Below are 55,135 nucleotides of genomic sequence, written 5' to 3'. Positions count from 1 at the left end.
CGGCGGCTCATTTAGCGACTCTCGGCGCGAAACCTATCAGTCTTCACCCAACTTCGCCGAACCAGCGGAGATGTCAGTGGCACGTGTCAGAGGGTCGGCGGCTGAGTGTCGTGTTGCTTTGCTGGTTCGCCGTCGAGGATCAGGAAGTTCCGTCAGGCGGTTTCGCGCAGGTTGGACACGGCCCGGACGACATCGGACAGCCGGACCATGCGCTCGGGGTTCTCGGCTGCCAGGCCCATTTCGATGTACTGGCGGATCAGCATCGACGCCGTGATGCAGTGCTCGGCAGCAGCCTCCCGGACGCGTCGCCGCATGTCGGCGTCCATCTTCAGGGAGGTGGTGACCATGCCGGTTTCGATCTCGTCTTCGGTCGGCGGCAGCTGCGGCACAGGGGCGTCGTCGTCGAAGGTCATGCCAGCAAGGAACGCCGCAGCGGCCTCGGGGGTGTGCGGGTAGCCCTGGTCTTTGGAGTCGCTCATTGGTTGGCCTCCCATACGTTGTATTCGGTGATCTGGTGTTCTCCCATCGGCACTGCCATCAGGATTTCCCAGCGTGTGGAGGGCGAGGGCAGTTGCCGCAGCATGACGACCAGTCCACGGCCTTCGTCGCTGCGGCCCCACACGGTCAGCACCGGTAGACCTTGGTCGGTCCGGGCCGGCCGTGGCCACCGGCGAGCCGAGTACAGAATCTCCATCACCTCCCAGGTCTGCACCTGGAAATGCTGGAGAAACTGCCGACTTGTCGGTGCCCACTCGTACTCCACGCACACACCATAATACCTGGGTATTACAGCAGGTTGATGTAGGTCGGACAGTAGCTATCGGCGGGCGTTGAGGGCCTGCTCGTCGACACGACCCGCCTTGTATCGGAACTCTGCACCCATTTCGAGCGCGATGGCCGCAGTCTCGTCGCGCGTAGTCGTGGTGATCGCAGCTTGGATGGGGTCGCCTGCGGTGGCAACTGCAATCGCCTGGGGGTGACGGTCGCGATCTCCATGTCCTGCTTACCGGACGCGACCACAGCGTGCACTGCCGCCGGATCATCGGGAACCTGGGCCAAGAAACTCGGCCCGCTGCAGCGCATCAACGGCATCCGAGACAGGTTCCACCGCCGTGTTCGTCATGGCCACCGCGATGCCCAACAACTCACCGCACCGCTCCTCCGGCAACGCGGCGAACGCATACGCCGGCGTCACCGCCGCAACACACACCCGAACATCGCGGTTATGCAGCAAGGCCAGCAACGCACCGGAACCGTGGTCGCCGTTGCTCAGCGCCGTCAGCAGGCGGTCGTCGAGGACGTAACCGAACACTTAGCTGGCGCGATGCTCGCGCAGCCGCGGCCAGACGAGACGGTCGGCATTCTTCTCGGCCCACGCCACAGCGCCGGCATCGCTGCGCGCCCCGGCCAGCCGGGCCGGGCCTGCAGCCTTTCCACATCCCCGTCGACGGCGCCGACATCCCATGGAACCTCAGCCGGTGTGAACACTCCCTGCCTGCAGCTGCTGCTCGCCGATGCTCGGCGTCTGTCACCTCGAGAAGCCTCAACGTGCCCAGACAAAGTGTCCTATTTGGCGTGGCGGGTGTGGGGAAGGGGGAGTCGATCCTGATCGCCGCCAATGAGGGTTCGGGCCGTGAATTGCGCACCGGTGTAGCCGAACTGGACACCCCCATGGCCGACATGCGAGCGGACGAATCCTGATGGCGAAGGGCAGTTGCCTCGGGCCTGTCCGACCTGGCGCGACTCGTCGTTCCGATCAGGCCATCTGTCACCAGATTTCCACCGTTGTTGTCACCAACCGTGCGCTCGTCATCGCCAGCGGAAACTTCCCGGCATCCAAATTCACACTCATGGCTCCCCTTTATGTCAAGACGCTGCTGCGGGTGCGGGGTTAACCTTGTTGGTGGCAGGTCCGGGATGTGGCTTTTCCGAAGGATCGGTGTGCGGGGTGAGGCCGGTCGCGCTGGATTGCAGAGTCGTTCCCGAGTGCCCTCCCGGGCTTGCCTTTTCGCGTTGTCGTTGGTCGGCGAGCATGCGGGCATAGACGACGTTGGAAAGTCGGCGTTTGAGTGAGCGCATCGATTCCATCGAGGTCTTCCCTGCGGCTTTGCGGGTGTCGAAGTAGAGGCGGCCTCGGGTCGGATTGCGTAGCTGGACCACGGCCATGATGTGCAAGACACGGTTGATGCGCCGGTTCCCGGCGCGGGAGAGTCGATGCCGCTGTTGTTCCCCGGAGGAGGCGTCCAGGGGCGCGGTGCCGTTCCAGGAGGCGAACCTGTCCCGGTTTCGGAAGCGGTGAATATTCCCTGTGTCTGCGAGAAGCCTTGCGGCGCTGGATGGTCCGATGCCGACCACGTCCATCAATGTCGATCCGCGGTCGATGATGAGTTGGCGCAACTCTTTGTCGGCGGCTTTGATCTTTCGGTCGATGTTGTCGAGTTCACCGATCAGCTCGACGGTCAGCCGGCGTCGGGCTTTGCCGAGCGGATCTCGTGGTTTGATCGTCGCGATCAACGCGCGCGCCTTCGTGGCGGACAAGAATCTTTCCGCCCCTCCAGGGAAAAGTTCGAGCAGGAACCGGTGCAGGCGGTTGATGGTTTCGGTGCGGGCGCGTCCGAGTTCGTCGCGGCGATCAGAGAGCATGCTCAGCAGGAGCAGGTCTGGATCGGGTTCGACCCGACGCAGGTTCGGTGAGTGCAGTGCTGCCATCGCGACCGAGTGGGCATCGACGGGGTCGGTTTTGCGGCCGTTGCCGGTGGCGAATACTCGTATCTGGGCGGAGAGTTTCGCTGGCACGTCGAGTACGGTTTCCCCGTCGTGGACCAGACGATGGGCGATATGGCGGCCGATACCGTTGCAGCCTTCCACCGCCCACACCCGGTTTCCGAATTTCCTGCCAGCGGTGAGCATTTCGGCGTAGCCGGCTTTGTCGGTGCCGTATCTTCCGACAGCTCGGATCTTGCCGGTGTGGTCGATGACTTCGATGGTGGCTGAGCGTTTGTGTGGATCCATGCCGATGATGACTGTCATCGGTGTCCTCCCTGGTCGACGGGGTTATCGGCGAGGGCGGGCAACGCTACTTCGAGCTCGGGCAGACCCCTTTCCAGCCACTCCTCGCACGGCGCCCGGCGAGAGGCAAGCCATGAGAGAGCCACACCAATGACGCAGGCGGGCAGCCGATTAGGGAGCTTCTCACCGGGCACCTGGACTTGATCCTGGCCGGGATCAAGTCCTGACACCAGTCTTAAGTAGCCGATTACAGGTGCACTTCCGTTGTAATTGATTGTCGTATAGGGGTATTCAGCGCTATGTGCGCTCTGTGATCAGTGGCGACGAGAGAGGCCACCGCATGGTGAGGTGGTGCGAGGATGGTGGCTCGATGACGAAAGGCGGGACGATGAACGTTGCAGATCACGCGGTGGTCCCGCGCCGACTCGCGATCTGATAGACGTTGCCGAACGGGTCGCGGACCATGGCTCGGCGGTCACCATACGGCGTGTCGAGCGGTGCCTCCACGGTGACGGCACCTGCTGTCAGCGCCCGCTCATATGTGGCAACACGTTCACGAACTGGATGAGGACCGACCGAACGATCCCCGGGACGAGGTCGGTGCCACGACACACGAACAGGCATTGTCGGTCATCAGGGCCACCGCAAGCCCGAGCCGCACCGCCTGCCCGCGTCCGCACGGTGCCACGAACGCGATATCCGCGGGGGTCAGTGTGAAGAACCGGAACAACTCCTCGCGGCTGATCTCCGGGAACCCCCGCAGACGCGCCAACCCCTACTTATCTCGTAACGGTAACTTGGACTGACTTGGACGCCATGCCAACTCCACGGCCATCGAGGCCTCGGACGAGGCAGTTGGCGTGATGCGGCCTAGCAGGCGGGGGAGACCGTTTGCTGCCCGGTCACGGGATCGTTGTCGATGCGAACGCACTTGCCTTGCCAATCCAGCGCCGCCCACTTGTCGTCGAGCGTGCGCGGAGGCATTTCCCCCATCAGACCTCCCTGATCGCACACGCGCCCGACGACCGTTGGGACGGGCCAGAAGGTGTCGGGAAGGTTGCAGATATCGACGTCGGCCGATGCCGTGCCTGTACCGACTCCCATTGCGGTGGCGAACGATCCGAGCATGGCGGCGATCATCAGGTACTTCGTCATCGTGCACCGGCGCCGAGTTGCCTGGCACTCCGGATCCGATCGTGCCTCCGACGCTCTCGAGTCGGCCTGTGATGGAACCGCGGTCGCCGGGCGCTTCCGCAACGCCCGCGGCCTCGGGGACGAGGCGTGCACCGCGTCCCGCGACGAGGACAACGGCGCAACCGGGTTCGCCTCAGCGATCGTTCGCCGAGGCTCGGACCTGCTCTGGGTGGACTGCTACAGACACCCGGGCACCATCGATCAGGCCGAACACGCTGTCCCCGAGGTCGTCTCGGTGGCCTTTGCCGCAGTCCCCTAGGACAGCCGACTACCGGACGCTGTGCCGCGCCAGCAGAGCGTTTGGTGTGGGTGATCGGCGTGGTCGGCCGGGCCGACTAGGGTGGTCGAGTGTTCAACAAGGGTGAGCGGGTGCGGGAGGGGCAAGCCGGGGTGTCGGTGTTCGTGGTGCAGGAGATGGCCCAAGATGGACGGGTAATGGTGTTGCCGGCTGGCGCAGCACCGGGCGCCTACCCGTTCCCGATGCCATCGGGGTCTCTGACCCGGGTTGTCGACTAGCTGCGGTCGCCACGGCAACCCCCTCGTTGTCAGCCGCACTCATCCGGGTTCTGCGCCAGCCGCGGGTGGTGCCTGGGTCCGGAGTTCAATGGCGCCTGCGAGATTCGCAGCCCGTCGCCGGGCGGCTCCGCGACACGGGCGTCAACCGCTTCGTCACTCAACAGTTTTCAGAGCGAGGATGTGGGCGTGATCGCCTGCGACCTCACGCAGAAGCGGGCTCAATCCGATGCCACCACCGGGGTTCGGGCGGGGGACGGTGGTGACGGGAATGACGGGCAGCTGCATCGAGTAGTCGGCGTAGACCATGAGATCGCCCGCGGGGAACGCGCCGTCGAACTCGACGTCGAAGTTGTGCTCGACACCATCGCAGGTCACCGGGATCTTCTCGCGTGTGCTGTTCGCGCCGGAGCTGGCGATGGCCAGGATGGCGGCGATCTCCCCGCCCGTGGGTGCCGTGGAGGGGTCCCGGTAGAACTCGCGCGAAAAACAACGACAATGGCTTGACCAGCACCGATGTCGTGTTGTCCGGATTGGGCTGCGGGTGTGCTGGGCTGGTGGTTGGCTTGGCTGCCGTTGAGGTTGGTTGGTGTGCTGGAGGTCGGGTTTCGTGGCGACGCGGGTATTCGCAGACGAGGAGTTGGCGCGTCTGCGGGAGTTTCCGCAGATCAGCCGGGAGGAGTTGTTCCGGTTCTTCACGCTCACCCCGTCTGATATCGCGTTTCTGACGCCGGGGCGAGGGCGCGGCCCGGGAGAACGGCTGGGTATGGCGGTGGCGTTGTGCACGTTGCCGTGGCTGGGGTTCGTGCCGGACAAGGTTTCCACGGCGCCGCCGGTGGTGGCGGCTCGGTTGGCCGAGCAGCTGAAAGTGGATGCGTCGCTGATCCGTTCGTACGGCAAGCGGGCACAAACCCGTACCGAGCATCTGCGGTTGATTGCGCAGTTTCTGGGGTGGCGGCCGCCGGGTTCGATGGAGCTGAAGGAGCTGGATGAGTTTCTGCTGGCGCGGTCGATGGAGCATGATTCCCCGACGTTGTTGTTCCAGCTCGCGTGCGAGTATCTGGTGTCAGCGCGGGTGATCCGGCCGGGCCCGGACACACTGGTTCGCCGTGTCGCGCATGCGCGCGAGGAGGCTCAGTCCGAGACCTATGATCGGCTGGCCCACGAGTTCACCCTCGAGCGGTGCGCGGGGTTGGATGCGCTGCTGGACATCGATCCCTCGCTGCGGACCTCGCGGTTGCGGTGGCTGTCGACCGGTCCGGTGGAGGCTTCGGCGTCCGCGGTGAAGGCCGAGGTGGACAAGTTGGGATTCCTGCGCGGTCTGGGCGCGGACCGCCTGGATATGTCGGTGCTCCCGGCGGAGCGCCGCCGGTTCCTGGCTACGATGGGCCGGCGTCTGACTCCGCAGGCCTTGCAGCGGCGGGATTCGCAGCGCCGGTACCCGATCCTGCTGACGGTGCTGGCGCAGTCGGCGACCGATGTGCTCGATGAAGTGGTGCATCTGTTCGACCAGGCGGTCTCGGCGAAATTCAGCACCGCGGAGAGGCGGATGAAAGAAGAGCTGGCCGAACGCGGCAAGACCGGTGAGGACCGGCAAGCCCTCCTCGATGAGCTACTGGCGATCATCAACGATCCCGCGATTCCGGACGAAGCGGTCGGGGCACTGCTGCGCGGAGAGAAGATCGGGTGGGAGCGATTGCGGAACGCTGTCGCGCAGGCCAAGCCCCGTTTGCCGCGTGATCACGGGCATCTGGCCGCGTTGAATTCGTCGTATTCGTATCTGCGGCAGTTCACCCCGCACGTGTTGTCGGCGGTGGGGTTCGCTGGCGGGACCGCGGCGACGGAGTTGCTGATCGCGGTGGACATGCTGCGCGAGTTGAACGCGACCGGCCGCCGCAAAGTGTTCGACGAGGCTCCTACGGGGTTCGTGCCGGCGAAGTGGCGCGGCTACCTCGAGGAGGCCCGCCGCTCCGGCAATATCACTGCGTACCGGCACTATTGGGAGCTGTGCGTGCTGCTGGGCCTGCGCGATGGGTTGCGCACCGGCGATGTGTACGTGCCCGGTTCGCGTCGCTACGCCGATCCGACCGCCTACCTGCTCACCCCCGAGCAGTGGGAGCCTCAGCGAGACGAATTCTGCCGCCTGGTCGGCAAATCCGCCGATCCCGGCCAGGCGCTGGCCGTGGTGGTCGACGAGCTACACGCCGCGCTCGGTGAGCTCGAGGCGGTCCTACGAGGGCGAGGGCCCGGTGCGCCTGGACGAGACTGGGGATCTGGTGATCTCGCCGCTGACCGCCGAAGACGTCCCCGACGAGGCGAAGGCGTTGAAGGCTGAGCTGACCGAGATGCTGCCGTTCGCGCCGATCGTGTCGTTGCTGATCGAACTGGACAAACGCACCGGTTACCTGGATTGCTTCACCCACGCGACCGGAAAACAGACCCGCACACCGGAACTCAAGCGCAACCTGATCGCGGTGCTGCTGGCGCACTCCACCAACCTTGGATTGACCCGGATGGCCGAGGCGTGCGGCATCTCCTACGACATCCTGTCCTGGACTTCAGAGTGGTATGTGCGGGAGGAAACCCTGCGGGCGGCGAATCTGGCGCTGATCGACTACCACCAGCGGTTGCCGCTGACCGCGGTGTTCGGGGCGGGCACGCTGTCCTCGAGCGACGGGCAACGGTTCCCCACCCGCGGCAAATCACTCACCGCCAGGGCGTTGAGCAGGTATTTTGCCGAGGAAGGGCTGTCCACCTACACGCACGTGACTGATCAGCACGCCACCTACGGCACGAAGGTCATCGTCGCCACGAAACGCGAAGCCCACTATGTGCTGGACGAGATACTCGGCAACGCAACGGATCTGCCGATCACCGAGCACGCCACCGACACGCACGGGGTGACGCTGGTGAACTTCGGGTTGTTCGATCTGCTCGGGTTGCAGCTCTCGCCCCATATCCGCGACTTGGGCCGAATCACCCTGTACCGGCCGGGACCGCGCGCCGAGGCCGAGGCCCGGTTCCCACACGCGGGCCCTTTGCTGACTCGCAAGCTGAATCTGGACCTCATCGCGGAGCACTACGACGACCTGCTGCGGCTGGCCGGATCGCTGAAGTTCGGCCACGCCACCGCCTCGCTGCTGGTCGGCAAGCTCTCCGCTTCGAGTCGCCAGAACGCCCTGGCCGCGGCATTGAAGGAGTACGGGGCGCTGCGCCGTACGATCTACGCCGCGAAATACCTGTCCGATCCCGACTACCGGCGGCGGATCGCCCGCCAGCTCAACAAGGGCGAATCCCTGCACGCGCTGCGCCGCGACCTGCTGTACGCGCACGAGGGCATGATCCGCGCCCGCCACCTTGAGACCCAGACCGAACAAGCCTGGTGCCTGACCCTGGCCACGAACGCGGTCATCGCCTGGACCACAGAGTATTACGGTCTCGCGGTGGAGCAGATGCGCCGGACCGGTCGGCGGATAGACGACGAGGTGCTAGCCCACATCTCACCCGCGCACAGCGAGAACATCAACTTCTTCGGCGCGATCGAAGTGGACATCGATGCTGAACTTGCCCAGCTCGGGCCCACCGGGTACCGGCCCCTGCGGGTGCGAGACACGCTGTTCTGACCCACGGTGGTGGACCCCAGAGTGGTGTGTACTCTCCAGATTTGCCGTCCGACCAGCCCATTCCCCGCGAGAAGGCACTCGACTTCGGCGCGGAAAGTCGCGCTGACGAAACTGCCGTGTACGGGGAGCTGGATCCGGTGCTACCCGCCCGATGACTGGCGCAGTGCACTTATTCCGGATGTGCGCTACTCCCTGCAGGCGTGGAGCCGGCATCGACCCGCAGGGGCGGAAGGGGGTGCCAGGTCGCTGGCACCTGCCGCATGAGTAAGGCGCAGTCGAGCACCGCGCTGCCTGGCGGGAACCGGTCCTGGTCGTCGAAGACCGTGGACCGAACCGAGTGGATATCGACCGGCTCGACTTGCCATGCGTCCGTCTGGAGTTCGAGCCCATCAAGGCATTGGCCGCTATGTGTGGGCGAGAATCCGGCCGAGCCACGCCGAAAGAAGTCCGATGCCTGCGCCAGATCGGCGAACAGTTCACTTCCCTGGAACCGCTCGGCGGTCCGGACGTCCACGCTCACGGAGACCGTCTTGTCCTGACTGGTGAAGGCCACATGCAGGTCCTGCGCCGTCTCCCGCACGTCGAACCGCGCCAAACTGTGCTCACCAGGAAACAGCCGGCCACCGGCAAGGACATTGATCGCCGAACCGCTGTCGCGGCGCGGGATGTACACACCGGTCGAGAGTCCCTGCGGACCATCCCACTCGACAGCGATGCGGTGCGCCGCGTTCTCGGTGCGCATCCCGACCCAGCCGGGTAGCCAACTGGGGCGGAACTGTCCGAGGCGGATCAGGCAGATGCCGGCAACCGCCCGGCCGTCAACCAATTGAGGGCGCATAGGCGGCGGCACCAAGCTCGCGGCGACCTCGGGGTCGATTCGGTAGTTCACGAGAAGACGTCGCTCGACGACGCTGGACATCCGCGGAGGTCTCATCCGGCATCCCTGTTCTTCGTGGTTCGCAGTCTGCGCTGCCTGACGATGACCTGTTCCGGGCAGATCGCGCTGAGGAACCTGCCGACACATAACGCCAGTCGTTCCTCGACAAGCGAGTAGAAGATCCGATTGGCGACTCGTCGCTCTCGGACGAGCCCGGCTGCCTTGAGCACACCCAGATGTCGGGAGATCGAAGGACCGCTGATCGGAAACTTCGCAGCGATATCACCTGCGGTCAACTCGCCGGAGCGCAGATCCTCCAAGATCTGTCGACGCGTGGAGTCGGCCAGCGCGCGGAACACTCCGGCTTCCTCTTCTAGCCCGAACTCGGTCATGGTTACAATTTAGCACCATAGCTAAATAGCGAATAAAGAAGGAAGGTACTCCAGCCGCCAGATCACGTCGTGGCCACAGACATCAGACCACGCGCCCTGGCCTGCGCACGTGCTGTCGCCAGGGCGAGCAGATGTTCCGTAAGTCGATCCATCAACGGAACACCACGGTCGCAGAACTCACGCCCTGGTCAAGGTGTTCCGTAGAGGTGTTCCGTGAACTGTTCCGGTGAACCCCCGTCATGTGGAACGATCGCCGGTGTGGTCGAACCCTTCCGCGTCGGATACGTGCGCTGCTCCACCGACGAACAAGACGTCGAGATCCAAGCCGACCAGTTGATCGCCCTCGGCGTGCCGAGTGATCGGATCTTTATCGACAAAGGGTTTTCTGGCACCACCCGCCGCAACCGCACCGGCCTGGACAACGCGCTTACCGCGGTCACCTCCGCCGCCGCGGCGGTCACCGAGCGGCAAGTGGTACTGACCACGACGAAATTCGACCGATTCGCACGCAACATGGCCGAAGCCGGCGAGATCCTGACCAGCCTGCGCGAACGGGACATCCTGTTTGGGCTCGGCAGCCAGATCTACGACTGGGCCGACCCGTTCGGCAAGCTTTTCCTCCAGACCCTCGCCATGGTGGCCGAATTCGAGGCCAATCTCGGCCACATGCGCACCCGCGAAGGCATGGCCAAGGCCCGCGCGAAGGGCCGCCTCAAGGGCAAGCAGCCCAAACTCCCTCTCACCGCCCGGAAAACGATCCACCGCCGATACCACGATCCCGACGACGACGCGAGCCTTGCGGACCTGGCCGAGGAGTACAGCGTCGGCCGCTCCACCATCCACCGCATCATCAGCGGCCCCGCGCCGCGCGTGTAGCCCTATCAATTCAGAACCGGAAACCTGACATCGCTGCTGGTCAAGCCATTGTCGTTGTTTTTCGCGCGAGTTCTACCGGGACCCCGTGGAGGGGCAGCGGTAGCTCGAATGCACTGTCGCCGTGGTTGACCCGTCGGTCATCCCCCCGACGATCCGCACATGCTGAGCTTCGGTCCCGTCGCCGATCGCCGGCGGACGCCATGCTGGTTCGCTCTCGTGTGTGCCGCATCCGGCCGCGATCAAGCCACTGATCGCCGCCACAACCAGGCGACCCCTCCCCGCTGAGATCATGCCGCGAATCTAGATCACGCGACCAGACAAATGCACCTTGCCCACCGAGAGGCTGCCGCGCCGAACTGCTGCGGCCGCGCAACGCGAGGCCTGTCGGAGATCTCAGGCCGTCCGGCCCCACCCGACAACGATGCGGCGCGGGCGGCGGCGATCGGCGTGGAGCTCGGCGACGCTGGTGGGCCCGATGTAGCAGCACGCGAGCCCGTCGCGCTGGTAGCGCAGGTAGGCGGCGGTGAGCTGGTGATCGGCATTGGTGTGCCAGTGGCCGCGGACCCGGGCGGGGACGATCGCGAAATTGGTGGTGCGGGCGAAGACTTCAGGCCCGGCCAGTTCTCTGCGGATGCCGACGTCGGTGCGGATCGCGTCGGCGGCGCCATCGCATCTCGGTCAGCATGGGGCCGAGGTCGGGGTAGCGCTCGCGTAGTTCGTCGGCGATCGCGAGCAGGCCGTGCAAGCGGTGGATCGGGGTGCACAGCAAGTGCAGCTCGGCCAACCGGCTCATCGGGTCCTCACCACCGCCGGCGGTCGTGAAATGCGGGGCCATATTGGTTCATGGCTTCCGTAGGTTCTTCGTTGCGGGTTTCATCTGGCTCCCGTGGGCGAGCGTGGACAGCGGTTGTTGGGCGGCCGAAAAAGCCGGTGCGGCGTGGTAGCCGAGCGGTATTTCAGCCCACTGCTGACGTTCGGTCACCCGTGGCCGACACTACCGACAACTGGCCTGGAGCGGCGCGGAGTTCCCCGCTCGTGACACGAATCGTCGAGGATTGGCGTAATCGGTTGCAGAAACTCGGAAATAGCTCGGGTAGTTCGTGCAGAATGCCGGTGGGCCGTTAGGTCCGCGGTATAGCGGTGAGGTGAGGGGTAGCAAGTGGGCGAACCGATTCCGGCAGCGCAGGCACTGATCAACACTGTCCTGGCACGCTACAGCTCGTTGGACGATTTCTTTCGTCGTCTGTGGAGCCTGGTCGACCCGCCCACCGAACAGCTGCCCGTGGTCGTGGAAACACCGGTCCGGATCGGCCGTCACCGGCTGCGGGAATCAGCCGCATGATCAGCCCGGACACCCATCGACACAATGCCTTTCGCGCCGCCACAGTCCGGCCGGGCTGCACTACACCGGGAGCGCTCCGATTCACGCAGACCGCGCATACCGGAGTGATTCAGCGCGGGCGGTTGCTCAGTGCTGCAAGTCGTGTGCGACCTGAATCAGGAACCTTGCCACCTCCTGCTGCTGATCGTGTCCGAGCAACTCCTGTCCGGGGCTTTCCTTGACGAAACTCATCTCTGCAGACCAGGTGCCGTCTTGAACGTGGATCTCGGTCCAGTACGGCAGCGGCGCACCCATCCGCGCCTTGCCCTCGAATCCCGCGAGAGGTTGGTAGTCGGAGGGTATTTCGACCGCGTCGTCCGTACGCGGGTTGTGCACTTGGAGCATGCCGATCAGCTTCCCTCCAGCATGATGGCCCTGGCATATGGTCGACCAACCGACGGTGCGGTTCTCCCCGGTCCCGATGGGGTCTTCCGACCCCGCGTCCGAGATCGACAGCTTCTCCCTGAGGAACGTGCTGTAGGAGTCACACAGGGTGAATCGGTCGTATTTCGACGGATCGGTGAAGTGGAATGATGGTGAGGAGCAGCCGACGATCCCGAACACCGCCGATATCGCCAGGATGACCGGACGGATCTTCAGAGCCTTCCTTTCTCGGTCACTCCAACACTTGACTGCTTGTGAGCGATCATCAGGTGTGGTTGTTGGGCGCGCAGCAGTGGCTGAGGCGATCGGCAAGGTGGCGCGCCTCGGTGCTGGTGAGTTCGATCATTTCGAGTCCGGCGACGCGTCCAGGGACGCCGAGCACCAGCGCCGCACCGTTGTTGGATCGGGCCTGCGGCACGAGAACTTTGACAGTCACCACGGCACGAGCGACCGGGCCGTCCACCGCAACAGTCCAACGTGTTCGCGCCCTCGCGGTGCCGGGCCCGGATAGCCGACCGGCATCCGCTGCAGCCCGCGGCGGGTGCGCGCCGGTCCTTGACGCACACGTATCCAGAAGCTCAGCCCCCGCGAGCAGGTGTCGAGCGACCTGATCTGCTTGTGCCGGTGACATTTCGGCGAAGCTGCGGCCCACGACCAGTTCGATGTATACCTTGCGGTCCCGCCCGATCGCGTCGAGTGCGTTCAGTTGCACGATCACCTCGGCGGACCACGACGCAGCAGAACCTGAGATCGTCACCGCCAGTGCCGGGCCCACATGCAGAACAGGCTCATCGGGACCCACCCAGTCGAAATCGTCGTGGCCCTCGCAGAACGACGGGCACGGCAACACTGCGGTCACGTCTGCATACTCCCTGTACAACAACAGATTCCGACACATGGAGCCGCCGCACGTCGTGACGTCCCGGCCGCGCGGGTTCGCCTACGGCGGGAATCAGATGCTGGCCGGCCCCGCTGGCGTTGCGGCGTGTCGGCGGGGCGAGGACACCGATACGAGCCAGGCGACAGCCACGAGTATCACGGCAGCGGCGGTGAGCGCGGCTGCGGTGTACGAGTAGAGCGTTGCAGAGGCAAGCAGCGTGAGGTTCACCGCGGTCGCGACTCCCACGATCACTGCGACGACCGGCGTCAGGGCCAGGCCGTGCGGCTGGCGCGAACTGCTGCGGGGGAGTGCGCGTTCGTGGAGTAGCGCCAGGACCGCACACAGCGCTGCCTGGACGCACAGCAGTATCGACGGGGACCAGCTGCCCACCCCGACCAGTGCGGCGAGCACGATCGGTCCGAACACCAGCGCGGCCGCGGTGCTCGCGTACCAGGCGGCCGCCGAGGCGATCACCAACTCGGGCGCGGAGGTGGAAATCAGCGTGGCGAGCGCGGCCACGACCAGAACTCCGGCGCTGGCGCCTTGGAGAGCGCGGGCTGCCGCCGTCCAGGTGCCGTCATCTCCGGCCGCCGTGATGACCGAAGTGATTGCGAATCCAGCCAACCCGATGGCCGGCATGTGCACTGCGATCCGTCGACCGCGCGCGCCCACGATGATCGCGGCGACCGCGAAGCCCGCCAAATAGGCCACAACCGAGGCCACCGGCACGCTCGAGAGCGCAGTCGTGAATCCAGCGCCGGTGCTGGCGGTGGAGGGCATCGCGAACTCGGCGAGCGACAGTGCTGTGCTCACGTAGGCAATGGCGGTGATGACAGCGGGGTTCCCGGAACGGGAGAGGCGGCTCGCAGGAGTGGGCGCGTCCAGATCGATATCGGGCATAGCGTTTTCAGGCTTCCTTCGTGGAATAGGCGACGCTGCGAATGAGGTGGCCGCGCTTGAGGTGCTGGATGAGGCTCGCGATCGCGTCGAGGCACCCGTCTTCCGGTTTAGCGGGGGTCGGGGGCTGGCGATCACTGGCCGCTCATGGAAGGCTGCTGCGCGGTTGATCGCTGTGCGGCGCACAGTGTTTCGCACTGTGCGTTCCGTGGCGAGCACCACGGACTGTGTGAGCTCGACGACGCCTATCTGCGCCATACGATTTCGAATTCGACATGCCAACCCCACCTACGTCAGCGCAGAAACGATACTCGCCGAGATTAGCCATGCGGCGGCGGAATCAGATATACCCATTTCGGGGATACCCATTTTGGGACGATGCCGCCGTCTCGTCTGCGGAATGAATCGCAGTTCTGCGTGGACTTTGCCGATGTGCCACAGTCGGGTGGGTCTGGTTCAATGCGAAACGCGGTCTGCGACCGCAGGATCAGCGCACCGACGCCCCGGCCGACTGGTGGGGCCCGCACTGTGGGGAGAACACCGCATGTCCACCACCAGCGATGCCCGCCGCGCGGGTCCGAGGCGAGCTCTCGACGCCGTGACCAGCGTGGCCGTTGCGGTCACCAGACCGCTCATGCTGTTCGTGGCTCGCATGCTGGCCCCGCGACACTTGCGCCAGGCCAGCTATATCGGCCAGTCCGCGGCTGCTACGACAGCATCGCGCCGCGCGGATTGATGCTGCGGGGGCGTGGGGATCGCCCGCTCCGGTGTGCGGATCAGGTGTTCGGCGGGTGTTCGGCGGCCGGGTCGGGAGGGACGGGTTCGATGAAGCTGGAGAGCTCCCAGGTCCACCGGCCTCCGGGCCACCAGATCAGCAGATGGTCGGAGCTGGGTGGGGTGTAGGAGTAGACCGGTTCCGGATTGCCGGCCTCGTTGATGGGTTCGTCGACGAACCCGCGGGCTCGGTGGTCGGGCGGGGCGAGATAGCCGTGGATGGGGCTGGGTTCTTCGCCCGGCCAGGTGACACGGCGGACCTTCGTGCGCGGTGGGGACATGTGTCAGGCCCGACCCGGGTGCACGCGAGGTGGTCGATGAACGACGTCGTTGCATTGCACGCAACGCCAGGTCAAACCCTGGGCCCCGCCGCCGACGAGCACGCGATCGGGGCCCAGGGGATGGTTTTTGTGGCACTCCAGAGGTGCGGCTTGCTCGGCACGACCGGCTCGGTTGATGTGCAGCCGGGTCGGGTCGGCCGGGGTGCCGTCGCCCAATGCCCACCGCATGCCGTCGAAGACATGGGAACGCATGTTCGAACAATAACAGGGGTTCGCCGGTTCGAGGTCCGTGGCGGACGGATCCGGCCGGCCCGGGATTACGCGATCAGGCCGTCGAGGGGGTTGGTCCCGGGCATCTCGTAGGGCGTGTTCCAATACGGGTCGCCGGAGGGGTGCCCACCGCTGGGCGTCCAATCCGAGGCCGGTGGCGGACAGCCGACGACACCGGTGGCGCAGATGGGGTCGACCTCGGGCTCCAACGGCACACGCCCTCGATCGACGAAGTCCGGCGGCATACATGCCACCGTGGGTCCACCTACGCCGGCGGTGCAGTCATCCGATGCCGATGCTGTACCGGCAGCTCCTGCTACTCCGGCGAGGACTGCGATCGGGGCAGCGAGCGATGCGATGGCGAGAGCTATTCTCATGGGCGGGTTCTCCGGGAATCCAGGCCCGGCGACTAGGACCGGGTGCACGGTAGACAGGATTTCCAGCGATGAATGTCGCTGAGTGACAAGACATTTCGAATGACTCGGATGTCTGGCCTGATTCGCTGTCGCTACCGGCGCCCAGCTGCGATACTCGTGGTGCGGTTGCCCTCGAACGTGCTGTCGGGCGAATTCCCGCGCCCAACGGCGCTAACCTACGGTACCGTAGGTGTTAGGCCGCAGCCAATCCATCAGCCTCCCGGCTTCCGATCGGAAGTTTCCGGCGCTGTCATCAATCCTGTTCCCGTACTGGGATTTTCGACCATCCGACACAGGTTCGACCCGTGGGCTTCCCACTGGGGAGCGCATGTCACATCCAGGGGTGCCGCCCCTGATTCTGGGGCCGGCGGTCAGGAGAGAGGTTGGCTAGCGTCAGTCGTGGCTCGCCGCCCTGGCACAAATAGCTGCGCCCATCACGTTTGTGGTGCGGAAACGCAGGTTCAGGGGGCGAGCCACTTCCCTGCGCCGGGCCGGCGTAGCGACCAGTCCGCTACCGTTCGAACATGACTCGGCGCGCTGTGCGAGCGACCCGATCACATCGGTTCCAGCGCCCCGCGCGACCCGCGGTGACGCCGAGAACCTTTCACGCGCGAGTGGGTCAGTGCTGATTGACGATGAGAACGTCGATGGGGGCTTGTCGGATCGCGTCGGTTGCGGTGGTGGCGAGTACGCGGCGAATGCGCCGGAGGAGCCAGTTGCCGGTGTCGTCGCCCGTGTTGCCCAGGACCAGCAGCTGCGCGCGGGTATCGGCGGCCAAGCGCAGCAGGGCCGCGGTCGGGGTGCCTTCCAGCGGATGGAGGGTGATTTCGCTCGCGCCGCATCTGCTCGCCTGCCGGTGGGCGGCATCAAGAATCTCGTCGGCGTCCGCGCACCCGAACAGCAGGTGGGCTTCCGATTTCAGGACGTCGATAGCGGGGTCGGAAGGTCGGTTGGGTGAATACGCGCAGCCGATCGCCAGTTGCGCGCCGCTGAGGGCGGCCAGGGTAGCGGCGCGGTCGATTGCTGCGAGCGAGGCGGGTGAGCCGCTGGTCCCGACGACGATCGGCGCTCGGGCCGTAGCGGCGGCACGAGCAGCGTGGTCGATGTCGGGGTGTAGGCCGCGAAGGTCGGTGCCGTACAGGCGATGGTGGGGAGGGGTCTGCGTGGCGATGGTGAGCATCTGTTCCTCATGGTCTGCCGAGTTGGTGCCCGCCCCCGGCGATCATCAGGGGCGGGACCGCCGCGAGCCGCCGCGCCGGCGCAGTCGTGTTCGGCGGTGCCAGACGCGAATTCGCCGCGGGCTGTGCAGGCGTGGCGCGGGCGGGCGGCGGATGTGGGCGCGGCGGTGCCTCAGCGGAGTCGTTGATGTGTGCCGCAGATCAGCCGCGGCGTCACAGTGACGTAGTGGATGGTTATCCGGAATGTGTCAGTTGACGGCCAGTCCGGGCTGCCCCTGAGGTTGCGGGATGTCGATCGTGGCGGGGGCGGGCTTGAAATCCCACCGCATCGGGTTGGGGTCGGAGCTGGACTGCCCGGTGGAGGAGTCCGGGTCGGTGGGGAGTGGGGTGAACAGGTCACTGCAGTCGGCGGCGATGAGGTAGGGGCCCCACTGGCACTGCAGGTTTCCCGCTGCGGCCGACCCTTCGGCGGCGAGCACGGAGGCGAGTAGGCCGCCACACAGGACGGCTGCGGTCGCACAACGCTTCATGGACGTGGTGAGTGCATTCATTTGATTTTCCTAGGCGCAACTCGAAGTACGGAGCAGCTGGCATGTGCTCTCTCGGCGAGTGGAATGGCGGTCCGGGCGGTCAATCGACCTTGTCCCGGCCGCGGGGGAGCCGCGGCGTCTGGCGCCATGCAGGAATTGTCACGCTGGTCGCTTCCGGCGCACAGCGGCTGCCACCGACGGAATCGCGTGCAGCAGAAGGCTTCACGTCCGCTTACGGTGCCACTGACCTACGGTACCGTAGGTCAGTGGCGCGGGTCACGCACAAAAAGGCCAACGAACGGCCCGGTTCTCAGAGCGTCGGCGGTCGCCGCGCGCTGATGCCGGTGGTGATCGGGTCGGGCGGGCGTCGCGTGGTTCGCGGGATCGGCGCTGGCTGGTCGCGGCGGGGCGGGCCGGCCACATGCCAGCCGAAGATGTCCAGGCTCGGAGGCGTCCCGCCGTGCTGAACGCTCCCGGTGGCTGTCACGTCCGGACCAACCCAGCAGCGGCGGTGGCGGGTCAATGTGCTTGGCCATCAACCTTTTTCACGCCCAGGTAATCGTTGCCGCGTTCGGGTGGTGGGGTAGTGTCACCGGCCAGTCAAAGATTTGAGAGCGGAGCGGGTTTGTGAGTGCGGTGATAACCCCGGCGAGGCAGGGGCGGTCTCAGCGGAGGTGGGCGGGGATCGGCGCGGCGGTGGTGCTGGTGGCCGCGGTGGCGTTCGGCGCGGTATTCCTGGTGAAGGCCAAGTCGTCCGATGAGCTGGCTGGTGGGCCGACCTACGGCGCCCCTGCGGACGAATGCGCGATGGTCTCGCGCGCCCTGTTGGACCGCTATGTTCCTGGCGCGCCGTGTAAACGCACCTCGGCGAGGACCGTCACCGCCGACGAGATCACGTATACCCCGAGCTGGGCGACAGTCGCTTCCCCCGCCCAGCCGTCCAGTATTCAGGTGGTCTTGCGGGTAGCGAAGACGGCCCCCTCCATGTACACGCACTCGAAGGACACGCTCGGCGTGTATCAGGCAACGCTCACCGATGCGTCCTCCACCGAGATGAACCCTGCCGAGCTCGGTCCGAAGGTCCAGAAGGCGGTTCTGCTCAGCGGCAGCTCGAAGTCGTTTTCGGGTCGCTTCGATGCGCGCATCATCCTGCTTTCGGGAAACGCTGTGGTGGATGTCGTCCTCACCGATTGGACGAGCACCGAGGCGTCGGTCGATGCGTTGAAGGTAGTCGCCGCGGATATTGTGGCGAATATGAGTTAGGCACAGTCGAATTCAACAATAGTCGCCGAACAGCGTTGCCACATATACCCATTTCGAGTATCCCCATTTTGGGGTGTCCCCGCTCGACCGGGGTGCGGAGTTGGTGTTCGTGCAGTTCGGCGGCACTTTTTTCGGTTCGTGTTGAGCGGCTCGTGCGGTGGGGGTAACTTCCGGCTTGTCGATTGTTTGGCAGGAGGGGTTTGCTTTGCCCAGAACACAATTCGCCGCGGCACCGCCGACGGGCAGCGAGCTCTCTCGGGTCAGCGGACCCGCCACGAACTCGCTGGCCCAGCTGATACGCCAGCGCCGCGACCCGGTCGCGGCCGCCCGCGCGGACGAGGCCACCTACGGGGCGGTGTACGCGCTCAACATGTTCGGCAGCCAGTGGATCATCGCCGCCGGCCTGGATGCGGCCCAGGAGATCCTGATGAGCAAGGGTCGGGTGTTCGCCAACGGCCCGGCCTGGCGGCCGCTCAACGGCCCGTTCTTCGACCGCGGTCTGCTGATGCTCGATTTCGACGAGCACCGCGCCCACCGCTCGATCATGCAGCAGGCGTTCGGCCGCACAGCGCTCACCTCGTACCTGACGAGCCTGCACACGATCGTGGAGCGGCACATCGGCGAGATGTCCGAAGGCAGTGTCGCTGACGGTAATCCGGTGTTGATGCACCGCCGCTTCGAGCAGTTGACCATGGATGTCGCGCTCGAGGTGTTCATGGGCGCACGTTTGCCGCGCGAGGAGGCCGCCCGGATCAGCAAGGCCATCGTGTCGACCCTGCAGGCGGCCGGCGCCATGGTGCGCGTGGCGATCCCCGGCAACCGGTGGTGGCGCGGACTGCGCGGCCGTCGCACGCTGGAAGCCTTCCTGACCGATCGCGTCGCGGCCGCCCGCGAAGGGCAGGGAAGCGACTTGTTGTCGATGCTGTGCCACGCCACCGACGAGGACGGCGCCCGCTTCACCGATCGCGACGTGGTCGATCACATGATCTTCCTGCTGGTCGCCGCGCACGACACCACCACCGGCACGCTGACGAACATGGTCTACAACATGGCCAAGTACCCGGACTGGCAGAAACGCGCGCGGGCCCGCTCGCTGGAGATGCCGCTCGAGCTCGGCTACGACGAGCTGGCCGCGCTCACCGAACTGGATTGGGTCCTCAAGGAGACGACGCGGTTGTGCACGCCGATCCAGATCGAGCCGCGCGTCGCGGTGGCCGACACCGAGGTCTGCGGCTACTTCATCCCGAAGGGCTCGATGGTGGTCGTTCCGACCCTGGCCAATCATCACCGGCCCGAAATCTGGTCGTGTCCTGAGGAATTCGATCCCGAGCGGTTCGGTGACGAGCGCGCTGAGCACAGGCAGCACCGCATGGCGTGGGCTCCGTTCGGCGGCGGCCCGCACAAATGCATCGGCCAGCACTTCGCCGGCCTGGAGATCAAGATGGTGCTGCACCAGCTGCTGCGCGGCTTCGAATGGGAAGTCCCGCAGGACTACATCATGCCGTTGGACATGAACGCGACGCCGATGCCGAAGGACTCGCTGCCGGTGACCCTGCGGCGACGCTGAAGCACGGCCGGATTCGAGCCGCCCGCCGCTCGCAAGAAAACTGCGCTGCCGCCGTCGTGCATCGACGCCGGCAGCGGCGCAGTCGAAGGGCCGTGTCCGAGTGGGTGACGGGATCAGCCGTTGCAGTAGGACTTGGCGAGGTGGCCGTCATCGTGCATGCCCGCGGAGCTTCCGGCCGGGGGCAGGTAGGTGTCGTGGTGCAGGTCGTCGAAGGCGTTGTGCTCGGCTTCCTGGAGCGTCGCGCCGTAGCCGATCCCCTTGAAGAAGGGACCGTCGTTGCCGATGACCAGCGCCGCACACCCGTCGATCCACTGGCCGCGGATCGTGCAGTTGCGGGGGCCTCCGCACTCGGCCATCGCGTCGGCGTCGGCGTATGCCTGGCTGGGGTAGTTCGCGGCCAGGCCCCAGCTGCCGTTGTCGGCGGCGGCGATCGCCCCGTAGTACTTGCCATCGGGCCCGCGTTCGGCATCGGCGACCGGGCACCCGATCATCGCGAGCGTCACGACAGTCGCGGCCAGCACCGACGACTTCAACAGGATCGACATCAATTCCCTCCGAATCACAACTGATGAAAGGTCCGCGATCACTGCGGACCCGAACGCTTTTGGCTCGCATGCCCCGGCCGCCCCCTTCGCGGCCGGTTACTGCGGTAGAGCGCCAGGCAGTACAGCTGGTCGTGAACGTCCGACGAGATGCGCGAGGGCCCCCAAGACCGTCGGGCACCCCCGGCGACGCGTATTCCTCGGCAATACTGCGGGTTTGACCACCTACACCATGTTCTGTCCGGGGTCGAGCTTGAACTTGTGCCGTCCGTACATGACATGGACGCGTGGGGGTTCGTTGGTTGCCTGATGGCGGGCCGCGCGGATGTCTCGCCAGAGGAGTTGCAGGCGCTGGTCGTTGTCGAGCGCTGCGGCGCCGGCCGATTCGATCAGGGTGTCGGCCGCGGCGACGCAGCGTTGCACGGCGCGGACCTGGTCACGGCGGGCCTTCATCCGCAGCTCCATGGGGACCTCCTCGCCGGCGACCACGAGGTCGTAGACCTTGGAGATGTTGCCCGAGAGCTGTTCCCAGGAGGCGTCGATGTCGGAGCCGGTCTCGCCGACGCACAGCGCGATGAACGGGTCGTCGGTGGCCCGCTCGCCGAAGTAGGCTGCGCGCTGCCGAGTGCCCTGGTATTCGACGTAGAGATCCCACGCTCCATGGGCCATACCGATCACGGGCGTGCCGATGGCGGCGGGAAATACTGTGCCCCAGGGCATGCGGAACAGGGGCTCGTCGTTGACCTGTAGGCCTGGTGCCTCGAAGGCGCCCATGGTCTCGAAGTTCAGGAAGCGGTGCGCGGGGACGAACACGTCCTCGACCACGAGGGTGTTGGACTGGGTTCCCCGCAGCCCGTAGGTATCCCACACCTCGTCTATCGAGTACTCCGCTCGTGGGATCAGAAACGCGCCGAAGGCCAATTGCTCGGGGATCGGGGCACCGACCATCGCCCATTGGGCGTGCGCGCTGCCCGAGGAGTACCGCCAGTTCCCGGTGACTCGATAGCCGCCCTCGACGGGCGTGGCCATCCCCATCGGGGCATATGAGGAGCAGACCAGCGCGTTGGGGTCCTGGCCCCACACGTCTTGCTGGGCTTGCTGATCGAACTGGGCCAGATGCCACGGGTGCACACCCAGCACGCTGGCCACCCATCCGGTCGAGCCGCACGCTCCCGAGAGCCGCCGGATCGCCTCGAACGCGATCATCGGGTCCGCGGCCTCACCGCCCCACTGGCGGGGCTGCATCAGGCGGAAGAATCCGGTCGCTGCCAGTTGTTCCATCGTGTCGACCGAGATGCCTTTGTCATGGGTCTCGCGCGCGCGGTCCCGCAACATCGGCAGCAGCCTATCTATCCGGTCGATCAATTCGTGTGACATGAACCCCACCCACCTACGTCTTGCAGAAACAAATACCCGCCGAGGTTAACCGGGTAGTCGCGGAATCAGATATACCCATTTCGGGGATACCCATTTTGGGAAATGCACCACCCTCGCCCACCACGCACCGAAACCCGCCGCACCCGCATCCGACCGAAAAACAAGCCCTCCTATCACCCACCGAAAGAGCCTCTAACTGCAGCAATGCACGTCAACTAGCCGATAGTCCCCAGCAGTGATTACACTGCGCGACCAATGATCGACTGTGTATTCCAGGTTGAGGATATTGGGGGATTGCCATGACCGGCGAGGATCGGAAATCGGCGGGCGGGGTCAGTGGATTCGGCGTAACAATGGCGCTGATCGGGCTGCCGCTGTTCTTGATCAGCTTTGCTGCAGCGAATGACGCTGAGCACCCGAAATGTGATGGGCAGTCGATGTCGAGCGCGGACACGTGCCTGTCGTCGCGGTCCGGTGCGCAAAGCCGCGATGACCGCGCATCCGATGCCGCGACGGCCGCCGGGTGGATGCGACCCACCGGGATCGTCCTGCTGGCCGGCGGGCTGATTGTCCTTGCCGGCCGGGCTGCGGCAGCCACCTCCAGACGGTCCGAGCGCACCGACCAGAAGAGCTGAGTTGCGTTGGGCCACAACGTATCTAGGATCGTGGAGACAAGATCAGTCTTCGCAATAAGGGGTGGATGATGTTTCTGTTTCGGGCGTGGAAGCTGCTGGTAGCATTCGCGGCGGGTCTCGTCGGTGAGGCGACGGCGGCGTGGCTCGGTATCACCGTCTCTTTTGGGGTGCTGATCGGTGGAATCAGCATCGGGAACAAGGTCTTTCGTCGCAACGTCTGAGGTCACCCGCCCCGGAGCCCGGATGGCCTGGACGGTCGGTCCGCCAATTCCTGATTCCCGGTTCTCGCTTGGGCGTGCGTGAGGCTGGCCCGACCAGCTTGGTCACGTGCCGTGCCGAGCTGTGGGCCCCGGTCGCCGCGACCGGCGACCGCGTTTGGGCGCTCGGAATCCGAGGGCTAGCTGCTCTCCGAACGGAAATCGAGACGGAGCTGCGCACCGGGGGAGCGTGGTGGCCGCGTATGTCGCCACTGCCGACGCATTACTGGCTCGGCCGCGGATGGCTCGACTTCAATGACATCCGAGACGGTGGCTAGCGGGCTGAGGAGTTCGGCTAGGTCGGGCGACTCCAGTTCCGTGTTGGGCATGCGAAGCTTCGCGGTGTTGCGAAGGGTTCGCGGCGAGATGACCATGTCCACCTGCATCCCGATTCGGTAGATCACGTAGTTGAGTCCACGCTCGGTCAGCGGCCCCGAAACCTGCTTCAGGTTGAGGAACAGCGCTTCGGTCTGCTGATCGCCTAGCAGTTCGCGCCGCTTGAGCAGCCAACGATCCAGGACAGCGACGGTCCCGGGTCTCAGCGTCTTCCAACAGGTTTCGTCGTCTGTCCCGCGGCTGCCGATCGCGCCGGTGTGGCTTTTCGGATCCAGGCGCAGATCCGAGCACCGATATCCCACGACATCAGAGGTGGTCGGCTCGATGTCGAGGATGAGCGCGGCCACTGCGATGTCGCGCTCACTCCGGGCGGCGGCGCTGCGGGTCACCATGCTGTGCTGGCGGCGGTCGAGTGCTTCCAGTTCGGTCTGAGTCGATGCGGTGCGCGGCACCCGTAGTCGGCGCTGGAACCCCAGCCAGTAGTAGAACAGGTCCACCGCACGCAACATGCCGCGCACCGTGGCATCGGCCAGGTTGTGCTCGATCATCATCACGGCGCGGTAGCCTCCTACCGCGCGCGCCCGCCCGGCCTCGTCCGCGAAAGCGACACGGTGCGTGGGATGTTGGACGTCGGTCACCAAGCTGTTGTCACCCAGCCACTGCAGAAACAGGCGCACGTGGCGCAGATAGGTGTCGCACGTCCCTGCGGACAGCACCGGATCAACCACCTCACCGTCAGCCAGACCGTGCGAGAACAGGCGGAGCACTGCGTCATCGACGTCCCCACCATGGCCGATCAGATCCATCCGTGCCCGCGCCCCGATACCTGCATCTCCCACCGGTCGCCACTCCTTCCGTGCTTGATCGGTGATCCGAGGATGACAGGTCTCACCGACAGAGTTGCCTGACGTGATGTTTACAGCAGATAGTGGCAGTCTGCTGTAAACATCACGCTGCCTTGGACACATCGAAAGCCAGGACCGGGTGCGCTGGGATTTGGGTGCCGCCGATGCGCCAAGCAGGGTCGCGCATACCCCGGTAGATGGTCATCGGCGCGTTCTCGAGCAGGTGACCGTCGTAGGGGTCCGGGGTTCCTGCCAGGATCCTGTCGCAGGCGTTGGCGATCTTCTCGCGCTGCTCGAGCCACAGCAGCCAGGCCCGCAGATCCGCGGCGTCGAGCCCGCGCAGCAGCTTGCGGCGCTCGGCTCGGCGCTGTTCCTGCTGTTCGGGGGTCTGGTCCTGGAACCACTTGCGTTGGGCCCACATCGAGCGCAACAGCTTCGCCGGCCTGGTTCGGCTGGTGGCCAGTCGTTCTCCGGGGGCCAGTTGTGCGAGAGCGTCGTTGAGCAGAACCCACACCTTGCGCTCGTAGCCGTGACGTTTGTCCTGCTTGGCGGCGTGGCAGCGCCCGGTGGGGGCGGGGGTGCTACAGCTAGTGGGGGACTTTTCCGAGCGGCCCCGTTCGATCGCGGTCTCGACGACAGCGGTCACCGCGAAGGCGTCGCAGCTCTTGGCTCCTCCGCTGTAGCGGCGCGCGTACACCAGCAGCCCGCAGGCGATGGCATCGTCGCGGACACGGCGAACGGTCTTGTCGTCCATGCGGGTGGCGCGGGCGAGGTCACGAACGCTGACCGAGCCCTCGCGGGTCACCAGGAACGGCGCCAGGTGATAGAGCAGCGTCCTGATGCCCTGCTGGCGATCTCGGCGCATCCGCAGTCCCGCGAGCACCGTGCCGGCGGCCGCGTCGAGCCCGCGGCGCACATCGGCGATCTGAGCCTCGACCACCGGGTCCGGCTGCGCGGCAACCTCGTCGACGCGGTAGCGGCGGGGCCGGGCTTCCTCGGCGTCGCGGACGGCCTTGCGCCACAGCGGCCGCCACCAGGCGAAGGTGATGCGCGCGACCCGCGGCGGGCACGCCTCGAGCGCAGCCTGCCAAGCCTGGTCCTGCGTCAGCCCGTTCTCCGCTGCGGCGATGGTGACCGCGTGCACCCAGATGTAGCGCCGCCACCAGCCCTCACTGCGCCGCGACTTCGCGCCCTCGCCGCTGATCAGCTTCCACGCCTGCGCGCCGCTGTACCCGGCCCGGGCCATCGCGCACGAGCGACCGAACTCGCGCGCCGAGCGGCTCCCGTCGCCGACACTGGTGCGCGCCTTGGGCGCGCGAGCCTTGACCACCGATTTCGAGTGATTGCGCGCGGGCACGGCGGCGACGACGGTCTGCGGGGTGAGCGTGCAGCTGACCACCGGACTCGCCAAGCCCCGCCGGTGCGGCGCACTCAGCGTCCGGATCACCTCGCCTGTGCGGTCGTCGACCACGATGCCGAGCTTCTTACTCAGCCGCGCACACGCTTTCGCCCACGCGCGCGCCTGCAACGGCGTCCGCGCGGCCGCGTGCACATGCCATCCGCCGGGCCGGCCGGATCGGCGTGCCAGGCACCGCAGCTCGTGCTCGACGCACCACGCCACCAACGCCTCCGCGCACGCGTCACCCAACACTGCTCGTTCCGGCACAGGGTCGATGTCAGCGCTCAGCATTCCCGTATTCAGGGCGCGTGCCATCGTCGCGGCGCGACCGGCCGCCACCTCATCCTGCGCCTTCGTCAGGCTGGCGACCCATCGCACCTTTTGGTTGTCAGGGTCGATCAGCAGCCACTTGCCCGTGTACATCACCTCATCGAGCGCGGCCAGATACTCCGCGGTCGCGTCGTCGTAGGGACCGGCCGCAGCCGATGTGTGCTGCACAGCACTCTCACGCGCACATGCGCTGAGCAGCGTCGTTCCACACGCGAGCGACACGTCCGGCGTATTGTTCGCGAGAAGAGTGGAATCGATATGAGGGTGTGCGCTACCCTCGGACCTGCAACCCAATGCAGCCTCTGTGGTAACGGTGGCACCGCGGCCGACGAGTTCCCGCTCGTCCCCGCCAAAGTCTTTGAGCCTGAAGTGTTCCCGCACTCCGGCTCGCGTCCCCAGTCGATCAACCTCCCTTCCCGGGGAGGAGTCTGTCTGGCTGGCGGGTGGCCCGATACCTCTGTTCAGTTAGTCCAAGTCTTGCGGATGATTAGTCCCGCTAATGACCTCCCGTTTTCGCTCGGAAATTCTCGGGGGCTGTCGGCGCTGGCCCACTGAACTTGCACCGGTACCGGGCCCATTGCGGATGGCACCAGCAGCGTTTCGAGTTCTCCCGAGCGTCTCTGTCCGGTCGGTGCCGCATTCACCTGTGTGCCAGGTATCGACTGAAGGAAAACGGCAGACGCTCCTGCTCGGAGCAACGAGCGGCGCGTAATCGAGGTCGTTGTCGTGGCAGGCACCGGCGTCAACCCGCTAGCGGCATGTGCTCGGACCGGATTCGCGTCATCGGCGACTTCCGGATGAAGGACTGCCGCTTCTCGCGGTGGCCCATGGCGTCATGGAAGAAGCAGGGATACATGCGGCTGGTCTCCTGGGCGAGGATGACTTCGACGTTGCCGATGGCGCGGCGACGTTCTTCTTTGCCGTAGAGGGCGGCTCGGTACAGCGGGCCTTCGCTGTAGAGGCGGGCGAAGCGGTGGACCGAGTGTGCGAAGTTCCGGTCGGGGCGGATTTCGTCGATGAGCCCGATGTCGAGCGCGGTGCCGGTGTCGATGGGTTGGGCGGCGGTGAGGAGTTCTTCGGCGATGGTCTGGCCGACGCGGCGGGGCAGGGTGGCGGTGTGCAGCTCGGAGCCGGTGAGGCCCATGGTCTTGTAATGCGGGTTGAGGATGGCTCTTTCGGCGGCGACGACGAAGTCGGCGGTGAGGGCGAGCATCACTCCGCCCGCGCCGGCGCTGGCTTGGACGGCGGCGATGGTGACTTGGTCGCAGGTGGCGATTTCGGCGCAGACGCGGTTGATGGCGTTGATCGATGCCCAGCCTTCGGCGTCGGGGTTGTGGGCGAGTTCGATCGAGCCCAGGTGCAATCCGTTCGAGAATGCCGGGCCGGTGCCGGCGATGATGAGGACGCGGGTGTCCGCGGCGGCGGCGGTGCGGATCGCGGCGGCCAGGCGCAGGGAGAAGTCGACGCTGAATGCGCCGGCGTAGGCGAAGAATTCGACGGTGCCGATGTCGCCGCTGCGGTGGTAGCGGATGTCGGACCAGGCGGGGTCGGTGCCGTGGTCGGGGACCTCGGGTTCGCCGAGCCGTGCGAGGACTTCGGTCGCGGGTGCTTTCACCGGTGGCAGCTGCTCGTCGCGGGCGCGCAGGTGGCCGATCAGCAGGCTGCCGCTGCCGCAGGCGATTCGGAGGTAGTGCTGGGTGCGGCCGATGATCGTTCCCGGCTCGGCGTTGGGGGCGTTGATACCGCTGAGGTGTGCGTCGTGGAGGTAGACCTGGTGGCCGGCGAGGGTGGTGAGGACGCCGGGGGAGCCGTCGGCGGCGTGGATGGCGGGCAGGATGTCCTTGGCGGGCTTGGTCCAGTCGATGGCTCGGTCGCGTTGCCGCAGAGCGGGTCGGGTGCGGGCGTGGGCCAGCAGGCGCGGGTGCTCGTCTTGCGGCACGGGGGTGAAGTTCGGGTCTTCGAGGTGGTCGGCGGCTTCGAGGATGCAGGCGATGGCGGCATCGGCGCTGACACCGTTGTAGATGGCCGATTTCGTGTCTTCGGGCATCGCGTAGTTGCGGGTGGTGACGACGGGGCCTGCGTCCATTTCCTCGACGGCCATCAGTGCGGTTGCGCCCCACACCTTTTCGCCTTCGGTGATCGCGTAGTCCAGTGAGCTGGGGCCGCGGTCGCCGACGACTCCGGGGTGAATGATCACGGTGGGCCAGCGTCGGGTGATGTGGGCGGGGATCTTGGTGACCAGGTAGGGGCAGATGATGGCGTCGATGTTGTCGTGGCGCGCGAGGGCGGCGTCCATTTCGGCGGCATCGGCGACGACTTCGATGATTGTTTCGCGTCCGGAACGGCGCAGCGCGAGCGCAGCTCGTTGTGTCACGCCGTTCGCGGCGCTGGACAGCAGGAGAATGCGGTATGCCATGCCGATGCTCTTTCTGGGCGCGCCGGACCGGGCCGTCCTGACCCACGGCGATGTCGACCATGCGGGCGGGCTCCAACTCTTCTCCGAAGCGCGGGTCCACGTGCACCGCGACGCGCTGGGCCTGGAATGCGCTTGTCGAAGCAGGTGCGCCACATGGCGATGTTGTTGCCGTGCGCCCAGAACCGGTAGTGCGAATCGAAGCGCTCCTCGGGTGGGGGAGAGGGCCGCCAGCGCGCGACCTTCGGTGTGTTCAGCCTGATGGTCTCGATCGGCCCGCCGACCGCGTCGAACTCGGCCGCAGCCTCCACCAGTGCGCTCAGCCAGCCTGGATGCACCCAATCGTCTTGATCGGTGAACGCGAGGAAATCGCCCTCTGCGGCCTCGGCACCGACGTTGCGAGCGTGTGGCGCACCCGGGCGATCGGAGCTGTCGATGCGGCGCAACCGCAGTAGCTCACTCAACGGGTGGTCACGCAGATATTCGATCAGCCCGTCGGTGGATCCGTTATCGCTGAGAATCACCTCGAATGGATCCGGATATTCCTGTGCGGCAAGACCTTCCAGCTGGGTGCTGAGCAACGGCAGGCCATTGAATACGGGGATGATCACCGAAACCAGCTCGGGCTTTCGCACCGGCGTGGATTCATCTTCTGGCATTGGTCCCTCCTGGTATCGAACACCTGCCACTCCCGTGCTGGACCAGCCGATACCCGGAAATTAACACCTTCCTACTGTTGGGAACAGGGGGCTTCCCGGCTCGTTCGTGGCTCTACCAGGTTTCGATACCCCTCGCACGGCAACGGAGTTACGCCCCGCTCGCGGGAGTGTGAGGCGGTGAAGGTATCACGCGGGATGAGGTCTCCGGCCCTTGGGCGCACGGGCTGGTTGCGTGACGCTCCGATGCCGGCCTCGCCCATGCCCAGTGCGCAGCGGCGGAATTCGTCCGGGCCCCTGCCGGTCCAGCGGCGGATGGCGCGGCGCAGGGTGCGGGCGTCGGCGTAGCCGAGGCGGGCGGCGATGGATCGGACGGACAGGTCGGTGTCGCGCATGAGTCGGATGGCGTGCCCGTACCGGACTGATTCGACTTCGTGACGCCAGCTGGTGCCGATCTCCTGCAGGCGGCGCTGCAGGGTGCGCGAGCTCATTGCCAGGCGCCGGGTCGCCTCGTCGACGGTGACATCGCCTTCGCGCAGTGCGATGGCGATGGTGGCGTGCAAGGTTTCCTGCCAGTTGGTGGCAGGATGTGAGGCGGCCAAGACCACGTCGGAGTAGTGGCGCAGCATGGCTCCCAGATGAGGCTCCGCGCCGATCGCCTCCCGCATCGAGGAAGGTGACTTCGGCGCACGGTGCACCGAAATCGATAGTGCTGGTACCGAATTCATCGACGAGATAGCCATATCGATGGGTCGCGCGGTGGCTGAACGTGACTCGGACCGCGATCAGGTGCCGACCAGAGGCCTCACGGACCCGACGAAGCATCATCGCGAGGATGAACTCCTCGATCGGTGCGAGTACGGGATCGGGTTCGATTCTGGCCGTATCGCGAAGGGTGAGCAGGCGGCCGTTCTCCATCACCACCCAGCCGACACCGGGTTCGCTCACCACACCTCGAATACTGACTTCGCTGCGCGCACTGTCTGCGAGGACAGGTCCGCTGGTGAGCAGATAATCCCATACCTGCAGTCCACCATGCCCGGCCGCCGCGCGGGCGAGCAGACCGGACCCCGGGCGCGCTGTGGCCTCGATGAGTTCCAAGGCGCGCCAGGCCCATTCGGTCGGCACTCGAAGGAGGTCGTCGGTCAGTACGGCCGGATCGACGTGAGGGCTGACCGCATCCAACTCCGCGGGCGTAACACCGACATTGAGCGCGGTGGTCCGGACCAGTCCAGCGATGCGCGTGGGAACGGTGCCTTCGATCACCGGCGGACCATACCGACGAATTCGAACCCGAAAACAGGTGTTGTTGGTGGGTTCAGCCCCCTCGGCTCGGGTGGCTGCGACCGCTCGACTTCGGATTTGCGAGGTAGGGGCGGCGTTCGAGGCCAGCCAGATGGGGACCGAATGCGTCAACGCCGCTACAGAATTCCTTTCGCCCCACCGTCTCCGAGGGCTTCCTCCAAGCGCTCGAGCATGCCGGTCACGATCCTATAAGCGGCGGACCACGAGCCGTTCGGTGACGGCTTGCTGTGCGTGCGTGAACAGTACATCCGCGATGGCGTCGAGCCACTGTGCGAACAGCTCGTCGCGGGCATCGCCCGGGCCGGAGGTCGTCGCATGCGCGACAGTCAGCCAAGCCCGTACCGACCGATGCAGCGCGTGGCCGAGCATATCTTCTGGAAGCGCGGACACCAGAGCGAGTCCGAGTGATCGCACGCGAGCGGACAGGAACCGAAATTGGAAGGCCGACAGACCGAGTTCCTCGGCGCGTAAGCCGGCGGCAAGGACGGCGGTCGCGAACATCTTGGTACGCGCCGGTCCGTGTCTCCGCAGTCCCGCAGCGAGAGCGGCTTCGATATCGAACTCCTGCAGATGCTCAACACGGCGCACGATCATGCCGGTCATCGCGGTGGTGTTCCAGTGGTCCGCGCTGGGGAGTGGTTCATGGCCGGACTCTAACGTCGTGTAATCCGGCCGCGCTGGCCGCTGACGTCCCAGTGACGGGAAGACTCAACCTGACATAACGATCATTATCGGCGTGGCTACGTTGTTGGGCTGATCGGGGAAGCTTTTCGCGTTTGTCCGATCCGGACAAAGGTACGCGTGGTCCACCGATGGTGCGTGTGGTCCGAATCGGGTGGATAAATTCGGGAAAACCTGCATGGGCAGCGGATTATTCGATGCTGTCTGCATAGAGTCATGCGTCGGCATGTTGCGTCACTGTGACGCATAGGACTGCTGGTGCGCGTGTGTGACTTCTTCCGTTGCGTGCAGGTCTTTTCCGGATGGCGTGTGGCGGACCCGTGTCGGGTGGGCCGGGCTCCGGGACTCGCATGTCTTTCCCGGATTGTCTGGAGTTTGGACCCCGCTCCCCTGGGTTCCTCTGTGTTGCAACAGTTTTCGCCGATCCCAGGTGACAATGTCAAGCCGAATCTGGCAGGTTCAGCGGATACTGGGCCCGCGTGGCGGAATACGGGCCGTTCATCATGCTGTGGGGAACGGTCGTCACCGCCGGCTTCGGGGCAGTGGTGTGGCTGGTAGTTGTCGCTGTAGTCGGTCTCTTCGCAGCGCTACGGCCTGGCCGCGAGTACTAGATCCGGCTCAGCGGGCCCGATCCTGATCGGCCGTCAATCTACTGGTCCTGGTGCGGGCGGCGCGTCGGCTGGAGGAAGTCTTCCCGCGGAGGCTGCGGTCCGGCGGTGGTCGCGGAGTCGAACGTGGGGAGTCGACGACGTCGCCCGACGGACAACGGGGTGTTGTAGTGGATCGACATCACATTTTTTTAGTAGTTAGTAACTAGTAACTTGTCACTTATGGCTCAACGAATGAACGGACCCGAACGGCGTGCCCAGGTACTGGCCATCGCAGCGAGAGAATTCGCGGAACACGGGTTGCACGGGGCGTCGACAGAGGCGATCGCGAGAGAGGCGGGGATCACCCAGGCGTACGTCTTCAGGATGTTCGGGACGAAGAAGGCCTTGTTCCTGGAGCTGGTCCAGGCGTCGTTCGATCAGGTGAGCGACGGGATGCGCGATGCGGGCGCGGGGAAGGACAGCCTGGATGCGCTCTCGGCGATGGGAGCCCAGTACTTCGATCTGCTCGCCGATCGCACCGGGTTGTTGTTGCAGCTGCAGGGCTTCGCCGCGTGCGGAGATCCGGACGTGAGGGGCACGGTGCGGTCGTGTTTCGCACGGATGTGGGACACAGCCGAGGACGGCACCGGACTCGACCCGGTGACTGTGAAGACGTTCCTCGCCTTCGGGATGCTGCTGAACGCCGGCGCCGCGATGGACGTCGGGCAGGTCGATGCGGCGTGGGCCGAGGGTGTCCGCACCCGGATCCAGCCCGGTCTGTTCGCGCACATCACCACCGAGGCGAACCGATGAACACCCGCACGGACGGCCGCAGCGACGTCTCCGCCGACCGGGACGGACGACTGAGCGGTGCATTGGTATGCACGGCGTTGGCCGGAGCGGTGATCGGCAGCGTCGGAGCGCCCCTGATCACCGCGGTCGCTACGGGAATGCACGTGTCCCTGGTCGCCGCGCAGTGGACCTTGACAGTGACCCTGTTCAGCGCCGCGATCGCGGGCCCGGTTCTGGGCAGGCTCGGCAGCGGCCCGTACCGCCGCGTGACGATCCTGGCCACGCTGGCCCTGGTCACGGCCGGTGGAGTGCTGACGGTGCTCCCGCTTCCGTTCGTGGCGTTGCTGATCGGACGCGGCCTGCAGGGGCTCGCGGTCGCGGTCGTGGCACTGTTGATGAGTGTTGCCCGCACACACCTGCCACCGGAGCGCTCGGCGGCGACGATCGCCGCGTTGTCGGTCGCAACGACCGTAGGTATCGGGGTCGGCTACCCGGCGATCAGCCTTCTCGACCAACTCGCAGGCCTGCGCGCCGCATACGGACTCGGACTCGTCCTATCGGCAGCCGCGCTGGCCATCGCGTGGCGGACGCTGCCCGTCGAGGCGCCCGGAGACCTGCCCCGGATCGACGTGCCCGGCGCGCTGCTCCTCGCTCTGGGCACCCTCGGGCTGCTGCTGGTCATCGCCGAACCTTCGATATGGGCGACCGCGTGGCTGGCCGGTGGCCTGCTCGTCGGTTCCGCCGCGGTCCTGGCCGTGTGGGCGGCGATCGAATTGCGTACCGCGACGCCGTTGGTGAATTTGCGACTGCTCGGCCAAGGGCCCGTCCTGCGCGCGAATCTGGCGATACTCGTGGCCGGGACAGGGTTGTACCTGCTGTTCAGCCTGTTGACCCGCTACGTGCAGACACCCGCCGGCACCGACTACGGATTCGCACTTCCCGGTGTCGCCGCAGGTGCAGCACTGATCCCGTTCTCGCTGCTCGGGTTCCTTGCCGGAAAGGCGGTGCCGCGTATGACCGCGCGCATCACCGAACGGTGGACCTACGCGCTGGCGACCGTGATCGCGGCCGCCAGCGCACTGCTGTTCGTCGCCAGCCACCAGTCACTTCTGGCCGTTCTCGCCGCGATCGCGCTGCTCGGCTTCGCCGTCGGAGGTGTCTTCGCAGTGATGCCCAAGCTGGTCCTCGTCGGTGTGCCCCAAGAAGAAACAGCCAGTGTGCTCTCGATCAACCAGATCGCCCGCAGCATCGGAATGAGCATCGGCAGCGCACTCGCCGGTTTCCTCCTCGCCGACACGACCCCCAGCGGAAGTATGCTCCCCACCCAAAGCGGCTACTTCAGCACGGCACTATGGGCATTACCCCCACTCGCGGCCAGCGTACTCATCATCGCCACAATCCGATCTGAGCCTCGATCATCTCGAGGGTCGACAACGCCCTGACCCGCAACACCTGCGGTCTGTGTCGAAGTGTGTGATGGGTTGGCGCCGCTGTGTGGTGCCAACCCATCTGCGTGTTCGGTGGAAGTTGTTGTCTGCGTTGGCGTATGGGTGAGGTCTGCGGTATTTCGGGTAGCGACCGAGCAGACCTGGATACAGACGCAGACCTCGTCGGCCAGCGTAGCGGTGGCGGGGCGAGCGGACCTGGCCGATGCCCAGTGGGTGCGGTTGGAGCCGTTGCTGCTCTCCAGGACTGGGGTGTGGACCGGGTTGTCCTGGACCAGGGCATCGACACCGCCACTGCTGTCGACTGCATGTTCTTCCAAATCCTCGGCGCGATAGCCGAATTCGAGCACGCCCTGAGGTCGGAACGCACCCGCGACGGGTTGGCCGCAGTCCGCGCCCGCGGACCTACCGGCGGCCAGAAGCCGACGCTGGGCCCCGGCAGGTCCAGCTGGCCCGGCCGATGTCCGACGAGATCGACGAACACGGCAAGCGTCGCTATACCGTCGACCAGATCGCCGCCGAGTTCGGCGTCACCCGCTTCCACGCTGGAGAGGAATTCCCGACCCGAATGGTCAAGGTTGTCGACATGATGATCGTGCGACAGCAAGTATTTCCCACCGTTGGGAGGTTCAACGGTGTCGAGTGCCTCGGCGCACAGTAGATCGATTGTGCTACAGGCGAATCCAGGGAGGTTCAGATCAAGTCGCGAATGGGTTTGGTGTGGGTGGACGCCAGCGGTCGGGCGATGTCTTCGAGGGATCGGCCTTCGGCATCGACGGCGAGGAAGTAGGCGGTGACGCCGCCCGCGATCATTATCGTCGCGCCGAGGAGGTAGCCGAGGAACAGGCGGCCCGGGTAGCTGCCGTCGCCGATGAGGGTGCCGTAGACGACGGGGCCCAGGGCGCCGAAGCACTGTGCGATAGCGAAGAACAGAGCGATCGCCTTGGCGCGCACCTCGAGCGGGAAGATCTCGCTCACGGTGAGGTAGGAGGAACTCGCGCCGGCGGAGGCGAAGAAGAAGATGATGCACCAGCACAGGGTCTGGGTGATGGCGTTGAGGAGTCCGGCGGAGAACAGGACGGCGGAGAAGGCGAGCAGGAGCCCGGAGAGGATATAGGTACCCGAGATCATGGCGCGGCGGCCGATTGTGTCGAATAGATGGCCGATTGCCAAGGGGCCCAGCAGGTTTCCAATGGCGAAGGCGATCAGATAGAGCGGAGTGGACTCCGATGCGACGTGGTAGAACTTGCCGAGCACCAGGGTGTAGGTGAAGAAGATGGCGTTGTAGAGGAACGACTGGCTGATCATCAGGCTCGCGCCCAGGACCGCGCGGGATGGGTAGTCGCGGAACAGGACTCGGGTCAGTGCCAGGTAGCCGATCTGATCGGCGGGGGTGATCTCCATCGCGCGGGTCTGGTCGACCGGTGGCAGCTCGATGCCGCTCGCTCGGACTTCGTGCTCGATCGCGCGGATCGACCTCTCGGCGTCTTCGGCATGGCCGTGCATGATCTGCCAGCGCGGGCTTTCGGGAAGATTGCGTCGCACGGCCACGATCACCAGGCCCAGGACCGGGCCGATCAAAAAGCCCAGCCGCCAGCCTACCGACAGGCTCAGGTGGTGCAGCAGAATGTAGGCACCGATGGTTCCGAGGATCGCTCCGGCCCAATAGGTTCCGTTGACTGCGATGTCCACGCGCCCGCGGTAGCGCGCTGGGATCAGTTCGTCGATGGCGGAGTTGATCGCCGCGTACTCGCCGCCGATGCCCATACCCGCGACGAACCGTGTGAGGTACAAAAACGCCACCCAGCCCGCGCCGCTGCCCAATGTCAGCGCGGTCAGGCCGCTGCCGAGTAGGTATACGCCCAGCGTGATCACGAACAGTCTGCGGCGGCCGAGTCGATCGGAGAGGTTGCCGAACAGCAGCGCCCCGGCCACCTCACCGGCCAGATAGATCGTCGCTACCAGTCCGACTGCGGTGGAGGACAGGTGCAGGGTCTCGGGTTTGGTGAGCGTGTCCGCGACTGCGCTGGCCACGGTGATCTCGAGCCCGTCGAGTATCCATGCCACCCCGAGTGCGATCACCATTCGAGTGTGAAAACCCGACCACGGCAATCGATCGATCCGCGCCGGTATCACTGTCTGCATAACGCCGGCTGCGCCGGATACCTCCGCCATGACGACTCCCGAGTTCGACCCGATAATCCGTCCAAGAAGTCCGGTTGCCCTACTGCGGAACCCGACTGTTCGCAGTCCCGATCCACCCGACTGCGCATGTCAAACAGACTATGGCCTCCCCACTGGTGGGGGCCTTGACCATCGTGATGTGCGCCGGAAGGGTTGTTGCTCAATGGATCTCGAGAGCTGCGGCCTGCGCTCTGCCGGGCTTGCGCCGCACGAGGACTACCTGTTTGCCGACTTCTCTGACCGTTCCGTCGGCGAGTTCGATCGTGGGCGGGCAGCCGAATTCGATCCACGCGGACGGGGTTCCGAGGCGGGGGTCTTCGGCAGCCACGGATTCGTCGATCTCGAAGCCTTGCCTGAGGTGCGCGGGCAAGGCGTGCGTCTCCACGGTGGTGTTGGAGAAGATATCGACCTCGCCCAGGTATGCCTTCGCGGTGTCCATCAAGCCGGTCGCGAGGTTCTTGTCCGGGTATTCGGTTCGCTTGGCGTGGAATTCTTCGCGCAGATGCCACGCGTAGATCTGGCCTGCGCCGTCCGGGCGGAGCTCGCAATCGATGAAGCCCGCGATGCTGTGGTCCTCGGTTTCGGCGACGAAGATCGTTCGGGTGCCTGCGCCGCGGGCGATCTGTTCGAGGAGCTTTTCGTAGTCTGCTGGCTTGCGGCGCGCCATGTCGGAGTAGAGCTTGGGAATCCATGTCTCGCTGTCGGGGAGCGAGGCCAGCGAGATGCGGATACCTTCCAGCAGTGTGTGGGTCATGCCGGGGATGTCCGCTGGTGTCGCTTCGCGTATCCGGAGCGTCCGTCCGTCGCCCGTGGCGATCACCGACACGTTTCCAGCCAGTCTGCCGATCATGGGTTCATCATCGGCGCAGTCCGGTGCCGGGTGCACAGCGTGCCGACTGCCCAGCAGTGGTGATACCGCCGAATTCGCTGTTTGTAGTCTGTCGTAATGGCGCAACCGGCACCTTTGCAGCCAACCCGTTCTCAACTCATGCCCGATCCGCTTCGGCGATCCGCACGGACGCTCAAGCAGACCTGGCCCTATGCTGTGGCGGCGGTGGGGAGTTCGATTCTGTTCTTCATGATGTTCCAGCCGTGGATGCGAGCCTCGGGGTGGGACGGCATGGCCACTGTCAACGCATTCGGTCGTATCACGCGCACGAGCAGTCATTTGAATCTCTGGTCGCAGGCGGCGCCGCCGGGCACCAAGGTCAACGGTGTTTGGGCGATCTTCGCCACCATTGCGATTCTCGTCGTCGTCTTCGCGGCAATTCAGGCGATTGTGCACGGCAGTGACGCAGCTGGCACGGTCACCGCTGTCGCGGCAGTAGTTCTCGCGGTGCTCGTGCTGGTCGATGTGCTGAACCTCGACAACAGCATCCCCAAGGTGCAGGCTTCGCTGGGCATGGGCAAGGATCTTGGCCCACAGATAGGGCTGGTGCTCAATGCGCTCAGGGGCAAAGGCTCCTATCCCTGGCCGGGAGAAGCGGTGTCGCTGCACCCGGCCGGGCTGACGTCGTGGGCGTTCGCCGCGATCGCTGTCGCTTTCGTCTCTGCCGCATTGGCGGTGACCCGGGCGTGGCAGGGCGGTCTGCGCGAGATCGTCGCTTTCGTCAGCAAGCTCGCCTGACCGTGATTCGATTCCCGAAGAAGCGATGACTCGATATGCAGAATTCGACCATTTTCAACAACAGGGACTTCCTGTTGTTGTGGTCAGGCAATGCGGCGTCGAGTATCGGCTTGAATGGTGTTCGGCTCGCCTATCCGTTGTTGGCGCTGATTTTGACCGATTCACCGTTCGCGGCAAGTTGGGTCGCATTCGCGATCACGGTGCCGAGCTTGATCTTCGAGGTGCCCGCGGGGATAGCGTCGGACTACTGGGATCGCCGGCGGACTCTGGTGATGTGCCAGCAGCTGGGGTTGGTCGCAACGTTGGTGGCGGCAGTTGTGGTTATTACGCGACCGCCCGGTCTGCCACTGTTTCTGACCCTTGCGGCATTCGTCGAAGGAACGGCGTACGTTTTCTTCAGCACCAGTGAACTGGGCCTGGTTCGCGACGTGGTCGCAGTGGACGAGCGTCCTGCGGCGTTTGCGTTTCTCGAGGCCGAGCAACCGATCGCGAACATGGTGGGCCGCACGCTCGGTGCCGCGACCCTCGGCATTGCCCGCAGCCTGCCCTTCCTTGCCAACGCTACGTCTTATCTGTACTGCCTGTGGACCTTGTCCAGGATGCGGAGCACGGCTGGGGAGAGTCCGAACACCATGGGCCGCAAGGCTGTTCGGGTGTGGGATTGGAACCACGCTTGGGCCGGTGTGAGAACCATCTGGGCCGAACCGTTCGTGCGACGGTCCACGATCATCATGGCGTTGACGAATGTGATATTTCAGATCTTCATCTTGCTGATCACGGTGGAGGTCAGAGACAGCGGCCACTCGGCCTGGGAAGTCGGTGTGGTGCTGGGCGCTACCGGTCTGGGCGGGCTGCTCGGTGTCGTGCCTGCGGCCGGGCTGGCCAGGCGTTTCAGCCCCCGGGTCCTGGTCACGGTCATGGTGTGGGCGTGGGCATTGCTGTGCGTACCGTTGGTGGCCAGCGCGCACCCGGTGGTGCTCGGACTGTGCTGGTTGGGTGTCGGCTTCGCCGCGCCGATCGGGAACGTTTCCCTGACCCTTCATCGGGTGCATGCCTTCCCGGAGGAACTCATAGGCCGGGTCTATGGAGCCATCAAGCTCATTGCCAATGGCGGCGCGGTTCTCGGCTCGCTGTGCGCGGGAACTCTTTTGTCGATGCTCGGCGTCTCGACGACCGGATGGGCGCTGGTCGCCGGGATGGTTCTGCTGGCGCGCACCGCGCGCCGGCTCCCGGAGCCGGGGATACCGGCTGCCGAGATCGAGCCGTCCGTCGCGCCACACCGCACGAACTGGATCGCCCAGCTCTCCCGCAACGATCCGACGAGCCCGGAAAGCTGGTGAGGCACGGTATGTCGTTCGGGCGGCGAAGCTTGCTTCCTGGCGCCGCTGCGTTCTGGCCGGGGGCTGATGGTATTTCGGTCCGGGACCGCCGGATCCTCATCGCCGTCTCCGGTACGGGGTAGGGCGTTGCGGGTTCGGCACGGTGGGGCTGTGCGCAGTCTCGACGTGTGAGCAGCCCCAGTGGCGCGGCGGGGGCGAGGTCTTCGGGCCGTCCGGTGTGTCCAGGGTGATCATCGGACCCGAGGTCAGACTGAGGGTCCTCGGAGTGGGCTGAATCTGAATGGTGAGCCTGCTGTCGCGGATCGTGAGGTCGCCGATCGTCGTTTCGTCCCGGAAAACCGTTGGGCAGCATCGGGTCCGGGCGCGGCCCCGGGCTCGGACCATCGAGTCCGGTGTGCCCGTCCAACAGGCCTTGGAGGAAACCGGCAGAACCGGTGACGAAGATCCATGCCCGTCGGGTCAAGAGTTGGCTCAGGGATTGAACCAGGACATTGTCGTTGGTTTCTTTGGCTGGCAGTCTCGGTCCGGAAATGGTACGGCCCTCGCGTGTCCGGTGCCGCCGATCGATTCAGGTAGAACTGGGTGCGGCCGGGGGTCGGGTTGCGCCGTGAGGCTCGCCGCCACGCTGTTGCTCATGTTCGGGCCGCAGGGGTCGGTCCCGTCGAGGTGGTAGCGCAGCGCGTCCGCAGGTGAATAGCCCTGCGCCGCACAAGAAAACGGGCAGCTGAGCAGCACCGTGTCGGCTCGTGTGATCTGCTGGCCGCCATAACCGTGGGATTCGGCGGGCACCGGGAGCGATGTCCTCGGGTATCGCCATGTTGGCGGCGATATCGGCCCACCGAGGGTTCATCGGCTTCCCTTGCGATGCGCGCGGCCGGTTCGGCTGTGAGCATCGTGTTCATCACACCACCGTCGGTCAGGGCATTGTCGACCGAGATGGCGGGGTATTCGTCGGGCCCGGCCGCGGGGCATGATCGTCGGGCATTTTGGGCCCGACGGCGCGACATAGCGGTGTGCGACGTAGATGGCCTTGCTTGCGAACCCGAAAGCGGGTGTTCGGGTCTACGAGTGATCGAACGGGGCACAAGATGCCGCCGCTGGTCTGCACGCACAAGCAAGGCGACTTCATCGGCGCAGACGACTCGAATACGAGCCTCTACCAGTAGCCACTACTCCCTGATAGGGCTCGGCTGAGGGGCAACGTCCTGTGCGAGCGGTTCGATCACGAAGTAGTACGCCGGTTCTGCGTATCGGGCGTCGGGGACTTGGTGGAGAGTTTCAGCCAGATCGGAGACGATGCGGGCCAGTGCCTGGACTGCCTCGGCTTCTTCCGGGGCTTCGGACCACGTTGTCATCATTGGCCTTTCGTGAGGGCGGTGGGGATGGTGAGGTGATGGGTGGTGCGGCGTTGGTAGGCGTCTCCGGCACGCAGGACCAGGGATTCGTCGAAGTATTTGCCGGTGATGGACATCGAGAGCGGCGTGTTCGTGCTGGACAGACCGATCGGGAGGGCGAGGGTCGGGTACCCGAGCGGGTTCCAGTACGCAGTGTGCAGGGAGGCGAGCACGTTCAACGGCTGGAGTTGGTCGATGGTGTCCAGGCGTGGGGCGCCGAGGTGGCCGGTGGGGGTGACGATCAGGTCCACGCGGTCGAGCAGGTCGGCTGCCTGATTCCGGGCGATCCGCCGAACTCGTTGTGCCTGAACGTAATCCGCGGCAGTGACGGCTCCGCCGGCGGCGAGGATGATGCGGGTGCCGCGGCCGTAGTCGGTCCATCGCTCGCGCAGGTCGCGGCGGTGATAGGCGTGTGCCTCGGCGAGCATGACCACGATGTCGATGGCGACCACTTCGGGATACATCGGGATCTCGACCGGGACGATGGTCGCGCCGGCCGCGCGGAGCTCATCGAGGGCGGCGGTGAACCGTGCCGGCTGCTCGCGATCGATGCCTGCCGTGGCGTAGCGGTCGAGATTGTCCACGCCGATGGTGATGCCGTGCAGATCGCCGGTCAGCGCTGCCGGATAGTCCTGAGTCGGCGCCGGGGCGCTGTAGGGGTCGCAGGGGTCGTGGCCCGCCAGGACGGAGAGCAGCAGCGCGCAGTCGGCGGCGGTGCGGGCCATCGGGCCAACGTGGTCCAGGGTGTAGCCCAGTGGTACAACACCGGATTTGGGGACACGGCCGAATGTCGGCTTCAGACCGGTGATTGCGTTGAACGCAGCCGGGATCCGGATACTGCCGGCGGTGTCGGTGCCCACCGCGCCCAGGAACATTCCCGCCGCGACGCCGCTGCCCGAGCCCGAGCTCGACCCACCTGCCCAGCAGTCCAGGTCCCAGGGGGTGCGCGGGACCGGAAATGGCTTGTCCGGGTCGGGGATTCCGACTGCGAACTCCATGGTCGTGGTCTTACCCATGACGATGCCACCGGCGGCTTCGAGCCGGTCGACAGCGACAGCGTGCCCGACCGAATCCGCCCAGGCGGGATCGAGGACGAGGCTCTGGGCGGTGGTCGGGCCGTGCGGGTGGGCCAGAATGTCCTTGATTCCCAGCGGGATTCCATCCAGCGGTGATAGCGGTGCGCCCGCCGCGATCTTGGCGTCGACGCGTTCGGCGTGTTCTCGGGCCCGGTCGTCGAATCGGGTGAGGAACACACCGACCTCACCGTCGTGGCGGTCGGCATTGGCGATGGCCTGTTCGACCAATTCCGTGGCGCTGATCTCGCCATTGCGCAAGGCTGCGACGGCGTCGGTAAGGCTGTGCATGGTTGGGGCGACGGTGCTCACTTCGGCTCCTGGAAACGTCCGCCGGTCAGGGTGCCGGTCACATCGATGCGCACGACCCGGTCGATGCGCAATTGGAAGTCGCTGCACCAGGTTCCGAGTGCATAGTCGACGATCTCGCCGTCACGGTTGCGAATCGACTGCTCCAGCAGCATGACGGGCTCTCCCGGCATCACATGCAACAGGGTGGCCGCGTAGTCATCGGCGCGTGCGGCCTGCATGCCGATGTCGAAGGTGTCGATGGCGACGCCGCTGTGATGCAGCAGCGAATAGAAGTCGTCGACGAACGCGACCCGGTCGATACGGGCCGCCTCGGGTGAGCGCACGTAATTGGTGAAGATCGCCAGTGGGCGATCATCGAGCAGGAGCACGTATTCGATGCACAGGCAGTCGTCGCCGGGGCGCACTCCGGTGAGCCGATCGCTGATCACCTCCGGCGCCGGAATCCATGCCCAATGCAGCAGCCTCGGCGAGATCCGGCCGAGTGCCAGATGCTGCTCGAGGGAACACCCGGCGGGTGGAAGTGCGCCGGTCACAATGTATTCCGATCGGATCGGCAGCGTGCCCATCCCCCGGCGGCGCTCGATCAATCCGGCCCGCCGTAACAGGTCCAGTGCTTCGCGGACCACGTCGCGCGGCGCCTGGTATTCGGCCATGAGCTCGGGTTCGGCCGGTAGCCTGCCGCCGTCGAAGGCCCCAGCACGCAGGGCGGCGCGCAGGGCATCGTGGAGGCGGCGGGCCAGCAGCTGCGATGCGGAGGGAATCACCTCGCGCAGCTGGTCGCGAAACCTCGACTGCCCGTTGTGGAAATCGTCCTTGCCGCCGCGCAGGGATAGTTGTGTTCTGAACTGCATGGCCGAAGTGTGCGCCGGGGCGGTATTACGCGTCAACGAATTCGGTTAACGTTCAGTTACGCGGTCGGCGCAGCATCGCTCACGCTCGTGAGCTGGCCTTTCGCGCACCGGCATTACAAGTTTCGCGGTTTGCGCGGACACGGGCGGTCGCCGGAGCTTTTGTCGAAGGACATTTCGCGGGTATTCACCCACCGATTCCTGAGGGAGGCAGGCTGTGTTGAGGATTCCCCGGTGTCGTGTTTTGCCAGTGGTTGGTTGCCGGGATCGCTTCTGTGTTCCGCACGGGGCTGGCTCTTTCAGTCCTCGATCGCGGTCGGTGGCCTCGCCGCCATCGCCTCGCGGACGATCCGGTCGACCGCCTCGGCGGTCCTGGCCGGGTCGGCCTCGGGATTGGGTGCACAGAGGCGCACGGCCGTGTAGGGCAACTCCCCGATCAGCAGTGCCGGGCGTTCGCGGTCGGCCCGGCTGCGGTCGGTAGCCCGGCCGGTCGCCCAGATTCCGCACGGCCTCGCTCAGTCGGGACTGCCGGGCCGTGGCCGCCTCGCGGGCTTCGGCGCTCCATTGTGCGGATCCGACGGACTCCGGTCCGGCGAGCAGGACCGCCGTGTCCGTCGGGACGGCGTAGTGGTGGGTCGGTGAGGTGATGGGCAGCCTCTGTGGCAGCCCGCTGATCGGCTTCCCATGCCGCGGGGAACCCGTTCTGGAAGCGATCGACGGTGGGCAGCCATCGCCTTACCAGCAGTGCAGCCGGGGTCGGGGACAGTGGTAGTGGACCGATCCGTGGTCAATCCTGTGGCGGCAGCCCGATGAGTTTGCAATAGGCGTCGGCGATCGACGCGGGATCGAGCGAGCCGTCCTGGTGATACCAGCGATGACTTTCGCCGACCATGTTCAGGATCGCGAAGGTCACGACCGAGGACGGCGCGTCGGGAAGCTGCCCGAGCGCCTGGACCTTTTCGACGACATCGCGAACGGTTGCGACGAATTCGCGCTCATGCAGTTGCACTTGCTCGGCTACCGTCGGTTCCAGCCATCGCTGTTCGCTGCGGTAGACGGCGAAGGTGAGGTGGTTCGCGATCACGGCGTAGGTGAATCGGGTGATGATCGCGCGCAGTTGGGTGACCGGATCACTGCCTGCGGCCATGCCGTCGTGCAGCGCGGTGGTCATGTCTCGATCCACCTGTAATGCGATCTCGCGCAACAGGTCAGCCTTCGAACCGACATAGTGATAGATGGAGGGCTGGCTGAGGTTGAGCTGGGCCGCGATCTCCTTGGTGGTTCCCTTGCTGTATCCGCGGGAGGAGAAGACGGTCGCGGCGCCGTCGAGGATGCGCCGCCGCTTGTCTTCCCAAGCCGACTCCCCCACGGCCGGCGGTGACGCAGCCACGTGTAGGCCTCCCACGGTAGTTCCTCGGACGTCGAACGTTTCAGCTTAGCCCGGGCTGAGAACCCGGGAGTTCAGCGGATCGGTGTGCCCGGCGTCAATTCCCGCTCACGCGTCGGCCACCATCGTGCGCAGTGCCTGCAGATCTATCTTGTTCGCGGCCGTCTTCGGTAGTCGTTCCACTACTCGGATGTCGCGGGGTTGCTTGTAGTGCGCCAGATTCGCCGCGCAATACTGCGCCAGCGCCGTTTCGTCCAGGACTGCGCCGGGGTCGGTGACGATGAACGAGACCGGGCGCTCGCCACGCCGGTCGTCGGGGACGCCTACCGTGGCGACCTGCGTGATTCCTGGATACCGGCACAGGGTTTCATCGATTTCGCGGGGGTAGACATTGAATCCGCCGACGATGATCATGTCCTTCTTGCGATCGACAATGAACAGGTAGCCGTCTTCATCGAGGTAGCCGATATCTCCGGTATTGAGCCAGCCGTCGACGAAGGCCCCATCTGCGTGCGCTGGGTCGTGGTATCCGATGGTCATATGAGGAGCTCGCACCCGTATCTCACCGGCCTGGCCGGCGGCCGCGAACCGGTTGGGATCGTCGAGATCGACGACCCGGACCTCGACCGAGACGGCGGGCAGGCCGACCGAACCCGGTCGCGAGGGTGTGCCCCACCGATTGCAGGCGATCGGGGCGAGCTCGGTCATTCCGAATGCTTCACGGATTTCCACGCCGGTTCGGCCCAGCCAGCGATCGTGCAGTGCGGCAGAGAATCTCGACCCGCCGCCGGGACAGATGCGCAGAGTGGAAAGGTTGGTGCGGTTGGTGTGCTCGCTCGACAGCAGGCCGGCGTAGATCTCGGCCGGACCGCCGCCGAAGACGGTGACGCCGTGATCGCGGATCGCCACCGCCACCGCATCGGGTTTGAATCCCTGACAGATCACCACCGTCGCCTGGCCGTAGACCGGGTTGAGGATGCCCATCAGCAACCCCCAGATATGAAACGATGGAGCGACATTCAGCCATACTTCGGCGCGCAGCCGGGTCGGCCAGCACGCCTCCATGCCGGCGACGGTGAGCATCAAGGTGCGGTGGGTGTGATCGACACCTTTGGGCACGCCGGTGGTGCCGCCGGTGAACATCATGGTCGCGAGCCGGTCCGGCGGGGGCAGTTGGTCCTCGGCAATGGTGAGTGTCGTGTCGTGGCACCAGGATTCGAGCCTCAGCTCGTCGCGGCCGACCAGAAGGAGCTCGAGGCCGAGCGAGGCGGCCACGGCGGCGGGCATATCGGCGGCCGCGGCCCAAGCGACGACGAGGGTCGCCTCGGATCGTTGGAGCAGAAGCCGCAATTCGCGAGCGGTGAAGTTCGGATTCATCAGGGCCACCTGCGCACCGGCCAGCCAGGCCGCGAAGGTCGCGACCGACAGTTCGGGGCTGTTCGGCATGACGATCGCGACGGGGCGTCCGGCGGTGACCTTCTCGGAGAGCAGGCGCGCCAAACCCACCGCCGACCTGCCCAGTTCCGTGTACGACAACGTTCGGTCGCCGCACACGATCGCGGTCGTATCGGGTGCGGCGAGCATGGCCCGGCGCAGGCATTCGACCATACTGGCGGACGGCTCTCGTTCCGGGCCGGCCGTCATCTCCTCGGTAGTCACAGCGGCCACCACAACCTCCAGTAAAGCGGATACAAAATTTTGTCGGCGTTCTTGCGGGATGATCAATCGGCAATGTGTGCGGCAGAAAGCGTGACCTGCCGAATCGAGTCGGACCGGATTCGTGCCAGCGCCGCGTCGTACTCGGCGGCGAGCGCGGATACGACCTCGGCGACCGTTTCCGGTCCACGTACTGCGCCGACACCTTCACCGGCCGACCAGACGTCGCGCCACGCCTTGGAATCGGCGATCGCGCCCGAGAAGTCGATGCCGGTCGCGCCACCGGTCACCGACGTATGCCGGCTCAGGCTCTCGGTGAGCCAATTTGCGGCGACACCGGTCACGCTGTTGGAGGTGGTGATGTCGGCGATCGTCGCGTCGATCACCATGCGACGGTGTCCCTCGGCCGCGCGGCTCTCCGAGGTCGCGAGCAGCCGCGTGCCGAGGGTGACGACGTCGGCGCCGAGGATTCCCATGGCGAGAATGCCCGCGCCCGAACACACCGCGCCCCCGGCGATCAGTGGTCCGTCCCAGAATTCGCGGATCGCGGTGATCAGCGAGAAGGGGCTGTACCTGCCGGTGTGACCGCCTGCTCCCGAGCACACAGCGACGAGGCCGTCGGCACCGGCGGCGATGGCGCGGCGGGCTTGTTCGGGGGTGCTGATATCAGCGAACACCATCCCGCCCCAGCGATGGACCGCCGCCAGTGCACGCTGCGGAGTCCCGAGCGCGGTGATCACCAGTGCCGGTGCGGCATGGTGCAGGAGAGCGAGCTCGGTGTCGAGGCGGTCATAGGTGCGGTGCACGATGAGATTGACCCCCCACGCGCCTGCCTCGGCACCGCTGGTGATGCCGTCGAGCATGGCGCCCAGATCGTCGATGGTGCGCGCGTTGGCGGCGGGGAATGTGCCGATGATCCCGGAACGTGCTGCGGCGGTGACCATGTCGGTTCCCGAAACCAGGAACATGGGAGCCGCCATGACCGGGATCCGCAGCGATCCGACGAGCTCGGCGAATTTCTGTCGATTCCTCGATGTCATTGCACCACACTGTTTTCTGCTCGATGGGACGTGTCGATGGCGCTGCGGGCTCGGCGTACGAGATGTGGAGCGTCGATCGCCAGCACGGCTGTCGGCCGACCGTCCCGGGTCCAGGTCACCGACACCCCGGAGCGGGTATCGGTGCGGGTCTCGGCGGTATCGGTACGGTCGTGGCGACCGAGGTAGTGCAGGCTGTGGCCGAGCTGGTGTGACCAGAAGTAGGGCAGCGGGTCGTAGGATTCGGTGGCGCCGAGGATATTGCGGGCCGCCACCTGTGCCGACTCGGCCGCGTGATGCCAATGCTCGAGATGCAGATCGCATCCGTATCGGGATGAGCGCCAGGTGACCGCGTCGCCGGCGGCGTAGACGCCGGGGAGGCTGGTGCGCAGGTATTGGTCTGCGGTGATGAACCCGCCCGCATCGAGGTCGACTCGTGAGCCGTCGAGCCACGATGTCGCAGGTGATCCGCCGACCGCGGCGAGCACCAGGTCGGCGGGTCGAACGCTGGAATCGCTCAGTAGCACTCCGGCGGAGGTGGTTTCGAGGGCCCGGACCCCGGTCATCAGCTCGATACCGCACTCGTCGTACCATCCGCGGATCTGGTCGAGGACCGAGTCCGGGACCACGGGCAGCGCCGGCCCGAATTCGGGGCTGACGACAGTCACCTGGCACCCGGCGGCAGCGGCCGCCGTCGCGACCTCTGCTCCGATCAGGCCCGCGCCCACGATGAGGACGCTCCGATCCGCAGTCAGTTCGGCGCGCAGTGCGAGGGCGTCGTCGAGGGTTCGCAGGACGCGTGCCTGCGGAGCGCCGGGGCCGCTCGGTAGCTGCCGGGCGGTCAGACCGGGCGCCAGCACGGCGGCGTCGAAGGGGATTTTCCCTGCCGTGGTGAGGATTTCGCCGGGCGCGAGTCCGACCGCGACGGTCTGGGTGCGCAGTTGGACGTTGAGACCGTGGAGGCCGGGGCTCAGTGTCGGCCGACCCGTCGTTCCCGACAACAGTTCCTTCGACAGCGGTGGTCGATCGTAGGGCTCGGCGGATTCCTGAGTGATCAGCGTGAGCCGACCCTGGAAGCCGTTCGAGCGCAGCGTCACGGCTGCGGTGTGCCCGGCCAGACCGCCTCCGACGACGACCACTCGGTCCGGGCGCGCGGTCATGGCTTGTCCTGTCGGCCCGGGCGTCGGGCCGGTCGCCGCCCGCGTACTTCGAGTCCGCCGTCGCTGGGAAAGACTGCGCCGGTGATGAATCCGGTGTCGTCGGGGCAGGCCAGCGCGACATAGAGGCCGGCGTGCTGTTCCGGGTCGCTGACGAATCCCAGGGGGATCGTTGTGGCGATGCTGTCGAGCAGTCGTGTTTCCTCGCGCAGGCGGCGGTCGCCGCCGAGTCCTGCCACGCCGGTCAGGCCGGTGCGGGTGGCGCCGGGAGCGATGGCGTTGACGCGTACGTCAGGCGCGAATTCGTAGGCGAGCTGGCGGACGAGTCCCACCACTGCGTGCTTGGATGCCACATAGAGTGCGCCGCCACCGCCGGCGTAGGACCCGCTCGAGGAGCTGGTGAGGATGATCGAGCCCCGGCTCTCGCGCAGTGCGGCGCTCGCGGCCCGGACCCCGAGCAGGTAGCCCAGTACATTGGTGGCGAAGAGCTCGTGGAAAGCACCTGGCAGCTGCGTGATCTGCAGGTCGTCGAGCTTGGCGCCGAAGTCGTAGACCCCGACGTTGCCGACGTAGACATCGAGTTGCCCGAACGTGTCGAGCCCGCATTCGGTTGCCGTGAGATGCGTGGCGGGATCACGGACATCGCCGATGACGGCGGCGACCCGGCCGGGATGCGCGTGCTCGATCGCTGTCGCGAGCCGCTTGTCGCGTTCCAGTACAACGACTTTCGCGCCTTCGTGCACGTAGCGCTCGACCACGGCGCGTCCGATGCCGTCACCGCCGCCGGTGACCAGGGCGACGCGTCCTTCCAGTCGGCCCATCACAAGCGTCCCATCAGAAGAAGGTGTTGATGTTCTTGGCGGGCAGCGTCGCGTGGCTGAGCACCACTGTCCGCGCCGCGATGCGCAAGTGGCCGTCGACGCGTCGCACGCGGTCGACCCGCCTGCCGTAAAGGACCGCGGAGTCGATGCTGCCCTGGCCGCGGTAGTTCACGAAGACCGACCGCACCGTCAATTCGCTTGGGATGTCGCACAATTCGATTTCGATATTGGAGATGACATGCAGGTGCCGGGTGGCGGGATCTTCGGCCCAGGCCGTCGGTGCGGTGAAGCGGTCGACCCGGTGTCGGAGGTCGGCGATGGTGTCGTCGAAGTAGGCCATGCGGTGTGGTGCGTGGGTGCCGGAGCGGTCGTGGCGGCTGCGGTTCTCGATGCCGGGCACCCAGTAGGTCGCGTCCTCGGTGAACAGTGCCAGCCATTCGCGGTAGCGTTCTTCGTCGAGGAGTCGCGCTTCCCGCGCCGAGAATGCCATGACCTCGAGATAGAGGTCGGTGTCGAGGTGTTCGACCGGTTTCGGGTCAGCGGTCGGTGTCATCGCGGGGCCCTTTGTCCAGGAGTTCGTCCCAGTCGGTCGCGTTCAGCATCTTCGACCACTGGCGGTAGAACGCTCGTTGATTGGCGTCGTTGATCTGCCCGCGGTAGACATGGCCGGGCAGTTCGGGGTGATCGACTCGGCTGTGCAGGCCCAGTCCGTAGTGCAGCGGCTGCTGACGGGTGACGAATCCGCGATTGCTGTGTGTCGATCCTTCCCAGTTCTCGCCGTCGTCCATTTCGAAGACACCGGACGGGGAGAAGGTCAGCATTGCGCCTTTTTTCCAGGCGTCTTTGACCTCTTGCGGCGCATTGCGATTGACCAGGACCCAGGTCCGCAGTTCGGTTTTGTGGGGGCCGAGGGGCTGCCAGGTGCGGAAGGTGTTCTGTCCGGGCAGGAACGAGAAGTTGGGGAAGATAGTGGCCGAGCTGACCGAGCCCACCATCTTCGCCCGGGTCGGTCCGAGCCGGGCCTCGAACGCGGCTCGCTGCTCGCGCAGGTAGTTCACGATGCGTTTGTCGCCGAGGGTGGTCGCGTTGCCGACACCGTCGAGGTTGAATTCCCAGCAGTGGCCGTTGACGTTGACGTGGTAGCTCTCGTTGGCCTCGTCACCGAGTGTGGCCACTGGTCCGCCGAGCATCGCTTCGGCGCCCGAGGCGTGCGTCCATCCGGCGTGCAGGGCGTCACCGGCGAAGTTCTCGGCGGCGATCTTCCAGTTGCAGCCCAGGATCGAGGAGATGCAGCCGCCGGCGAATTCGGTTCCGCCGGGGTCGTTGTCGAGCATGACGTCCAGATAGAACGTGAAGTCGCCGAGGAATTCGGTGAGCGGGGGTGCGCTGGGGTCGAAGGTCGCGAACAGCAGGCCCTTGTAGCCCTCGACCTGGGCCACCGGGGTCAAGCCCACCCGGGATCGATCGAAGCCGGGTTCGCGGTCGTAGGCGCCCGATTCGTGCATGCCGCGCAGCGCCCCGTCCAGGCCGAAGGACCAGCCGTGGTAGTTGCAGACGAATCCTCGGGCGACCCCGACCTCGGCCGAGCAGACGCGGTTGCCGCGGTGCGGGCAGCTGTTGAGGAACGCCCCCACCCGGCCGTCGCGGTTGCGGACGACGATCACTTCGTCCTCACCGATCCTGGTGGTGAGGAACGAGCCAGCCTGCGGGAGTTGGCTTTCGTGCGCGATGAACACCCAGGCGCGGGCGAAGATCCGCTCGAGTTCGAGCTGGTAGATCTGCTCGGACCAGAAGATGTCGCGGGGCAGCCAGCCCTGGTTCAACAGGTGCGGGTCGAGGCCCGCTGATACCGATTCACTCATAGTTCGTCACTTCCCTTGCGGTCGGTCGTGCGCACGTAGATCTGGCCGTCGTCGACCGATACCGCGTAGGTGGCCAAGGCTTGGGTGGCTGGAAAACACAGTGGGCGACCGGTGCGGATATCGAATTCGGCCCAGTGCACCGGGCACACGATCGTGTGGCCTTCCAGTTCGCCCTCCGACAGCGAGGCGGTGGCGTGGGTGCAGGTGTCGGCGGTCACGTAGATCTCGCCGTCGACGCGGTAGATCAGCAGTGGCGGCCATCCGTGCGGAGTCACGCGCACCATGTCGCGGCCGTCGAGCAGATCGATCGGCCCGAGATGGCACGCGGCCGATGTACCGGTGGTCATGACCGGATCCGCTCCTGGATCCGGGTCGGGACCAGTTCGGCGAAGCCGAGACCGGTAATCCATTCCGGCACTGCTTCGTAGGCGATGACATTGCCGGTGCATGGGCCGAGTGCGGCCATGGCGGCGACGAAGTTGCGGATTTCGAGGCCTCCGTTGCCGCCGTGTTCGAGGATGTACTCGTCGCTGAACGAGACGAGGGTCTCCACGTCGCCGGCAACCACGAGATCCAGGATCATGCGATCGAACGTCTCGTTCACCCGGCCCATGTCGCTGGTGCCGACCCAGTGGCTGATGCCGCCGCTGCCGATGACGACCACCCGCTCGTCGTCGTCCCAGCTCTGCACGGCCGCTTTCAGGTTCTGCCCGATCTGCTCGGCCCGCCGCAGCGGCAGCAGCGGCTCGACGCCGCAGGCCAGATAGATCGGCACCACCGCAAGCTCCGCGTCGGCGCCGATGCGGAAGTACGGGATCGCGATCGAATGGTCGACGGTCAGCGAATCGGCTACCGCCCAATCGATTCCGGTTCGATGCCCGTGACTGACCAGATGACGCGCCAAGGCTTGGTTGTCCGGAAGTCGTCGCTTGCGCATGCCCGGAAGACGTTCCATCGGACCCTCGAGGTCCCCGCTGCCGATCAGCGCCTGCGGCAGGCAACCGGGGCCGAACAGCAGATAGTGGTCGGTGCCGATGATGATCAGCGTGGTGGCGGCGAGATCGGCCACCCGCCTTGCCACTTCGGCGTACGCGTCGGCGATCCGGTCCCGGACCGCCACGGGCGGCGCCTGGGGATCGGTAAGGACCATCGGGTCGTGCGGCACGAGGAAGCCGCCTACCAGCTCAGCCATTCGTAGGGTCCTTCCGAATCGAGAGGGTGTGGCTGCCGTGGAGTTCGGCCAGATAGCCGGACAGGCTGCGATCACCGAAGGTCATCCACAGCCCCCACAGCAACATGGGGTTCGCGCCGCGGTCTCGCAGCGCCGGGAGGTCGATGCCGGCCACGGCCGCGCGCTCGTGCGGGTCGAGCCGGTACCTGTCGAGGAATCCGGTGGCATCGCAGACGAAGCTGTCGCGCGCCTGTCTGACCGCGACGATGTCATAGAGCGCCTTGTCCAATCCCGGTCGGCTCATCGCAACCTGCCCAGGAAATCGCGTACCTCGCACAGGAATTCGTCACGCCGTTCCAGCTGCACCCAGTGGCCGCACCGCGAGAACACCTTCAGGTCGGCGTTCGGGATGTTCTTGGCGGCGCGCCAGGCCAGCTCGACCGGGATGACGCGGTCCTCGCGCCCGTGCAGGACGAGTGTCGGTTGGGTGATGGTGCGCAGCGACTGCTCCGGCACGCCGTTGACCGGCGTGCCTTCGGGACCGGGTTCGGGAATCAGGCGCCGGTAGGCGTCCTGCGCGCCGGGGCGGGCGCTGGCCTCGTACCGCTGCGCGACCATGCCGTCGGTGACCAGGGCGGGGTCGTGTGCGAATATGCGCAGGATCCGGCGCATTTCGGCTTCGTCGGGTTCGTAGTGCCAGCCGGATCGCAGACCTTCGGTCATCTCGAAAGTGCCCACCGGGGTGCCGAGCAGGACGAGCCCGTCGACTCGCTGCGGGTGCTTGAGCGCTGCGGCCAGCGACAGGCCGCCACCGAAACTGTTGCCCAGCAGGGTCGCCGAAGCCAGCTCGAGCGCGTCGAGCAACTCGACGAGTTGGCGCACCCAGAGCTTGATCCCGTAGGCGGTGTCCGCGGGTCCGATCGAGGCGCCGAAGCCGGCGATATCGGGTGCGATCACATGGAAGTCGCGGGCGAGCTCGGGGATCAGGGCGGACCAGTTCGCCTCCGCCGAGACCCCCGGGCCGGAACCGTGCAGCAACACGAGGGGTCGCCCGGATCCCGCGGTGAGGACCTTGGTCGGAATTCCACCGGCCTCGACCACGCGTGTTCGCGTGACGTGACGGTCGGTAGCGCTTTGTGGCATGTACGCGACCCCTTCCACTCGTTCGATTGATCGATTGATCGATCGAACGATAGATCCGGACGGTGTGGGGCGTCAAGAGGTGGGGGAACCCTCAGTGAGGGTTGGGCAGCATCCGTTGCGCCAGAATCGATTCCACGCCGATCGCGGCGGCGCGTACCGGACGGGCGTGTTCGCCGGGGCGAAACCGCGAGGTGGGACCGGTTACCGAGATCGCGGCCAGGGGTCGCTCGTCGGGGCTGAGAATGGGGGCCGCGATGCAGGCGATGCCGGCCGAGGACTCTTCGTATTCGAAGGCGACGCCCTCTTCTCGGACGCGGTGGAGCTGGGCTCGCAGCAGGCCCGGTCCGACGATGGTGCGTGGTGTGCGCCGGACCAGGCGGCCGGACAGGATGCGGTCGATGGTCGCGGGTTCACAGTATGCGAGCAGAACTCGTCCGATCGCCGTGCAGTACAGCGGCATTCGGCCACCGATCCGGGACGGCGCGGGCACCTGACGATGCCCGCCGATCTTGCTGATGTAGACGATCTCGTCGCCGTCGGGCAAGCCGAGGTGCACGGTCTCTCCGGTGCGCGTGTACAGGTCCTGCATGAACGGGACGGCGACTTCGAGCAGCGTGCGCTCGACGCGGGCGCGCAAGCCGAGTTCGAATAGCCCGCGCCCCAGGCTGTATCCCGGCGGTGACGGGGTGAGCAGGCGCGCGGCGACCAGGTCCTGGCACATCCGGTGCACGGTCGCCTTCGGCAGGCCGGTCCGCCGCGCCAGCTCGGACAGCCCGACGGCCTGATCCTCGACCTCGAACGCGTCGAGGATCAACACGATGCGCCCGAGTACCGAACGGGGGTCAAGGCTCGAAGTCATGGGAATGCCTCATTTCCTGCGACCGGTCCACTGACCGGACCGGATTTACTGCGCGGGCCGCTACGGCCGAGGTGGACTGATCGCCGCCCTCACAGTACGACACCAAGGAGGTTGTCGTGTCATTAGTTGTCCGGTCCGGCGCAGCACCGGTCGACGAGTCGATCGTCGACAGCGCGGCGCGACGCCTGGCCCAAGCCGCCACGACCCGCCGGCCCTGCGCGCCCTTGCGCGATCTGATCGACCCGGGCGACGTGCACGTCGCCTACCGAATCCAGCAGCGCTTCAATGCCATCCGCGTCGGCGCCGGAGCCGAGGTGATCGGCCGCAAGATCGGTGCGACCTCGGCGGCCGTGCAGCGGCAACTCGGCGTGGACCAGCCCGATTTCGGAGTCCTGTTTTCCGACATGGCCTTCGGTCACCGCGGCGAGATTGCGATGGCGCGGCTGCTGCAGCCGCGGGCGGAGGCCGAGATCGCCTTCCTGCTGGCCGAGGATCTCACCGACGGGCCCCTCGATGATGCTCAGTGCCGCCTGGCGGTCGGCGCGGCGGTCGCCGCGCTGGAGATCGTCGACAGTCGAATCATCGACTGGGACATCTCATTTGCCGACACCGTCGCCGATAACGCGTCCAGTGGCGTGTTCGTGCTGGGCGAGGAGCGTGTCACCCTCGAGCAGCTGGAACCGGCCGCGGTGACCATGAGCATGGAGATCGACGGTGAGGTGGTCTCGACCGGAACCGGAGCGGCGTGCCTGGGCGACCCGTTGCACGCGCTGTCGTGGCTCGCGCGGCAGGCCCGGGCCTTCGGGGATCCGCTGCGGGCCGGGCAAGTGATCCTCTCGGGCGCGCTGGGGCCGATGCGGCCGGTCCACGCGGGCGCGGTCGTCGATGTGCGCATCCACGGACTCGGCCACGTGTCGGCGTCCTTCTTGTGAAAGGTAGTCCCGTGAACGACAACACTGTTCGCACCAAGGCCGCGATCATCGGGTCCGGGAACATCGGAACCGATCTGATGGTCAAGATCCTGCGGCACTCCCGGTTCCTCGAGCTCGCCGCGATGGTCGGCATCGATCCTGAGTCCGACGGGCTCGCGCGGGCTGCCGCCCTGCATGTCCCGACGACCCACGAGGGCGTCGAAGGGCTGCTGCGCATGCCCGGCTTCGACGAGATCGACATCGTCTTCGACGCGACATCAGCGAAAGCGCACGAGCACAACCACACTCGGCTCGCGCCCCTGGGCAAACGCATGATCGATCTGACCCCGGCCGCGATCGGGCCGTTCGTCGTGCCCGCGGTCAACGCCGACGATCACCTCGACGCCCCGAACATGAACATGGTGACCTGTGGTGGCCAGGCCAC

General features: G+C 65.9%; 55 protein-coding genes and 6 pseudogenes. 19 read left to right on the top strand and 42 right to left on the bottom strand.

The annotated features are described in order from the left end of the window. Window positions 1-152: 152 nt before the first annotated feature. The 3 genes from ACYVKL_RS37240 to ACYVKL_RS37230 all read right to left on the bottom strand — a co-directional run bounded on the left by ACYVKL_RS37240 (window position 153) and on the right by ACYVKL_RS37230 (window position 1,312). The gene (locus ACYVKL_RS37240; RefSeq protein ID WP_379172461.1) at window positions 153-479 is read right to left on the bottom strand and encodes a hypothetical protein; all 327 of its coding nucleotides are present in this window, start codon (window positions 477-479) and stop codon (window positions 153-155) included. Then, window positions 476-763 (bottom strand): hypothetical protein, encoded by a 288-nt coding sequence (locus ACYVKL_RS37235; RefSeq protein ID WP_379172459.1) that lies wholly within the window; start codon window positions 761-763, stop codon window positions 476-478. Before ACYVKL_RS37235 ends, ACYVKL_RS37240 begins: the two co-directional genes overlap by 4 nt. A gap of 276 nt (window positions 764-1,039) precedes the next feature. After that, complete coding sequence (locus tag ACYVKL_RS37230) at window positions 1,040-1,312, bottom strand: hypothetical protein (RefSeq protein WP_379172458.1); 273 nt, start codon at window positions 1,310-1,312, stop codon at window positions 1,040-1,042. 263 nt (window positions 1,313-1,575) lie between these two features. Here ACYVKL_RS37230 and ACYVKL_RS37225 point away from each other — a divergent pair, with 263 nt between their 5' ends. Then, window positions 1,576-1,701, top strand: coding sequence for a hypothetical protein (locus ACYVKL_RS37225; protein WP_379172456.1), 126 nt, complete (start codon window positions 1,576-1,578; stop codon window positions 1,699-1,701). A gap of 165 nt (window positions 1,702-1,866) precedes the next feature. On the opposite strand, the gene ACYVKL_RS37220 is transcribed toward ACYVKL_RS37225, so the two are convergent. The 3 genes and pseudogenes from ACYVKL_RS37220 to ACYVKL_RS37210 all read right to left on the bottom strand — a co-directional run bounded on the left by ACYVKL_RS37220 (window position 1,867) and on the right by ACYVKL_RS37210 (window position 4,149). Further along, window positions 1,867-3,030 carry an IS110 family RNA-guided transposase gene (locus tag ACYVKL_RS37220; protein WP_379172454.1) on the bottom strand — a complete coding sequence of 388 codons (1,164 nt, stop codon included), beginning with the start codon at window positions 3,028-3,030 and terminating at the stop codon, window positions 1,867-1,869. 607 nt (window positions 3,031-3,637) lie between these two features. Further along, window positions 3,638-3,781 (bottom strand): annotated as a pseudogene (locus tag ACYVKL_RS37215) (DUF4158 domain-containing protein); the annotation flags it as partial. Between the two features lie 98 nt (window positions 3,782-3,879). Beyond that, window positions 3,880-4,149 (bottom strand): hypothetical protein, encoded by a 270-nt coding sequence (locus ACYVKL_RS37210; RefSeq protein ID WP_460774165.1) that lies wholly within the window; start codon window positions 4,147-4,149, stop codon window positions 3,880-3,882. Here ACYVKL_RS37210 and ACYVKL_RS37205 point away from each other — a divergent pair. Further along, window positions 4,136-4,462, top strand: coding sequence for a hypothetical protein (locus ACYVKL_RS37205; protein ID WP_379172450.1), 327 nt, complete (start codon window positions 4,136-4,138; stop codon window positions 4,460-4,462). The two genes, ACYVKL_RS37210 and ACYVKL_RS37205, sit on opposite strands and share 14 nt — an antisense overlap. 410 nt (window positions 4,463-4,872) lie before the next feature. On the opposite strand, the gene ACYVKL_RS37200 is transcribed toward ACYVKL_RS37205, so the two are convergent. Continuing rightward, window positions 4,873-5,094 (bottom strand): hypothetical protein, encoded by a 222-nt coding sequence (locus ACYVKL_RS37200; protein WP_379172447.1) that lies wholly within the window; start codon window positions 5,092-5,094, stop codon window positions 4,873-4,875. Between the two features lie 232 nt (window positions 5,095-5,326). Here ACYVKL_RS37200 and ACYVKL_RS37195 point away from each other — a divergent pair. Continuing rightward, window positions 5,327-8,339, top strand: a pseudogene (locus tag ACYVKL_RS37195) (Tn3 family transposase). Window positions 8,340-8,508: 169 nt separating this feature from the next. Here ACYVKL_RS37195 and ACYVKL_RS37190 read toward each other — a convergent pair. Next, window positions 8,509-9,258 carry a DUF2071 domain-containing protein gene (locus tag ACYVKL_RS37190; protein WP_379172445.1) on the bottom strand — a complete coding sequence of 250 codons (750 nt, stop codon included), beginning with the start codon at window positions 9,256-9,258 and terminating at the stop codon, window positions 8,509-8,511. An 11-nt stretch (window positions 9,259-9,269) separates the two neighbouring features. After that, complete coding sequence (locus tag ACYVKL_RS37185; RefSeq protein WP_379172443.1) at window positions 9,270-9,608, bottom strand: metalloregulator ArsR/SmtB family transcription factor; 339 nt, start codon at window positions 9,606-9,608, stop codon at window positions 9,270-9,272. A gap of 285 nt (window positions 9,609-9,893) precedes the next feature. Between ACYVKL_RS37185 and ACYVKL_RS37180 the strand changes: the two genes are divergently transcribed. Further along, window positions 9,894-10,484, top strand: coding sequence for a recombinase family protein (locus tag ACYVKL_RS37180; RefSeq protein ID WP_379172441.1), 591 nt, complete (start codon window positions 9,894-9,896; stop codon window positions 10,482-10,484). A 607-nt stretch (window positions 10,485-11,091) separates the two neighbouring features. On the opposite strand, the gene ACYVKL_RS37175 is transcribed toward ACYVKL_RS37180, so the two are convergent. After that, the gene (locus tag ACYVKL_RS37175; RefSeq protein ID WP_379172439.1) at window positions 11,092-11,319 is read right to left on the bottom strand and encodes a hypothetical protein; all 228 of its coding nucleotides are present in this window, start codon (window positions 11,317-11,319) and stop codon (window positions 11,092-11,094) included. Window positions 11,320-11,643: 324 nt separating this feature from the next. On the opposite strand from ACYVKL_RS37175, the gene ACYVKL_RS37170 reads away from it, so the two are divergent. Beyond that, window positions 11,644-11,826 (top strand): hypothetical protein, encoded by a 183-nt coding sequence (locus ACYVKL_RS37170; protein WP_379172436.1) that lies wholly within the window; start codon window positions 11,644-11,646, stop codon window positions 11,824-11,826. Window positions 11,827-11,952: 126 nt separating this feature from the next. On the opposite strand, the gene ACYVKL_RS37165 is transcribed toward ACYVKL_RS37170, so the two are convergent. The 3 genes from ACYVKL_RS37165 to ACYVKL_RS37155 form a co-directional block, all read right to left on the bottom strand. Next, complete coding sequence (locus ACYVKL_RS37165) at window positions 11,953-12,429, bottom strand: hypothetical protein (RefSeq protein WP_379172434.1); 477 nt, start codon at window positions 12,427-12,429, stop codon at window positions 11,953-11,955. A gap of 85 nt (window positions 12,430-12,514) precedes the next feature. Next, window positions 12,515-13,108: a DUF6907 domain-containing protein gene (locus ACYVKL_RS37160; RefSeq protein WP_379172432.1), complete on the bottom strand. Its 594-nt coding sequence runs from the start codon at window positions 13,106-13,108 to the stop codon at window positions 12,515-12,517. Window positions 13,109-13,201: 93 nt separating this feature from the next. Then, window positions 13,202-14,029: an MFS transporter gene (locus ACYVKL_RS37155; RefSeq protein ID WP_379172430.1), complete on the bottom strand. Its 828-nt coding sequence runs from the start codon at window positions 14,027-14,029 to the stop codon at window positions 13,202-13,204. Between the two features lie 541 nt (window positions 14,030-14,570). On the opposite strand from ACYVKL_RS37155, the gene ACYVKL_RS37150 reads away from it, so the two are divergent. Continuing rightward, window positions 14,571-14,762: a hypothetical protein gene (locus ACYVKL_RS37150; protein WP_379172428.1), complete on the top strand. Its 192-nt coding sequence runs from the start codon at window positions 14,571-14,573 to the stop codon at window positions 14,760-14,762. Between the two features lie 40 nt (window positions 14,763-14,802). Here the strand turns inward: ACYVKL_RS37150 and ACYVKL_RS37145 are convergent, their stop codons facing one another. The 4 genes from ACYVKL_RS37145 to ACYVKL_RS37130 form a co-directional block, all read right to left on the bottom strand. After that, a complete protein-coding gene (locus tag ACYVKL_RS37145) occupies window positions 14,803-15,081 on the bottom strand; it encodes a hypothetical protein (RefSeq protein ID WP_379172426.1) in 279 nt (92 codons plus the stop codon). 317 nt (window positions 15,082-15,398) lie between these two features. After that, window positions 15,399-15,596 carry a hypothetical protein gene (locus ACYVKL_RS37140; protein ID WP_379172424.1) on the bottom strand — a complete coding sequence of 66 codons (198 nt, stop codon included), beginning with the start codon at window positions 15,594-15,596 and terminating at the stop codon, window positions 15,399-15,401. A 790-nt stretch (window positions 15,597-16,386) separates the two neighbouring features. After that, entirely contained in the window at window positions 16,387-16,947 is a 561-nt protein-coding gene (locus ACYVKL_RS37135; RefSeq protein ID WP_379172422.1) for a universal stress protein, read from the bottom strand. A 246-nt stretch (window positions 16,948-17,193) separates the two neighbouring features. Then, window positions 17,194-17,496 (bottom strand): hypothetical protein, encoded by a 303-nt coding sequence (locus ACYVKL_RS37130; RefSeq protein WP_379172420.1) that lies wholly within the window; start codon window positions 17,494-17,496, stop codon window positions 17,194-17,196. A 675-nt stretch (window positions 17,497-18,171) separates the two neighbouring features. Between ACYVKL_RS37130 and ACYVKL_RS37125 the strand changes: the two genes are divergently transcribed. Together ACYVKL_RS37125 and ACYVKL_RS37120 are read left to right on the top strand one after the other, a co-directional pair. After that, entirely contained in the window at window positions 18,172-18,738 is a 567-nt protein-coding gene (locus tag ACYVKL_RS37125) for a hypothetical protein (RefSeq protein ID WP_379172415.1), read from the top strand. 205 nt (window positions 18,739-18,943) lie between these two features. Beyond that, window positions 18,944-20,305, top strand: coding sequence for a cytochrome P450 (locus ACYVKL_RS37120; protein ID WP_379172413.1), 1,362 nt, complete (start codon window positions 18,944-18,946; stop codon window positions 20,303-20,305). Between the two features lie 113 nt (window positions 20,306-20,418). On the opposite strand, the gene ACYVKL_RS37115 is transcribed toward ACYVKL_RS37120, so the two are convergent. After that, entirely contained in the window at window positions 20,419-20,850 is a 432-nt protein-coding gene (locus tag ACYVKL_RS37115) for a DUF4189 domain-containing protein (protein WP_379172410.1), read from the bottom strand. Window positions 20,851-21,072: 222 nt separating this feature from the next. Continuing rightward, the gene (gene hsaA, locus ACYVKL_RS37110) at window positions 21,073-22,224 is read right to left on the bottom strand and encodes a 3-hydroxy-9,10-secoandrosta-1,3,5(10)-triene-9,17-dione monooxygenase oxygenase subunit (RefSeq protein WP_379172408.1); all 1,152 of its coding nucleotides are present in this window, start codon (window positions 22,222-22,224) and stop codon (window positions 21,073-21,075) included. Between the two features lie 299 nt (window positions 22,225-22,523). On the opposite strand from hsaA, the gene ACYVKL_RS37105 reads away from it, so the two are divergent. After that, window positions 22,524-22,859: a hypothetical protein gene (locus ACYVKL_RS37105; protein WP_379172406.1), complete on the top strand. Its 336-nt coding sequence runs from the start codon at window positions 22,524-22,526 to the stop codon at window positions 22,857-22,859. A 68-nt stretch (window positions 22,860-22,927) separates the two neighbouring features. Then, the gene (locus tag ACYVKL_RS37100) at window positions 22,928-23,080 is read left to right on the top strand and encodes a hypothetical protein (protein ID WP_460774154.1); all 153 of its coding nucleotides are present in this window, start codon (window positions 22,928-22,930) and stop codon (window positions 23,078-23,080) included. Window positions 23,081-23,256: 176 nt separating this feature from the next. On the opposite strand, the gene ACYVKL_RS37095 is transcribed toward ACYVKL_RS37100, so the two are convergent. The 3 genes from ACYVKL_RS37095 to ACYVKL_RS37085 form a co-directional block, all read right to left on the bottom strand. Further along, window positions 23,257-24,258, bottom strand: coding sequence for a hypothetical protein (locus ACYVKL_RS37095; RefSeq protein ID WP_379172402.1), 1,002 nt, complete (start codon window positions 24,256-24,258; stop codon window positions 23,257-23,259). Between the two features lie 142 nt (window positions 24,259-24,400). Next, on the bottom strand, window positions 24,401-26,194 hold the full coding sequence (locus tag ACYVKL_RS37090; RefSeq protein ID WP_379172400.1) for a hypothetical protein: 1,794 nt from the start codon (window positions 26,192-26,194) through the stop codon (window positions 24,401-24,403). A 574-nt stretch (window positions 26,195-26,768) separates the two neighbouring features. After that, window positions 26,769-28,442 carry an enoyl-CoA hydratase-related protein gene (locus ACYVKL_RS37085; RefSeq protein ID WP_379172398.1) on the bottom strand — a complete coding sequence of 558 codons (1,674 nt, stop codon included), beginning with the start codon at window positions 28,440-28,442 and terminating at the stop codon, window positions 26,769-26,771. Between ACYVKL_RS37085 and ACYVKL_RS37080 the strand changes: the two genes are divergently transcribed. Further along, a complete protein-coding gene (locus ACYVKL_RS37080) occupies window positions 28,348-28,701 on the top strand; it encodes an MBL fold metallo-hydrolase (protein WP_379172653.1) in 354 nt (117 codons plus the stop codon). The two genes, ACYVKL_RS37085 and ACYVKL_RS37080, sit on opposite strands and share 95 nt — an antisense overlap. Here the strand turns inward: ACYVKL_RS37080 and ACYVKL_RS37075 are convergent. The 4 genes and pseudogenes from ACYVKL_RS37075 to ACYVKL_RS37060 form a co-directional block, all read right to left on the bottom strand. Beyond that, window positions 28,685-29,098: pseudogene (locus tag ACYVKL_RS37075) on the bottom strand (glycosyltransferase family 2 protein); the annotation flags it as partial. The gene ACYVKL_RS37080 and the pseudogene ACYVKL_RS37075 overlap by 17 nt on opposite strands. Before the next feature lie 71 nt (window positions 29,099-29,169). Continuing rightward, a complete protein-coding gene (locus ACYVKL_RS37070; protein ID WP_379172396.1) occupies window positions 29,170-29,763 on the bottom strand; it encodes a helix-turn-helix domain-containing protein in 594 nt (197 codons plus the stop codon). A gap of 58 nt (window positions 29,764-29,821) precedes the next feature. After that, window positions 29,822-30,223 (bottom strand): annotated as a pseudogene (locus ACYVKL_RS37065) (AraC family transcriptional regulator); the annotation flags it as partial. A 363-nt stretch (window positions 30,224-30,586) separates the two neighbouring features. Further along, window positions 30,587-31,003 (bottom strand): hypothetical protein, encoded by a 417-nt coding sequence (locus tag ACYVKL_RS37060; protein ID WP_379172394.1) that lies wholly within the window; start codon window positions 31,001-31,003, stop codon window positions 30,587-30,589. A 908-nt stretch (window positions 31,004-31,911) separates the two neighbouring features. On the opposite strand from ACYVKL_RS37060, the gene ACYVKL_RS37055 reads away from it, so the two are divergent. The 4 genes and pseudogenes from ACYVKL_RS37055 to ACYVKL_RS37040 all read left to right on the top strand — a co-directional run bounded on the left by ACYVKL_RS37055 (window position 31,912) and on the right by ACYVKL_RS37040 (window position 34,569). After that, window positions 31,912-32,484, top strand: a complete 573-nt coding sequence (locus ACYVKL_RS37055; RefSeq protein WP_379172392.1) for a TetR/AcrR family transcriptional regulator — start codon at window positions 31,912-31,914, stop codon at window positions 32,482-32,484. Next, window positions 32,481-33,905, top strand: coding sequence for an MFS transporter (locus ACYVKL_RS37050; RefSeq protein WP_379172389.1), 1,425 nt, complete (start codon window positions 32,481-32,483; stop codon window positions 33,903-33,905). The genes ACYVKL_RS37055 and ACYVKL_RS37050 overlap by 4 nt, the downstream gene beginning before the upstream one ends. A 104-nt stretch (window positions 33,906-34,009) precedes the next feature. Beyond that, window positions 34,010-34,252 (top strand): annotated as a pseudogene (locus ACYVKL_RS37045) (hypothetical protein); the annotation flags it as partial. Between the two features lie 116 nt (window positions 34,253-34,368). Then, the gene (locus ACYVKL_RS37040; protein WP_379172665.1) at window positions 34,369-34,569 is read left to right on the top strand and encodes a hypothetical protein; all 201 of its coding nucleotides are present in this window, start codon (window positions 34,369-34,371) and stop codon (window positions 34,567-34,569) included. Window positions 34,570-34,601: 32 nt separating this feature from the next. Here ACYVKL_RS37040 and ACYVKL_RS37035 read toward each other — a convergent pair whose 3' ends face one another. Both ACYVKL_RS37035 and ACYVKL_RS37030 read right to left on the bottom strand, forming a co-directional pair. Continuing rightward, complete coding sequence (locus ACYVKL_RS37035; protein WP_379172386.1) at window positions 34,602-35,993, bottom strand: MFS transporter; 1,392 nt, start codon at window positions 35,991-35,993, stop codon at window positions 34,602-34,604. A gap of 259 nt (window positions 35,994-36,252) precedes the next feature. Beyond that, window positions 36,253-36,942: a GNAT family N-acetyltransferase gene (locus ACYVKL_RS37030; protein ID WP_379172384.1), complete on the bottom strand. Its 690-nt coding sequence runs from the start codon at window positions 36,940-36,942 to the stop codon at window positions 36,253-36,255. Window positions 36,943-37,038: 96 nt separating this feature from the next. Here ACYVKL_RS37030 and ACYVKL_RS37025 point away from each other — a divergent pair, with 96 nt between their 5' ends. Both ACYVKL_RS37025 and ACYVKL_RS37020 read left to right on the top strand, forming a co-directional pair. Beyond that, window positions 37,039-37,719, top strand: coding sequence for a hypothetical protein (locus ACYVKL_RS37025; protein ID WP_379172382.1), 681 nt, complete (start codon window positions 37,039-37,041; stop codon window positions 37,717-37,719). 35 nt (window positions 37,720-37,754) lie between these two features. Continuing rightward, window positions 37,755-39,059, top strand: coding sequence for an MFS transporter (locus tag ACYVKL_RS37020; RefSeq protein WP_379172380.1), 1,305 nt, complete (start codon window positions 37,755-37,757; stop codon window positions 39,057-39,059). Between the two features lie 1,354 nt (window positions 39,060-40,413). Here the strand turns inward: ACYVKL_RS37020 and ACYVKL_RS37015 are convergent. The 14 genes from ACYVKL_RS37015 to ACYVKL_RS36950 form a co-directional block, all read right to left on the bottom strand. Further along, entirely contained in the window at window positions 40,414-41,838 is a 1,425-nt protein-coding gene (locus ACYVKL_RS37015) for an amidase (RefSeq protein ID WP_379172377.1), read from the bottom strand. Next, window positions 41,835-42,689, bottom strand: a complete 855-nt coding sequence (locus ACYVKL_RS37010; protein WP_379172375.1) for a GntR family transcriptional regulator — start codon at window positions 42,687-42,689, stop codon at window positions 41,835-41,837. The genes ACYVKL_RS37015 and ACYVKL_RS37010 overlap by 4 nt, the downstream gene beginning before the upstream one ends. 784 nt (window positions 42,690-43,473) lie before the next feature. Further along, window positions 43,474-44,076, bottom strand: coding sequence for a TetR/AcrR family transcriptional regulator (locus ACYVKL_RS37005; RefSeq protein ID WP_379172373.1), 603 nt, complete (start codon window positions 44,074-44,076; stop codon window positions 43,474-43,476). Between the two features lie 105 nt (window positions 44,077-44,181). Continuing rightward, window positions 44,182-45,741 (bottom strand): class I adenylate-forming enzyme family protein, encoded by a 1,560-nt coding sequence (locus ACYVKL_RS37000; protein WP_379172371.1) that lies wholly within the window; start codon window positions 45,739-45,741, stop codon window positions 44,182-44,184. Between the two features lie 53 nt (window positions 45,742-45,794). Next, complete coding sequence (locus ACYVKL_RS36995) at window positions 45,795-46,769, bottom strand: NAD(P)H-dependent flavin oxidoreductase (protein ID WP_379172369.1); 975 nt, start codon at window positions 46,767-46,769, stop codon at window positions 45,795-45,797. Next, entirely contained in the window at window positions 46,766-47,926 is a 1,161-nt protein-coding gene (locus tag ACYVKL_RS36990) for an NAD(P)/FAD-dependent oxidoreductase (RefSeq protein WP_379172367.1), read from the bottom strand. Before ACYVKL_RS36990 ends, ACYVKL_RS36995 begins: the two co-directional genes overlap by 4 nt. Beyond that, window positions 47,923-48,744 carry an SDR family NAD(P)-dependent oxidoreductase gene (locus ACYVKL_RS36985; protein WP_379172365.1) on the bottom strand — a complete coding sequence of 274 codons (822 nt, stop codon included), beginning with the start codon at window positions 48,742-48,744 and terminating at the stop codon, window positions 47,923-47,925. Before ACYVKL_RS36985 ends, ACYVKL_RS36990 begins: the two co-directional genes overlap by 4 nt. 13 nt (window positions 48,745-48,757) lie before the next feature. Next, the gene (locus tag ACYVKL_RS36980) at window positions 48,758-49,297 is read right to left on the bottom strand and encodes a 3-phenylpropionate/cinnamic acid dioxygenase subunit beta (protein WP_379172363.1); all 540 of its coding nucleotides are present in this window, start codon (window positions 49,295-49,297) and stop codon (window positions 48,758-48,760) included. Then, window positions 49,281-50,606: an aromatic ring-hydroxylating oxygenase subunit alpha gene (locus ACYVKL_RS36975; RefSeq protein WP_379172361.1), complete on the bottom strand. Its 1,326-nt coding sequence runs from the start codon at window positions 50,604-50,606 to the stop codon at window positions 49,281-49,283. The genes ACYVKL_RS36980 and ACYVKL_RS36975 overlap by 17 nt, the downstream gene beginning before the upstream one ends. Next, window positions 50,603-50,953: a non-heme iron oxygenase ferredoxin subunit gene (locus ACYVKL_RS36970; RefSeq protein WP_379172359.1), complete on the bottom strand. Its 351-nt coding sequence runs from the start codon at window positions 50,951-50,953 to the stop codon at window positions 50,603-50,605. Before ACYVKL_RS36970 ends, ACYVKL_RS36975 begins: the two co-directional genes overlap by 4 nt. After that, the gene (locus tag ACYVKL_RS36965) at window positions 50,950-51,798 is read right to left on the bottom strand and encodes a DODA-type extradiol aromatic ring-opening family dioxygenase (RefSeq protein ID WP_379172357.1); all 849 of its coding nucleotides are present in this window, start codon (window positions 51,796-51,798) and stop codon (window positions 50,950-50,952) included. The genes ACYVKL_RS36970 and ACYVKL_RS36965 overlap by 4 nt, the downstream gene beginning before the upstream one ends. Next, a complete protein-coding gene (locus tag ACYVKL_RS36960) occupies window positions 51,791-52,081 on the bottom strand; it encodes a hypothetical protein (RefSeq protein ID WP_379172354.1) in 291 nt (96 codons plus the stop codon). The genes ACYVKL_RS36965 and ACYVKL_RS36960 overlap by 8 nt, the downstream gene beginning before the upstream one ends. Further along, complete coding sequence (locus ACYVKL_RS36955) at window positions 52,078-52,920, bottom strand: alpha/beta fold hydrolase (RefSeq protein WP_379172352.1); 843 nt, start codon at window positions 52,918-52,920, stop codon at window positions 52,078-52,080. Before ACYVKL_RS36955 ends, ACYVKL_RS36960 begins: the two co-directional genes overlap by 4 nt. Window positions 52,921-53,011: 91 nt before the next feature. Further along, a complete protein-coding gene (locus tag ACYVKL_RS36950; RefSeq protein ID WP_379172350.1) occupies window positions 53,012-53,779 on the bottom strand; it encodes an IclR family transcriptional regulator in 768 nt (255 codons plus the stop codon). 116 nt (window positions 53,780-53,895) lie between these two features. Between ACYVKL_RS36950 and ACYVKL_RS36945 the strand changes: the two genes are divergently transcribed. Then, window positions 53,896-54,711 (top strand): 2-keto-4-pentenoate hydratase, encoded by an 816-nt coding sequence (locus ACYVKL_RS36945; RefSeq protein WP_379172348.1) that lies wholly within the window; start codon window positions 53,896-53,898, stop codon window positions 54,709-54,711. 77 nt (window positions 54,712-54,788) lie between these two features. Continuing rightward, a pseudogene (locus ACYVKL_RS36940) lies at window positions 54,789-55,135 on the top strand (acetaldehyde dehydrogenase (acetylating)); the annotation flags it as partial.

The sequence above is a fragment of the Nocardia tengchongensis genome (assembly GCF_054781395.1).
Note: the sequence above shows the minus strand (reverse complement) of the source record. Positions and strands in the feature narration are given on the sequence as shown.

Excerpts from the sequence above, each read along its gene's own strand:
- ACYVKL_RS37150 (WP_379172428.1), top strand. The coding sequence starts at position 14,571 with ATGTCCACCACCAGCGATGCCCGCCGCGCGGGTCCGAGGCGAGCTCTC.
- ACYVKL_RS37070 (WP_379172396.1), bottom strand. The coding sequence starts at position 29,763 with ATGCGGGAGGCGATCGGCGCGGAGCCTCATCTGGGAGCCATGCTGCGC.
- ACYVKL_RS37175 (WP_379172439.1), bottom strand. The coding sequence starts at position 11,319 with ATGGCCCCGCATTTCACGACCGCCGGCGGTGGTGAGGACCCGATGAGC.
- ACYVKL_RS37140 (WP_379172424.1), bottom strand. The coding sequence starts at position 15,596 with ATGCCGCCGGACTTCGTCGATCGAGGGCGTGTGCCGTTGGAGCCCGAG.
- ACYVKL_RS37100 (WP_460774154.1), top strand. The coding sequence starts at position 22,928 with ATGTTTCTGTTTCGGGCGTGGAAGCTGCTGGTAGCATTCGCGGCGGGT.
- ACYVKL_RS37210 (WP_460774165.1), bottom strand. The coding sequence starts at position 4,149 with ATGATCGCCGCCATGCTCGGATCGTTCGCCACCGCAATGGGAGTCGGT.
- ACYVKL_RS37030 (WP_379172384.1), bottom strand. The coding sequence starts at position 36,942 with ATGATCGGCAGACTGGCTGGAAACGTGTCGGTGATCGCCACGGGCGAC.
- ACYVKL_RS37040 (WP_379172665.1), top strand. The coding sequence starts at position 34,369 with ATGTCCGACGAGATCGACGAACACGGCAAGCGTCGCTATACCGTCGAC.
- ACYVKL_RS37095 (WP_379172402.1), bottom strand. The coding sequence starts at position 24,258 with ATGGATCTGATCGGCCATGGTGGGGACGTCGATGACGCAGTGCTCCGC.
- ACYVKL_RS37060 (WP_379172394.1), bottom strand. The coding sequence starts at position 31,003 with ATGACCGGCATGATCGTGCGCCGTGTTGAGCATCTGCAGGAGTTCGAT.
- ACYVKL_RS36990 (WP_379172367.1), bottom strand. The coding sequence starts at position 47,926 with ATGACCGCGCGCCCGGACCGAGTGGTCGTCGTCGGAGGCGGTCTGGCC.
- ACYVKL_RS37220 (WP_379172454.1), bottom strand. The coding sequence starts at position 3,030 with ATGACAGTCATCATCGGCATGGATCCACACAAACGCTCAGCCACCATC.
- ACYVKL_RS37240 (WP_379172461.1), bottom strand. The coding sequence starts at position 479 with ATGAGCGACTCCAAAGACCAGGGCTACCCGCACACCCCCGAGGCCGCT.
- ACYVKL_RS37050 (WP_379172389.1), top strand. The coding sequence starts at position 32,481 with ATGAACACCCGCACGGACGGCCGCAGCGACGTCTCCGCCGACCGGGAC.
- ACYVKL_RS36955 (WP_379172352.1), bottom strand. The coding sequence starts at position 52,920 with ATGCCACAAAGCGCTACCGACCGTCACGTCACGCGAACACGCGTGGTC.
- ACYVKL_RS37130 (WP_379172420.1), bottom strand. The coding sequence starts at position 17,496 with ATGAATGCACTCACCACGTCCATGAAGCGTTGTGCGACCGCAGCCGTC.
- ACYVKL_RS37055 (WP_379172392.1), top strand. The coding sequence starts at position 31,912 with ATGGCTCAACGAATGAACGGACCCGAACGGCGTGCCCAGGTACTGGCC.
- ACYVKL_RS37020 (WP_379172380.1), top strand. The coding sequence starts at position 37,755 with ATGCAGAATTCGACCATTTTCAACAACAGGGACTTCCTGTTGTTGTGG.
- hsaA (WP_379172408.1), bottom strand. The coding sequence starts at position 22,224 with ATGTCACACGAATTGATCGACCGGATAGATAGGCTGCTGCCGATGTTG.
- ACYVKL_RS37155 (WP_379172430.1), bottom strand. The coding sequence starts at position 14,029 with ATGCCCGATATCGATCTGGACGCGCCCACTCCTGCGAGCCGCCTCTCC.
- ACYVKL_RS37080 (WP_379172653.1), top strand. The coding sequence starts at position 28,348 with ATGATTGTTTCGCGTCCGGAACGGCGCAGCGCGAGCGCAGCTCGTTGT.
- ACYVKL_RS37035 (WP_379172386.1), bottom strand. The coding sequence starts at position 35,993 with ATGGTGATCGCACTCGGGGTGGCATGGATACTCGACGGGCTCGAGATC.
- ACYVKL_RS37085 (WP_379172398.1), bottom strand. The coding sequence starts at position 28,442 with ATGGCATACCGCATTCTCCTGCTGTCCAGCGCCGCGAACGGCGTGACA.
- ACYVKL_RS36980 (WP_379172363.1), bottom strand. The coding sequence starts at position 49,297 with ATGACACCGACCGCTGACCCGAAACCGGTCGAACACCTCGACACCGAC.
- ACYVKL_RS36995 (WP_379172369.1), bottom strand. The coding sequence starts at position 46,769 with ATGACATCGAGGAATCGACAGAAATTCGCCGAGCTCGTCGGATCGCTG.
- ACYVKL_RS36975 (WP_379172361.1), bottom strand. The coding sequence starts at position 50,606 with ATGAGTGAATCGGTATCAGCGGGCCTCGACCCGCACCTGTTGAACCAG.
- ACYVKL_RS37145 (WP_379172426.1), bottom strand. The coding sequence starts at position 15,081 with ATGTCCCCACCGCGCACGAAGGTCCGCCGTGTCACCTGGCCGGGCGAA.
- ACYVKL_RS37105 (WP_379172406.1), top strand. The coding sequence starts at position 22,524 with ATGACCGGCGAGGATCGGAAATCGGCGGGCGGGGTCAGTGGATTCGGC.
- ACYVKL_RS36960 (WP_379172354.1), bottom strand. The coding sequence starts at position 52,081 with ATGAGCCGACCGGGATTGGACAAGGCGCTCTATGACATCGTCGCGGTC.
- ACYVKL_RS37135 (WP_379172422.1), bottom strand. The coding sequence starts at position 16,947 with ATGCTCACCATCGCCACGCAGACCCCTCCCCACCATCGCCTGTACGGC.
- ACYVKL_RS36970 (WP_379172359.1), bottom strand. The coding sequence starts at position 50,953 with ATGACCACCGGTACATCGGCCGCGTGCCATCTCGGGCCGATCGATCTG.
- ACYVKL_RS37025 (WP_379172382.1), top strand. The coding sequence starts at position 37,039 with ATGGCGCAACCGGCACCTTTGCAGCCAACCCGTTCTCAACTCATGCCC.
- ACYVKL_RS37010 (WP_379172375.1), bottom strand. The coding sequence starts at position 42,689 with ATGCAGTTCAGAACACAACTATCCCTGCGCGGCGGCAAGGACGATTTC.
- ACYVKL_RS37115 (WP_379172410.1), bottom strand. The coding sequence starts at position 20,850 with ATGTCGATCCTGTTGAAGTCGTCGGTGCTGGCCGCGACTGTCGTGACG.
- ACYVKL_RS36985 (WP_379172365.1), bottom strand. The coding sequence starts at position 48,744 with ATGGGCCGACTGGAAGGACGCGTCGCCCTGGTCACCGGCGGCGGTGAC.
- ACYVKL_RS36950 (WP_379172350.1), bottom strand. The coding sequence starts at position 53,779 with ATGACTTCGAGCCTTGACCCCCGTTCGGTACTCGGGCGCATCGTGTTG.
- ACYVKL_RS37185 (WP_379172443.1), bottom strand. The coding sequence starts at position 9,608 with ATGACCGAGTTCGGGCTAGAAGAGGAAGCCGGAGTGTTCCGCGCGCTG.
- ACYVKL_RS37205 (WP_379172450.1), top strand. The coding sequence starts at position 4,136 with ATGGCGGCGATCATCAGGTACTTCGTCATCGTGCACCGGCGCCGAGTT.
- ACYVKL_RS36965 (WP_379172357.1), bottom strand. The coding sequence starts at position 51,798 with ATGGCTGAGCTGGTAGGCGGCTTCCTCGTGCCGCACGACCCGATGGTC.
- ACYVKL_RS37190 (WP_379172445.1), bottom strand. The coding sequence starts at position 9,258 with ATGTCCAGCGTCGTCGAGCGACGTCTTCTCGTGAACTACCGAATCGAC.